61 protein-coding genes and 4 tRNA genes (2 of these 65 running past the window's edge) are annotated in these 56,558 nt (G+C 47.6%); 11 read left to right on the top strand and 54 right to left on the bottom strand.

Annotated features, from left to right (window positions below; genetic code table 11):
• Positions 1-572, bottom strand: partial view of a hypothetical protein gene (locus PIL01S_RS12720; RefSeq protein WP_127537838.1) — the 5' portion only. 28 nt of this gene lie to the left of the window's left edge; only the first 572 of its 600 coding nucleotides appear in the window; its start codon is at positions 570-572; its stop codon lies beyond the left edge, outside the window.
• 396 nt (positions 573-968) lie between these two features.
• Positions 969-2,264, bottom strand: coding sequence for an MFS transporter (locus PIL01S_RS12715; RefSeq protein WP_127537837.1), 1,296 nt, complete (start codon positions 2,262-2,264; stop codon positions 969-971).
• Positions 2,265-2,441: 177 nt separating this feature from the next.
• On the opposite strand from PIL01S_RS12715, the gene PIL01S_RS12710 reads away from it, so the two are divergent.
• Positions 2,442-3,917 carry an aminotransferase class I/II-fold pyridoxal phosphate-dependent enzyme gene (locus PIL01S_RS12710; RefSeq protein ID WP_095290184.1) on the top strand — a complete coding sequence of 492 codons (1,476 nt, stop codon included), beginning with the start codon at positions 2,442-2,444 and terminating at the stop codon, positions 3,915-3,917.
• Between the two features lie 148 nt (positions 3,918-4,065).
• Here PIL01S_RS12710 and PIL01S_RS12705 read toward each other — a convergent pair whose 3' ends face one another.
• The 9 genes from PIL01S_RS12705 to PIL01S_RS12665 form a co-directional block, all read right to left on the bottom strand.
• Entirely contained in the window at positions 4,066-4,383 is a 318-nt protein-coding gene (locus PIL01S_RS12705) for a DUF1292 domain-containing protein (protein WP_095290091.1), read from the bottom strand.
• A gap of 98 nt (positions 4,384-4,481) precedes the next feature.
• Complete coding sequence (locus PIL01S_RS12700; protein ID WP_095359403.1) at positions 4,482-5,036, bottom strand: copper amine oxidase; 555 nt, start codon at positions 5,034-5,036, stop codon at positions 4,482-4,484.
• 228 nt (positions 5,037-5,264) lie between these two features.
• Positions 5,265-5,465, bottom strand: coding sequence for a hypothetical protein (locus PIL01S_RS12695; protein WP_095359404.1), 201 nt, complete (start codon positions 5,463-5,465; stop codon positions 5,265-5,267).
• A 100-nt stretch (positions 5,466-5,565) separates the two neighbouring features.
• Entirely contained in the window at positions 5,566-6,306 is a 741-nt protein-coding gene (locus PIL01S_RS12690) for an SDR family oxidoreductase (RefSeq protein ID WP_127537836.1), read from the bottom strand.
• Between the two features lie 4 nt (positions 6,307-6,310).
• The gene (locus PIL01S_RS12685) at positions 6,311-6,925 is read right to left on the bottom strand and encodes a TetR/AcrR family transcriptional regulator (RefSeq protein WP_127537985.1); all 615 of its coding nucleotides are present in this window, start codon (positions 6,923-6,925) and stop codon (positions 6,311-6,313) included.
• A gap of 179 nt (positions 6,926-7,104) precedes the next feature.
• Positions 7,105-7,284 carry a hypothetical protein gene (locus tag PIL01S_RS12680; protein ID WP_127537835.1) on the bottom strand — a complete coding sequence of 60 codons (180 nt, stop codon included), beginning with the start codon at positions 7,282-7,284 and terminating at the stop codon, positions 7,105-7,107.
• 102 nt (positions 7,285-7,386) lie between these two features.
• Complete coding sequence (locus PIL01S_RS12675) at positions 7,387-7,962, bottom strand: YdhK family protein (protein WP_127537834.1); 576 nt, start codon at positions 7,960-7,962, stop codon at positions 7,387-7,389.
• 188 nt (positions 7,963-8,150) lie between these two features.
• Positions 8,151-8,570, bottom strand: a complete 420-nt coding sequence (locus PIL01S_RS12670; protein WP_095290080.1) for an organic hydroperoxide resistance protein — start codon at positions 8,568-8,570, stop codon at positions 8,151-8,153.
• 250 nt (positions 8,571-8,820) lie between these two features.
• Positions 8,821-8,893 (bottom strand) — tRNA-Val (locus tag PIL01S_RS12665).
• A gap of 140 nt (positions 8,894-9,033) precedes the next feature.
• Between PIL01S_RS12665 and PIL01S_RS12660 the strand changes: the two genes are divergently transcribed.
• The 3 genes from PIL01S_RS12660 to PIL01S_RS12650 all read left to right on the top strand — a co-directional run bounded on the left by PIL01S_RS12660 (position 9,034) and on the right by PIL01S_RS12650 (position 10,319).
• Positions 9,034-9,279: a hypothetical protein gene (locus PIL01S_RS12660; RefSeq protein WP_127537833.1), complete on the top strand. Its 246-nt coding sequence runs from the start codon at positions 9,034-9,036 to the stop codon at positions 9,277-9,279.
• A 233-nt stretch (positions 9,280-9,512) separates the two neighbouring features.
• The gene (locus PIL01S_RS12655; protein ID WP_127537832.1) at positions 9,513-9,956 is read left to right on the top strand and encodes a GNAT family N-acetyltransferase; all 444 of its coding nucleotides are present in this window, start codon (positions 9,513-9,515) and stop codon (positions 9,954-9,956) included.
• Positions 9,957-10,082: 126 nt separating this feature from the next.
• Positions 10,083-10,319 carry a DUF3892 domain-containing protein gene (locus PIL01S_RS12650; RefSeq protein WP_095359408.1) on the top strand — a complete coding sequence of 79 codons (237 nt, stop codon included), beginning with the start codon at positions 10,083-10,085 and terminating at the stop codon, positions 10,317-10,319.
• An 82-nt stretch (positions 10,320-10,401) separates the two neighbouring features.
• Here the strand turns inward: PIL01S_RS12650 and PIL01S_RS12645 are convergent, their stop codons facing one another.
• The 4 genes from PIL01S_RS12645 to PIL01S_RS12630 form a co-directional block, all read right to left on the bottom strand.
• Positions 10,402-10,683, bottom strand: a complete 282-nt coding sequence (locus PIL01S_RS12645) for a hypothetical protein (RefSeq protein WP_174818689.1) — start codon at positions 10,681-10,683, stop codon at positions 10,402-10,404.
• Positions 10,677-10,889 carry a hypothetical protein gene (locus PIL01S_RS12640; RefSeq protein WP_127537831.1) on the bottom strand — a complete coding sequence of 71 codons (213 nt, stop codon included), beginning with the start codon at positions 10,887-10,889 and terminating at the stop codon, positions 10,677-10,679. Before PIL01S_RS12640 ends, PIL01S_RS12645 begins: the two co-directional genes overlap by 7 nt.
• A gap of 145 nt (positions 10,890-11,034) precedes the next feature.
• Positions 11,035-11,355 (bottom strand): DUF3889 domain-containing protein, encoded by a 321-nt coding sequence (locus tag PIL01S_RS12635; protein ID WP_127537830.1) that lies wholly within the window; start codon positions 11,353-11,355, stop codon positions 11,035-11,037.
• 53 nt (positions 11,356-11,408) lie between these two features.
• Complete coding sequence (locus tag PIL01S_RS12630; RefSeq protein ID WP_127537829.1) at positions 11,409-11,702, bottom strand: hypothetical protein; 294 nt, start codon at positions 11,700-11,702, stop codon at positions 11,409-11,411.
• Between the two features lie 216 nt (positions 11,703-11,918).
• Between PIL01S_RS12630 and PIL01S_RS12625 the strand changes: the two genes are divergently transcribed.
• A complete protein-coding gene (locus PIL01S_RS12625) occupies positions 11,919-12,821 on the top strand; it encodes a manganese catalase family protein (protein ID WP_127537828.1) in 903 nt (300 codons plus the stop codon).
• 80 nt (positions 12,822-12,901) lie between these two features.
• On the opposite strand, the gene PIL01S_RS12620 is transcribed toward PIL01S_RS12625, so the two are convergent.
• The 5 genes from PIL01S_RS12620 to PIL01S_RS12600 all read right to left on the bottom strand — a co-directional run bounded on the left by PIL01S_RS12620 (position 12,902) and on the right by PIL01S_RS12600 (position 17,143).
• On the bottom strand, positions 12,902-13,489 hold the full coding sequence (locus tag PIL01S_RS12620; protein ID WP_127537827.1) for a DUF3221 domain-containing protein: 588 nt from the start codon (positions 13,487-13,489) through the stop codon (positions 12,902-12,904).
• Between the two features lie 101 nt (positions 13,490-13,590).
• Entirely contained in the window at positions 13,591-13,905 is a 315-nt protein-coding gene (locus PIL01S_RS12615; RefSeq protein WP_127537826.1) for a hypothetical protein, read from the bottom strand.
• Positions 13,906-14,085: 180 nt separating this feature from the next.
• Positions 14,086-15,117 carry a FecCD family ABC transporter permease gene (locus PIL01S_RS12610; RefSeq protein WP_127537825.1) on the bottom strand — a complete coding sequence of 344 codons (1,032 nt, stop codon included), beginning with the start codon at positions 15,115-15,117 and terminating at the stop codon, positions 14,086-14,088.
• A 2-nt stretch (positions 15,118-15,119) separates the two neighbouring features.
• On the bottom strand, positions 15,120-16,175 hold the full coding sequence (locus PIL01S_RS12605; RefSeq protein ID WP_127537824.1) for a FecCD family ABC transporter permease: 1,056 nt from the start codon (positions 16,173-16,175) through the stop codon (positions 15,120-15,122).
• Positions 16,176-16,408: 233 nt separating this feature from the next.
• Complete coding sequence (locus PIL01S_RS12600) at positions 16,409-17,143, bottom strand: glycerophosphodiester phosphodiesterase (protein WP_127537823.1); 735 nt, start codon at positions 17,141-17,143, stop codon at positions 16,409-16,411.
• A 239-nt stretch (positions 17,144-17,382) separates the two neighbouring features.
• On the opposite strand from PIL01S_RS12600, the gene PIL01S_RS12595 reads away from it, so the two are divergent.
• Complete coding sequence (locus tag PIL01S_RS12595; protein ID WP_127537822.1) at positions 17,383-17,676, top strand: hypothetical protein; 294 nt, start codon at positions 17,383-17,385, stop codon at positions 17,674-17,676.
• A 170-nt stretch (positions 17,677-17,846) separates the two neighbouring features.
• Here the strand turns inward: PIL01S_RS12595 and PIL01S_RS29760 are convergent, their stop codons facing one another.
• The 7 genes from PIL01S_RS29760 to PIL01S_RS12565 all read right to left on the bottom strand — a co-directional run bounded on the left by PIL01S_RS29760 (position 17,847) and on the right by PIL01S_RS12565 (position 24,342).
• Entirely contained in the window at positions 17,847-17,978 is a 132-nt protein-coding gene (locus PIL01S_RS29760) for a YjcZ family sporulation protein (protein ID WP_217506391.1), read from the bottom strand.
• 113 nt (positions 17,979-18,091) lie between these two features.
• Positions 18,092-18,679 carry an LOG family protein gene (locus tag PIL01S_RS12590; RefSeq protein WP_127537821.1) on the bottom strand — a complete coding sequence of 196 codons (588 nt, stop codon included), beginning with the start codon at positions 18,677-18,679 and terminating at the stop codon, positions 18,092-18,094.
• 229 nt (positions 18,680-18,908) lie between these two features.
• Positions 18,909-19,328, bottom strand: coding sequence for a hypothetical protein (locus PIL01S_RS12585; RefSeq protein WP_127537820.1), 420 nt, complete (start codon positions 19,326-19,328; stop codon positions 18,909-18,911).
• A gap of 19 nt (positions 19,329-19,347) precedes the next feature.
• A complete protein-coding gene (gene ung / locus PIL01S_RS12580; protein WP_127537819.1) occupies positions 19,348-20,016 on the bottom strand; it encodes a uracil-DNA glycosylase in 669 nt (222 codons plus the stop codon).
• 303 nt (positions 20,017-20,319) lie between these two features.
• Positions 20,320-23,241, bottom strand: coding sequence for an insulinase family protein (locus tag PIL01S_RS12575; protein WP_127537818.1), 2,922 nt, complete (start codon positions 23,239-23,241; stop codon positions 20,320-20,322).
• Positions 23,242-23,513: 272 nt separating this feature from the next.
• A tRNA-Leu gene (locus PIL01S_RS12570) sits at positions 23,514-23,599 on the bottom strand.
• A gap of 284 nt (positions 23,600-23,883) precedes the next feature.
• Positions 23,884-24,342 carry a general stress protein gene (locus PIL01S_RS12565; protein WP_127537817.1) on the bottom strand — a complete coding sequence of 153 codons (459 nt, stop codon included), beginning with the start codon at positions 24,340-24,342 and terminating at the stop codon, positions 23,884-23,886.
• 227 nt (positions 24,343-24,569) lie between these two features.
• Here PIL01S_RS12565 and PIL01S_RS12560 point away from each other — a divergent pair, with 227 nt between their 5' ends.
• On the top strand, positions 24,570-24,806 hold the full coding sequence (locus PIL01S_RS12560) for a hypothetical protein (protein WP_095290050.1): 237 nt from the start codon (positions 24,570-24,572) through the stop codon (positions 24,804-24,806).
• An 80-nt stretch (positions 24,807-24,886) separates the two neighbouring features.
• Here the strand turns inward: PIL01S_RS12560 and PIL01S_RS12555 are convergent, their stop codons facing one another.
• Positions 24,887-25,372 carry a NucA/NucB deoxyribonuclease domain-containing protein gene (locus tag PIL01S_RS12555; RefSeq protein WP_110821222.1) on the bottom strand — a complete coding sequence of 162 codons (486 nt, stop codon included), beginning with the start codon at positions 25,370-25,372 and terminating at the stop codon, positions 24,887-24,889.
• Positions 25,373-25,491: 119 nt separating this feature from the next.
• Positions 25,492-26,646, bottom strand: coding sequence for a sensor histidine kinase (locus PIL01S_RS12550; protein ID WP_127537816.1), 1,155 nt, complete (start codon positions 26,644-26,646; stop codon positions 25,492-25,494).
• A gap of 291 nt (positions 26,647-26,937) precedes the next feature.
• On the opposite strand from PIL01S_RS12550, the gene PIL01S_RS12545 reads away from it, so the two are divergent.
• Together PIL01S_RS12545 and PIL01S_RS12540 are read left to right on the top strand one after the other, a co-directional pair.
• Complete coding sequence (locus PIL01S_RS12545; protein WP_127537815.1) at positions 26,938-27,126, top strand: DUF6199 family natural product biosynthesis protein; 189 nt, start codon at positions 26,938-26,940, stop codon at positions 27,124-27,126.
• A 170-nt stretch (positions 27,127-27,296) separates the two neighbouring features.
• Positions 27,297-28,103 carry an MFS transporter gene (locus PIL01S_RS12540; RefSeq protein WP_127537814.1) on the top strand — a complete coding sequence of 269 codons (807 nt, stop codon included), beginning with the start codon at positions 27,297-27,299 and terminating at the stop codon, positions 28,101-28,103.
• Between the two features lie 104 nt (positions 28,104-28,207).
• Here PIL01S_RS12540 and PIL01S_RS12535 read toward each other — a convergent pair whose 3' ends face one another.
• The 5 genes from PIL01S_RS12535 to PIL01S_RS12515 all read right to left on the bottom strand — a co-directional run bounded on the left by PIL01S_RS12535 (position 28,208) and on the right by PIL01S_RS12515 (position 31,812).
• A complete protein-coding gene (locus PIL01S_RS12535; RefSeq protein ID WP_127537813.1) occupies positions 28,208-28,537 on the bottom strand; it encodes a DUF1904 family protein in 330 nt (109 codons plus the stop codon).
• A gap of 168 nt (positions 28,538-28,705) precedes the next feature.
• A complete protein-coding gene (locus PIL01S_RS12530; RefSeq protein WP_095359426.1) occupies positions 28,706-28,831 on the bottom strand; it encodes a sporulation protein YjcZ in 126 nt (41 codons plus the stop codon).
• 101 nt (positions 28,832-28,932) lie between these two features.
• On the bottom strand, positions 28,933-29,598 hold the full coding sequence (locus tag PIL01S_RS12525) for a hypothetical protein (protein WP_174818688.1): 666 nt from the start codon (positions 29,596-29,598) through the stop codon (positions 28,933-28,935).
• 37 nt (positions 29,599-29,635) lie between these two features.
• A complete protein-coding gene (locus PIL01S_RS12520) occupies positions 29,636-31,189 on the bottom strand; it encodes a tetratricopeptide repeat protein (RefSeq protein WP_127537812.1) in 1,554 nt (517 codons plus the stop codon).
• Positions 31,190-31,386: 197 nt separating this feature from the next.
• A complete protein-coding gene (locus PIL01S_RS12515) occupies positions 31,387-31,812 on the bottom strand; it encodes a hypothetical protein (RefSeq protein ID WP_127537811.1) in 426 nt (141 codons plus the stop codon).
• A 267-nt stretch (positions 31,813-32,079) separates the two neighbouring features.
• Here PIL01S_RS12515 and PIL01S_RS12510 point away from each other — a divergent pair, with 267 nt between their 5' ends.
• The gene (locus PIL01S_RS12510) at positions 32,080-32,751 is read left to right on the top strand and encodes an SOS response-associated peptidase (RefSeq protein ID WP_127537810.1); all 672 of its coding nucleotides are present in this window, start codon (positions 32,080-32,082) and stop codon (positions 32,749-32,751) included.
• A gap of 85 nt (positions 32,752-32,836) precedes the next feature.
• Here PIL01S_RS12510 and PIL01S_RS12505 read toward each other — a convergent pair.
• From PIL01S_RS12505 to pyrR, 15 genes are all read right to left on the bottom strand, one after another.
• Positions 32,837-32,910: transfer RNA gene (locus tag PIL01S_RS12505), tRNA-Ile, on the bottom strand.
• Positions 32,911-32,966: 56 nt separating this feature from the next.
• A tRNA-Met gene (locus tag PIL01S_RS12500) sits at positions 32,967-33,040 on the bottom strand.
• Positions 33,041-33,109: 69 nt separating this feature from the next.
• Positions 33,110-33,274, bottom strand: a complete 165-nt coding sequence (locus tag PIL01S_RS29490) for a hypothetical protein (protein WP_164764226.1) — start codon at positions 33,272-33,274, stop codon at positions 33,110-33,112.
• Between the two features lie 145 nt (positions 33,275-33,419).
• The gene (locus tag PIL01S_RS12495) at positions 33,420-34,868 is read right to left on the bottom strand and encodes an ABC transporter substrate-binding protein (protein WP_127537809.1); all 1,449 of its coding nucleotides are present in this window, start codon (positions 34,866-34,868) and stop codon (positions 33,420-33,422) included.
• A 20-nt stretch (positions 34,869-34,888) separates the two neighbouring features.
• Positions 34,889-35,752, bottom strand: a complete 864-nt coding sequence (locus PIL01S_RS12490; RefSeq protein ID WP_127537808.1) for an ABC transporter ATP-binding protein — start codon at positions 35,750-35,752, stop codon at positions 34,889-34,891.
• Positions 35,753-35,754: 2 nt separating this feature from the next.
• On the bottom strand, positions 35,755-38,679 hold the full coding sequence (locus PIL01S_RS12485; protein ID WP_127537807.1) for an ABC transporter permease: 2,925 nt from the start codon (positions 38,677-38,679) through the stop codon (positions 35,755-35,757).
• Positions 38,679-39,800: an efflux RND transporter periplasmic adaptor subunit gene (locus tag PIL01S_RS12480; RefSeq protein WP_127537806.1), complete on the bottom strand. Its 1,122-nt coding sequence runs from the start codon at positions 39,798-39,800 to the stop codon at positions 38,679-38,681. Before PIL01S_RS12480 ends, PIL01S_RS12485 begins: the two co-directional genes overlap by 1 nt.
• Positions 39,763-40,704 carry an ABC transporter ATP-binding protein gene (locus tag PIL01S_RS12475; protein ID WP_246058219.1) on the bottom strand — a complete coding sequence of 314 codons (942 nt, stop codon included), beginning with the start codon at positions 40,702-40,704 and terminating at the stop codon, positions 39,763-39,765. The genes PIL01S_RS12480 and PIL01S_RS12475 overlap by 38 nt, the downstream gene beginning before the upstream one ends.
• A 271-nt stretch (positions 40,705-40,975) precedes the next feature.
• Complete coding sequence (gene pyrE, locus PIL01S_RS12470) at positions 40,976-41,617, bottom strand: orotate phosphoribosyltransferase (protein ID WP_127537805.1); 642 nt, start codon at positions 41,615-41,617, stop codon at positions 40,976-40,978.
• Complete coding sequence (gene pyrF / locus PIL01S_RS12465; protein ID WP_127537804.1) at positions 41,614-42,354, bottom strand: orotidine-5'-phosphate decarboxylase; 741 nt, start codon at positions 42,352-42,354, stop codon at positions 41,614-41,616. Before pyrF ends, pyrE begins: the two co-directional genes overlap by 4 nt.
• Positions 42,355-42,455: 101 nt before the next feature.
• Positions 42,456-45,674, bottom strand: coding sequence for a carbamoyl-phosphate synthase large subunit (gene carB / locus PIL01S_RS12460; protein ID WP_127537803.1), 3,219 nt, complete (start codon positions 45,672-45,674; stop codon positions 42,456-42,458).
• 1 nt (position 45,675) lies between these two features.
• A complete protein-coding gene (gene carA / locus PIL01S_RS12455) occupies positions 45,676-46,818 on the bottom strand; it encodes a glutamine-hydrolyzing carbamoyl-phosphate synthase small subunit (RefSeq protein ID WP_095359436.1) in 1,143 nt (380 codons plus the stop codon).
• Positions 46,819-47,162: 344 nt separating this feature from the next.
• Entirely contained in the window at positions 47,163-48,467 is a 1,305-nt protein-coding gene (locus tag PIL01S_RS12450) for a dihydroorotase (RefSeq protein WP_127537802.1), read from the bottom strand.
• Between the two features lie 124 nt (positions 48,468-48,591).
• A complete protein-coding gene (locus PIL01S_RS12445; protein ID WP_371859958.1) occupies positions 48,592-49,503 on the bottom strand; it encodes an aspartate carbamoyltransferase catalytic subunit in 912 nt (303 codons plus the stop codon).
• Positions 49,503-50,066, bottom strand: coding sequence for a bifunctional pyr operon transcriptional regulator/uracil phosphoribosyltransferase PyrR (gene pyrR, locus PIL01S_RS12440; RefSeq protein WP_127537800.1), 564 nt, complete (start codon positions 50,064-50,066; stop codon positions 49,503-49,505). The genes PIL01S_RS12445 and pyrR overlap by 1 nt, the downstream gene beginning before the upstream one ends.
• A gap of 660 nt (positions 50,067-50,726) precedes the next feature.
• On the opposite strand from pyrR, the gene PIL01S_RS12435 reads away from it, so the two are divergent.
• Positions 50,727-53,402 (top strand): YhgE/Pip domain-containing protein, encoded by a 2,676-nt coding sequence (locus tag PIL01S_RS12435; protein WP_127537799.1) that lies wholly within the window; start codon positions 50,727-50,729, stop codon positions 53,400-53,402.
• A gap of 136 nt (positions 53,403-53,538) precedes the next feature.
• Here the strand turns inward: PIL01S_RS12435 and PIL01S_RS12430 are convergent, their stop codons facing one another.
• The 5 genes in view from PIL01S_RS12430 to PIL01S_RS12410 are tightly spaced (at most 55 nt apart) and all read right to left on the bottom strand, a layout consistent with a single transcriptional unit that may run on beyond the window.
• Entirely contained in the window at positions 53,539-54,840 is a 1,302-nt protein-coding gene (locus tag PIL01S_RS12430) for a DUF6080 domain-containing protein (RefSeq protein WP_127537798.1), read from the bottom strand.
• Positions 54,841-54,895: 55 nt separating this feature from the next.
• Complete coding sequence (locus tag PIL01S_RS12425) at positions 54,896-55,216, bottom strand: DMT family transporter (protein WP_246058217.1); 321 nt, start codon at positions 55,214-55,216, stop codon at positions 54,896-54,898.
• Positions 55,203-55,523 (bottom strand): EamA family transporter, encoded by a 321-nt coding sequence (locus PIL01S_RS12420; RefSeq protein WP_095359818.1) that lies wholly within the window; start codon positions 55,521-55,523, stop codon positions 55,203-55,205. Before PIL01S_RS12420 ends, PIL01S_RS12425 begins: the two co-directional genes overlap by 14 nt.
• Positions 55,520-56,152: an HAD family hydrolase gene (locus PIL01S_RS12415; protein WP_127537797.1), complete on the bottom strand. Its 633-nt coding sequence runs from the start codon at positions 56,150-56,152 to the stop codon at positions 55,520-55,522. Before PIL01S_RS12415 ends, PIL01S_RS12420 begins: the two co-directional genes overlap by 4 nt.
• A 36-nt stretch (positions 56,153-56,188) precedes the next feature.
• On the bottom strand, positions 56,189-56,558 hold the end of the coding sequence (locus PIL01S_RS12410; RefSeq protein WP_127537796.1) for a decaprenyl-phosphate phosphoribosyltransferase. 545 nt of this gene lie beyond the right edge of the window; the window shows 370 of its 915 coding nt (coding positions 546-915); its start codon lies beyond the right edge, outside the window; the stop codon is at positions 56,189-56,191.

The following is a 56,558-nucleotide window of genomic DNA, read 5'->3' as shown; positions in this document are numbered from 1 at the left end:
GACAGACGCTTTAATGTCTCTCGGCAGATGTCTGCTTTCTCTGTATTGTCCATCTGAATGGCAGCGTACAGACGCTCCAGTTCATCATCAATTTCCATCCGCAGGAGCATGAGACGCTCCTCCCCTTCTCGCGATAGAAACATCTCTTCCATCTCCTCCGCCGTCGGCGCGGGTTCCTTTTGAAAAATGACACGCTGTTTGAATCCGGAAACTTCCACGAGACGTATAACCTCACCAAACAAAATGTTCTCCACCGTCATCTGCTGATCCTTGAAACGTTTAACGACAGCATGCCCGCGTGTATCCCCTATCAGCTTCTCAAGCCATTCTGCCAGCTTGGCGTCCTTAATGATGTAGTCGCCTGTCATCTTGTAGTTCCCGCTGCGTGTCTGTTGAAAACGGAGCTTCACCAGCTTGCGCCCGGTGCGGACAGACAGAATAAAAAAGGATTCATCCTCGCTCCAATATAGTGAATACCCTTCACGAATAAGGTCTTTGATCAAATTTTGGATATGCCGACGGTTGAACCGCAGCTCCAGATTGCAATATTCAACTTCATAACTCTTATTCACGGCACTCCCCTCCATTTGTACCGGATGTGTTACCGGTCCTCTTCTTCCAGTGCTTTTTTCATTGCTTCTTCCGTATCGGCTTACCCTATTTTATACTTCATTTTATGTAAGGGTACTTGGTTATTTGACTATTTTTCATCGAATCCTACAGTGGAATCGATGTTTCCGCAAATGCACAGGGGCAAGCCCCCGAATTTCATGATATACTGGACGCGAAATGGAGGAATACAGATGAATTTCTCGGGTTTTAACGCCAACGATTTTTATGTATTTCAAGTTACCGGGTTCGAGCCGAACATTTATAAACAGTAACCATGTTCTGAATGTTGTGGCTTGCATATAGCAAAAGGAGTTCCAACACCGGATTCAACCCGGTATAGGAACTCCTTTTTATGTTCATTTGGCAGGTGCTGTTCGATACGGTCTTCGCGATAACACAAAATGCACAACCGCAAGCCCCGCCATAACAACAGCACTTCCGATAAATGGAGCCGGGTGGCTGATGTGGTCCCATAACAACCCCGAAACGATGGGACCCACAACCATGCCGGATCCCTGAAGGGTGAGGAAAAATCCCCAAATGGCTCCTCGCTCCCCCTTAGGTATAAGAGTAGCCACGAAGGTGTTCCAGGCAGGTAAAATCATGGCATAACTAACCCCTACCATCATAACGATGCCGAAAACAATCGGAATGGATGTAATGGACGCAAAGGCAAACAGACTTGCAGAGGCGAGTAAAAAGCCCATATGCAGAAATATAGATGTCCCGAATCGATCTACCATTTTACCCACTGGAAGCAGGGCAATCACTGTTATTCCGCCGCCTGCGATTAACAGCAGACTATACAGGTTTGGTGAAATATGAAGGTCAGTTCGGGTGTACAACGTAATAACCGGACTGAGGAGGCCTATAACAAAGGACTGCATAAACAGGGCAGGGTATACCAGCGGATTGACATTAAGCGTGCTGCGCACCCGCTGCAGGGTCCCCTGTACACTGTTTTTGAGCCTGATTAAAGGTGTAAGCAGATGAGGCTTCGGCGGGTATTTGACCGCTTTTCCGGTCGTTCCCCCTACTGTATGCTGTTGTTCTTCCACCACCACCCGTCCTGGTAGAATCATGGCGACCAAAATAACAAGGACAGCACAGCCAAGAAGGACAAGAAATACGGTACGATAATCGTGGTCGGTACGCTCAAGCAGCCAGTTCATACCGATCGGTCCAAGTCCCGTTCCACCCAGAGCGGCCATTTCCAGCGCCCCCATGGCTGTTCCGTTTTTGTTTTGAGGTCCTGACAGGGCGGTCACCCCCGTCATGGCACAGGGCCAGAGTGGTGATGTCCCCACACCAAGAATTAGACAGGCCAGAGCCAGTCCAAATGCACTTTTGAAAAATAAGATCATGAGTACCGCAATCAATGTACAGATCAGGGCCGTCACCATCGTTGCACGAAAACCGATGCGTTCTGCTGCCCAGCCCGATGGTGCCCTGAACAGATTGTCACCCAGGTATTGAAGGGCAAAGGCTACACCAATCACCCCTGCGGACAATCCCAAAATATTATCCATATACACTGGCAGGACGGCCACCAGCAGTGCTCCTTTAATCACTTCAACCAAGAAAAGCGTTAACCACATCGCGATGAAAAATGGTGATCGCAAAATTTTGACTGGTTTGATGTCTGTCTGCATTTCTTATTCCCCTTTCGGTGTTCACCGGCCCATCACCTATCCATACTGTAACCGTCAGGGATACGCCCAAATCTTAGCAATTTGAAAATTTGTCAAGCCTACCGCTTGCATTCGGTTCCTAATTTGCTATACTCATCTTTGTTTGACATTTTATCATGAAAGGTTGTGACAGCACTGATGGATCACCGCCGTACGCCGCTGTTTACCGCTTTAAAGAACCACGCGGCACTCAATCCGGTGCAATTTCATATCCCGGGACATAAAAAAGGATTGGGAACGGATACCGAATTTCGTGAATTTATCGGCGATAATGCCCTCTCCATAGATTTGATCAACATCGCTCCGCTGGATGATCTTCATCAGCCAACCGGTGTAATTGAGGAAGCGCAGATTCTGGCAGCCGATGCATTCGGAGCCGATCATACCTATTTTAGTGTGCAAGGCACAAGCAGTGCAATCATGACTATGATTCTGTCGGTATGCGAACCGGGTGACAAAATTATTGTGCCCCGCAACGTTCATAAATCGGTCATGTCTGCCATTATTTTCTCAGGAGCGAAGCCTGTATTCGTATCTCCCGCACAGGATGCCAACCTCGGTATCGATCACGGCGTGACTACAGGTGCTGTACGACGTGCGCTTGAGCGTCATCCGGACGCCAAGGCATTGCTGGTCATTAATCCAACGTACTTCGGTGTATGTACAGACCTAAAAGAGATTGTTGAACTCGCACATAGCTACCAAGTGCCTGTACTTGTGGATGAAGCACATGGCGTACTCATTCATTTCCATGAGGAACTGCCGTTGTCTGCAATGGCTGCCGGAGCGGATATGGCTGCAACAAGTGTGCACAAACTTGGCGGTTCCATGACACAGAGTTCCGTGCTGAATCTGAACACCAAAAACGGATTCGTGAATCCGCAGCGTGTACAGACCATTCTCAGTATGCTGACTTCTACGTCCACTTCGTATATCTTGCTTGCTTCACTTGATACGTCAAGACGCAATCTGGCGCTGCACGGTCACGAAATGGCGCAAAAGGCCATTGATCTGGCCCAATTCGCAAGACGTACCATTAACGATATTGACGGTTTGTACTGCTTCGGCAAAGAGCTGCTCGGTACGGAGGCAACCTTTAACTATGACCCAACCAAAGTAACCATTCATGTCCGTCATCTTGGCATCACAGGCTATGAGACCGAGAACTGGCTGCGTGAACATTACAATATTGAGGTCGAGCTCAGTGATATGTATAATATTCTGTGCCTGATCACTCCTGGCGATACGGATGAATCGGTGGACATCTTGCTGAACGCACTTCAAGATTTGTCCCGTACGTATTATCAGGTTAACCCTGCACATGAACTTGTGGTTAAGGTTCCTGACGTTCCACAATTGATGCTCACGCCGCGTGATGCATTCTACGGGGATACGGAGGTCATTCCTTTTAAAGAATCTGCAGGACGTATTATCTCTGAATTCATCTACGTATACCCGCCTGGAATTCCGATTCTGCTGCCGGGTGAGGTTATTACGCAAGAAAATATTGATTACATTATCGACCATGTAGAGGTTGGATTGCCTGTAAAAGGCCCCGAAGACCGCAGTGTCACCAATGTCAAAGTCATTGTGGAAGCAGATGCGATTTTCTAAGGGATTACTCTAATGATCCTACCCCATGGGTAATGATATCGAAGGACCAAGCTCCGGCTTGGCCCTTTTTTGTTGCTTTTTAGAGCGTGAAAACAAACAAAAGACCCCTTGAGATCAAGGAGCCTGTTGTTCTATTGCGTAAGAAAAATTACTCTTGTCCTGCGACGAGCTCGTTGTATGCCGCTTCAACGCGGTTCCACTCGGCTTCGTCTTCAATATTGTAGAGCACCATTTCCTCGTCTTCTTCTTCCATACGCAGAATGATGCCGTCAGCTTCAGGATTGTTACGTTCCAGCAGGAGCGCATAAACATGGTTTTCCACGTCAAACGTCTCCACCAAAACCATCTCCACGTCATTTCCGTTCTCGTCTGTCAGAGTCAGAAGAACTTCTTCATGCTCGTGGTCGTGGTCATGGTCGTGACCGCAGCCGCAGGCATCGCCGTGTTCATGTGTGTGATCGCTCATTGATATACCTCGCTTTGTAAATAGAAATTGTGTAACCTTGCATATCGTAACATGTTCGCAAGGCTAGGTCAATTTACTCAGCAACGTTATTTTTCGCCTCATTCGTTCAGTGCGGTAATGATTTTCTCTGCCACCAGAACGTAGTTGCTGTTTGCATTTTCTTTAATATGAAAACCAACCTGGTATTTGCCAGCACGACTGAAATCATACGTAAAATCGTAAGTCCGGAACCAGAAATTATCTTTCTGGGTTTTGAGCTCCTGGGATTGAATATCCTTCACCTGGCCACTCGGATTGGTAATTGTCACCTTCACTGCGGCTACATCCGTTGTTAAGCTGTCCACTTGGGAAAACACATTGAATTTCAATTTGCCAACGTTCACGTTGCCAAATACGGTGTCTCCCTTGAACAGAAAAATATGTACATTCGGCTTAATCACCGTTACTCGCTTGTTGCTGTTATCCCATTTGGCGATCCCGCCTGCTTCTCTCACAGGTACATAGGTCGTTCCATCGATCAGGTAACCTCCGTCAGCTGCTTCCTTGCCATTGATGAGCACCCGAACCTTTTCGTTTACGGAATCCGCAAACAATAAAGACCCGCCGAGCAAGGAGAATACCGTGACACACAGCAATATTCTTTTCCATTTCATTCCGTCAATATTCCCTCCCCTGCTGCAAGCTGTTGTACATTTATACTGCAGGTTCAACAACAAAGTTGCGCTGTTTTTCATCATTTTTCATTTTTTATCCAGAAAATTTCCCATCCCTTGGAACAATCAAAAAGAGGCCCTTCTCCTTCGAGAACGCCTCTGTAGTATGGTTATTGTAAATACGAGCTTATACGAATTATTTCTGGGAAACTTCAGCCTGAAAAGATACTAGGAAGTCGTGTGCCGAGTCAGGATGCAAGGAACGCCTTTCCCTACGGCTCCTGCCGTCCGCATGCGTGCAGCGTATTCCATGCCTCGTGTACAGGGTGTCTTGCATCGCTCGCACACATCTGAAGTGACCAATTTCATGGACACACGGAGTTTGTCACTCTTCAACGCTGGTGCTTTTTTACCTTTGGCCTTTGCCATCCCGGATTCCCCATTTCCGCAAGTGCTTACTAATGTAGTGCATCATATGGGGATTCGCCCGGTTTGGTGTCAATGCCGAACGACTATTCTTGCGAAATCGTTAGATAAAGCCACCGTTTACACGCAGTGTCTGTCCGGTGACCCACTGCGATTCAGGGCTGACAAGAAAAGAGATGACACTTGCAATGTCCTCCGGTTCGCCCAAGCGACCAAATGCATTCATCTTGCGCAGCCCTTCCAGCTGCTGTTCTGTCTTGCCAGCGGCAAACAGTTCCGTATTCACCGGACCAGGTGCCACTGCATTAATCGTAATCTGTTTGGAGCCGAATTCCTTCGCGAGCTGACGGGTAAATTGCTCCACTGCACCCTTGGTGCCTGCGTACACGCTATATCCGGGAAACATCTGGCCAATTACGGAGGTGGAAAAGTTCACGATTCGTCCAGCGCTCTCCATGATTTTCAGGGCTTGCTGACAGGCAAAAAACGTTCCCTTCACATTAATTGCAAATTGCTGGTTAAACTCCTCCTCGGTAACGTCCGCCAAAGGTGTTGTTTTCATCACTCCTGCGTTGTTGATCAGAATATCCACTTTGCCCAGCTGCTTCACCGTTTCGGCAAATAAGTGCTCCACATGATTCTTTTGTGCCAGATCTGCGTGGATCGTGATCGCCCGGACACCCTTTTGCCGAGCTAGTTCTGCCACTTCTTCTGCCTTGTCTGGACTGCTCGCATAGTTGATGACGACATCTGCGCCAAGATCAGCGAGCTGCAGTGCTATAGCCCGTCCAATTCCGCGTGATGAACCAGTGACGATGGCAACTTTACCTGATAAATTTGTCATGAGATTACTTCCTCCCTGAATTCAGATGAAATACACCTTGCTCAATCAGCAACCAAACCTGCTCGAATTCCTCATCAAAGGTCTCACGATGCCATTCATACGCATGTGCCGGATGATGAAAGCGCGCTGTTGCGTGTAAAATTCCTGCAGCAACCTTGTTCGGTTTCGGGAAACGAAGCTGCTGGTCCTGCTGTATAATCTCGGCGAGATGCTGTGTTAACTGCTCCACATGTCTGTAAATGAGTTCTGCCGATCCCTGTGTAACCTTGGCATACATATCAAATAACTCTGTGTCTGATTCTGCATAGTGCCGTTTAAGGTGATTTAAGGTTTTGATATATTTTTTGAGATGTTGTATTCCTTCTCCAGCTTCAGTCTGTACGCTTACGACCTTCGCGAGTGGAGCGATAATCTCATCTTCCAACCACTGTGCCGTTACACCTTCAAGCAACTCCTTCTTGCTGGCATAATGCCTATAAATGGTTCCATGGCTGACTCCAAGCAATTTGGCTACATCTGTAACGGAGGTTTTGGCAGCACCAAAACGCCGGATGGTTTCCTGCGTGGCTGTAATGATCTGCTCTTTGGTTAGAAATTCAGAAATTTTGTCTTTGGTCATATCCTTAAGATGGTTAAGAATAACCACCCATTTGTCACCTCCGTCGTAAAGTTAGATTATCACAGTTTATGACAAATGACAAATATTGATTTTTGTCATTTGTCATTTCTAATGATATGTACTTTTTCTAACAGCAAAAAGAGCCCAGCAATGGACTCTTCATCTGATCCTCTATTTATTCAGAAAACATACTTGAACAGTAAGAATAGGACAACCAGAATTCCTCCAAGAATCAGCCAGTTGCTGATTTCCCACCAAATGCCTTTACCTCCACCCGATATAAGCTGTTTTTCACGCTCCTGATGACGCTGGCTGTGTGTTTCTGTCTCTGAGGCATGCGGTGGTTTGCTAAAATCCATCATATACATTCCCCTTTCCAGCAGCTATGTTCCGCCTTTAAGTTCCATTATAACCCAGAATTGAGTTAAAGAATTAATTAATCTCATAGTAGATTCTGTTATCTATTCAGCGGATAACTCATTCTCTGTAACCCATTTATGATTTTTCACCAGATCTCCTCCAGTTGTCGGAATGTAATCCACCATATACACTGTCGTCTGTTCAGCGGAATCAACGGTGGCTTTCGCCCCTTTCATACCGGGCATGTGATCGGCATCCAATACAACCTCTGCTCCAACTTTAGAGGGCTCGTCGTTGGGCTCCTTCATTTCCTCCTGGATCACCCACTTGTGATTCTTCACCGGCTCTCCTCCCGTTGTCGGTGTATACGTAACAGCATAAACGGTCGTTTCATATGCTCCAACAATCGTGGCGGTTGCCCCTTTCATACCGGACATATGGTCGGCACTCATGATAACCTGGCTGCCAACCGGATATGTAGGATCCACCTTTTCCATAAGCCCTTGCGGCAGCTCTCCTGAATCCGAATGGTGCATTTCTCCTGTAGTGGCTGTATGACTGTTATTGCTGTCTCCGCTGCCATTGCTGCTATTCTGTTCCGTATTTTTACCGCAACCACTTACTATCAGACTTCCGGTGATCAGTAGAGATACCATCATCATTACGTACTTTTTCATCTCAACTCTCCTTTGAAATACGAATTTAGATACTTATAATATACCCCACGTGGGTATATTTCAACCTTCAACCTTCAAGGTTTACTCTCCGGCCCCCATAATAAAAAACACCTTCAACTCTGTCCTTTCCCCTTTTTGCAACGGTAATGGGACAGACATTTGAAGGTGTTCTTAGTTCGTATTGATTGTTACGCCATCTCCAGAGTTACATTTACATTGCCTCTGATTCCTTTGGAGTATGGGCAATAGTCATGGGCAAGTTTGACAAATTTCTGTGCGGTCTCTTCATCCAAACCCTCGATTTTCACTTCCAGCTCCACTTCCAACTTTACTCCGTTGTCCGAAGGATCTGTAACAAGCATCACCGTTGCAGATACGGTGCTTCGCTCAATTTCCACATTGTGTTTCTTCAATTGAAATTCCAAAGCAGAGTTAAAGCATGCACTGTATCCAGCTGCAAACAGCTGCTCCGGATTCGTAGCCGTAGTCACTTTACCACCAAGCTCCGGCGGTGCAGCTACATCCAGCATAAATACGTTATCTGGTGATTGTACGATCCCTTGACGTCCACCTGTATTGATTACTGTCGTTTCATATAGAGTTTTCATTGTAATTTCTCCTCTTCGTCATTGATTTTATTTGATAAAATAATCTCATTTACTAATTGTTTGCAATTTGATTGTACACAATTTAATTTTGTTTGTAAATAATTATTTTGTTATAAAAAAAAAGCCACCAATTTGGCGACTTCAACACTTCGTTTTCTTATTTTATTGTCTCTGAGTCTCATTCAAGTTTTTTTGTGAATTTTCGAAACAAATAAGAAAAAAGCCCTTGCTACGCAAGGGCTTTTCGTTATGATCTGTAGTGGGCTCGAACCACTGACCCCTACCCTGTCAAGATAGTGCTCTCCCAGCTGAGCTAACAGATCATGATAACCTATTCTGTTCGAATGAAGTAACAGTATCATACCAAGTAAACGCGTACAATGTCAATGGTTTATTGGTTATATTTTGTGGAGATTGGAGCACACTAAGGAATGATTACCATTTCATTAAAGAGGTGACTCCTATGCCACACGCAAACTCCCATGAATCCTGGACCCATTGCAAAAAATTGGGCTTCATTCTCCCCCTCACCATACTTATTCTCGTGATCTCCGGATGCAGTCTGGAACGGGATGAACATACCGTGCGATTTCAACAACTACAGCAACCGAATGTAACGGATGACTTGCCTGTTTGGCTCGATGTCTACTCGAAATCTGTCCATGAAGAGGTCTATTCGCCTCAGGGAAACAGTGAACTTTTGCCCTGACACTCTTGTTATCACTCATCCTCATCCCACTTTCTGGAGTAGGCTTTCTTGGTTACGTAATATAATAAAGCGATCATTCCGGCAGACATCAAGAGTGTAATGGTCATAATTCCTGCCAAGCCCATCCTCTTCGCCCCTCTCCCAATATGTTCCAGACTCAACTATACAGGAAAAGCGATTTTTTGTATAATGCAGTCTGATATGTCGCTCAAGAGCAGAAAGAAGGAATGGAATTGGCAGCCGAAATTAGTTATGTAACGACAGATGAACAGCTCCAGCAAGCATTGGGCATCCGCCATGACGTTTTTGTCATCGAGCAGCAGGTGCCTGCCGAGATTGAAATCGATCAATTTGATGTCATCAGTCCTGATGTACATCATGTTTTATTAAGTACGGACGAAAAGGCTGTAGCTACAGGACGACTTATCTATTACAGCAAGGATACAGCCAAAATGCAGCGAATTGCTGTGCTTCAATCCCACCGTTCATTCGGTTATGGACGTGTACTCCTGCTAGCCATGGAAGAGCGGGCACGGGAGCTTGGCTTGACTTACTCTGTACTGGATGCGCAATGTCAAGCCCAGAAATTTTATGAGAAGCTCGGATATGAAGTGATCTCGGAAGAGCCTTTTTATGATGCCGACATTCTGCACGTACGCATGAGAAAGAGTCTGTAAACCCTATCCTTCAGTGAATCTTACGTGTTTACAAGTGTTCTACGATGCCATGCATACTTTTCTTCGATTCGGACAGGCTAAAGGGGAACTCAAATTCTCATTTCCTCAGATAAGGAGTGTGACATGATGAATCAGACGACACGTGAGAGCTTCACAGCAGTACAAAAAAATGGTGACGGTGATCTGACTGGCTTTCAAACCTCATCTGGACGCATACTTGATTATCAACAAGCGCTGGCAGAAGTACAGGCAGGAGCCATAGCGGGTGTGAATGTGTTTAAAGGCAAGGACGGGGAAATGTACATTCGCGGCGATGCAGACGGCGACCCGACCAACAATCTAGATCAACTCCCCACTTTCTGAATATATGAACGATGTGCAATAACGAAGCAAGCGCCAGTCCGCATCTCGGATTGGCGTTTTTTCATTTCGCAATAAAGTTTCCCTAGTATTCCAAAAAATATTTAACGGCATCTCCAGCAGGCTGACTCTTGCGAATCGGCTGCGGATCCTGTTCCCATGCCTGCAAGATTTGTATTCCTTCCAGCGTGGACTTATTGGCCCAGTTAATATGCTGTCTGCGCTCCAGTTCAAGCAATGATTCGCGAATAAGATCCCGGCTTCGCCCCGTCTTGTTCTCGAGCTCATCCATTCGAGGCATACGTCGTCGCTGCCCGGCATAATTAACGATAATTCGTAAAATCTTCCGTTCAAAATCGTTTAACATATGCCCGCCTTCCCGTCCTTATGAAGGATAGGACGCCATGCCAGAATACCTTGCTCCAGGAATGTCCGGGGTGATCCATCTGCTCCTGCGGATGCTCGGATTCTCCCACCTCGCACACTGTTAATACGAATCTGACGCTGCGTAATATGTCCTGCTCGATCCATGTACACGAGTTCCACCATCTGGCCAATATATTTCCCCAGCATAATCATCCCTCCAATAAGAACGTTTGTTTGTATTCCTTATTATATGCGAACATAGGTTCTTTATTCAATGACTAAAAAAAGGATTTTATACAGCAAAAAACCAGGCTTGTCCCATCAATCAGAGATGCCTGGCTTTTTTTATTTTTTAGTGTCGATCCGATTCACTGAACTGCACCTTTTTTAACTGCTGCGTAGACGGATTAAAATCAACATTGACATACACAGCAAACTCTTTGCCATCCTTGCCCCGCACCCATAACTTAAACTGCTCCCGGGATTGGTTGGCTGTCAGCGATGTACGTCCAATATGCTTGTAATCCAGTATGTCCACATTATATTTGGTCTGCGTTTCTTTTACCGCGATGATTCCCCACTTCGCATAATCCGGAATGGGAGCCGCTGAACTGGTGGCTAGTCCCGACAAACTCAGCATAATCGTCAACAGTGTAACGATAAGTAATCTCATATCAATCACTCCTTGGGGCTTGTTTCCGTTAGCCTGCCCATGGGAGGATGATTTTACACGATCAGTCGAATGATTAACGTTACAGGATGCTGAACCCAGCGAACAATCTGGAGGATCGTTTGATGCCGATCCAGGGGAGGATTGAAGCTTATTCCCCAGTCACCTGACAATACATGATTCGTGGGGTCCGGATCGGACGGTGCATCCAGCCCATACTTTTTCTTTAAGGCTTCCCTCGTTTGTTGATCCACTTCGACTTCATGATGAACATAAGCAGAGACCTGCTCCACATGAAGAAGTAAAAGTATACCTATCGTAAATACAGCGATAAGCCAACGTTTAAGCAAAACCTTGTCCTCCTTTTCATTGCCCTCAGCGAAAATCCTCAATGACTCTAATTGTAACCCTAATACATCCCCAATGGAAACTAGATCCTGAATCGGATATATACGTCTTTAGCCCCAAATATGCTATATACGGTTTGATTCTCCCATTCTATGTGTAATAGGCCTTGATAGACTGAAGTATGATCTGAACACCCATTTCGAGGAGGTTATATGTAAATGTTCAAACGAATGGATGAAATCTTGATTGAAATTCCCAATGTCGAGAAGCCCGATCCGAATGCAGCTGCATCCATACAGGAGCTGCTAGGTGGCAAATTCGGAGAGATGTCAACGTTGAACAATTACCTCTATCAGTCGTTTAATTTTCGCTCCAAGGAAAAATTGAAGCCCTTCTACGACCTCGTCATGAGTATTACAGCCGAAGAATTGGGTCACGTGGAGCTGGTGTCTCACGGGATAAACCAATGTCTCAGAGGTTCAACCGCCTACAAGGAACCCGATGATACACCCCTTGGTTCCGTGAAGGATGCACGTCTATCCTATCATTACCTGGCGGGGGCCCAAGGTGCCATGCCTTTTGATTCCATGGGCAACCCGTGGACCGGTGCAAATGTGTTCAACAGTGGTAATCTGGTCGAGGATCTGCTGCATAACTTTTTCCTCGAATGCGGCGCACGTACACATAAAATGAAAGTATACGAAATGACGGACCACCCTGCTGCACGGGAAGTGGTTGGGTTCCTGCTTGTACGCGGCGGCGTACACGTCGTTGCCTACGCCAAAGCACTGGAAATTGCAACAGGCGTGAACGTGACCAAGCTGGTTCCTATTCCTTCATTGGACAACAAGGCGTTCACCGAGACCCGAAAATATGAAGAAAAAGGCGTACACACCAAGCTGTACACGTATAGCGATAAAGACTTTAATGCCATCAGCCAAATCTGGAAAGGAACACACCCTGAAGATGGACAACCACTTGAAGTCATTCAAGGTGTTCCAGAAGGCTTTCCGATTCCGGAAGCCCCTGCGGTGGAAGAAGAATTCGCCCCAGGCATTTCGCATGAGGACTTCGCGGAAATTGCACGTCGTCTGAAGATGGCGGGAAATATTGCGGATTGATAAAGCATGATCATGTCATAACATATAAAGCCCTCGTTATGCTAGATAAGCAGATCTGAGGGCTTTTGTTTTTTTATGCTTCATTCACTTTTTTGTTCTTGCACCGATTCCAATGGCTTCACATCCCGGACTTCGAGTTCAATCTGGGCCTGATTATCATCCGCTGACATGGCATCCCGCATGCGAACCGTCCAAATTCCTTTATCGGCATGAAACTCAACGTCTTCAATGACCGGCAAACTTATCTCCTTACCATCGGATAAATAAATTCCGCCGCGAATTGCGTCCGCCTCACTGATCTTCGCGCCATCGGGAGTTGCCGCAGCATACTCTGCAATGGACTCTGCTCTTGCACGACCTGGATAAGGCTCAACCTCCGGACTTCCATCCGTCCAGACTTCAACATACGTACCAATCTGAGAATCAGGTACATTGGTGAACCATTTTGCCGGATAATACTTACTAGTTTCTCCATTCGTTCCGAATTCCTTATGTTCGGGATTCACAACAAGGATGGAATTCTCTTTGCGATCCACCACATAGCCGGTAAACCCTTTCTCTTTGGGAGCATCTGTTCGCGGCAGTTCCCCTTCCTTCTGAACCTGTACCGAACACCCTGTAAGAATTAAGATGATGAGCAGCATAAGAACGATCATACGACTGGTCACTTCCATTCCCCCTCTATAGGCAACATGTGGTGCAATCTATTTCTCTGATAATAGACGGCTTTCCACTACCCGATGTTGCAAAAGAAGAGCATGATTACTGATCAATTTCTTTGGGATCTTTTGTACGCAACCCTTCCCCAAATGATCAGACCTGCACAACACAGCAGAACACAGTAGCCCCAGGCAAAAAGCATGGCGATTCCCAGCCCAATATTGGCATCCAGCCGTTCATCGGTTAACTCGGTATAAAAAGCAAAGCCCAAGGGCACCGCCCCCACGATAAATAATACGGCCATCAAACCGCCCCAGCGTCTGAACACCGGCTTTTGATGCGATTGCGACAGTTTTTTAATGCCTCGATACAGGATGACCAGAAGCAAAATGAATATCAGCCACGTGCCAAGAATTTGCGTCATCTTGTCCGCCTCCTTCGAATATAATCCCAACCTATCATGTAGAAGAATCATTTCCTGCTTATCCATTATATTTCGCCCTTTTCCGGTACATTAATCACATCCATATGAATTAAAACAAAAACGCCTTCGTCCGGCCCTATGCGAGCCAAATGAAGACGTTCTGTTACCATCTGAATAGCTCTATCTGGATCTGCTCAAAAGATAGAGGAAATATGGCGCCCCAAGGATCGCAACCAGAATTCCCGCCGGAATCTCGGAAGGCTGCAGAATGACACGGCCCAGCGTGTCCGCAATGAGAACAAGAAGAGAACCGACCAAAGCGGATGCAGGCAAAAGAAACTGATGTTTCGGACCCACAAGGCGTCTGGCCAGATGCGGTCCGATCAGACCTACAAAACCAATCCCACCACTGACAGATACGCAGGACCCGGCAAGACCTACGGCAGCAGCAAGCAGGATGAGTCTCTCACGATTAACCGATGCACCAAGTCCACTGGCGGTCTGGTCCCCAAGGTTCAGGACATTCAGCACACGCGCCTTATATAGAACGACCGGAATAAGAATGATTAGAAATGGAAGCAGTGCCGTTACGAACTTCCAGTTTGATCCCCAGATGCTGCCTGCCATCCATGTCGCCACAAACTGATACTTCTCCGGACTGAGCCGAAGTGTAAGCACAATCATAGCAGAGCTGATTCCGGCAGCTACCCCAATTCCTGTAAGAAGCATACGGGTAGGCATAATGCCCTCTCCCTTTTTATACGAAAGCACATAGATGAGAAAGGCTGCAAAACTGGATCCAATCAAGGCAAGAATCGGCAGCAGAAATACAGGGGCCGCCGTTGTTGTTGGGAAAAAGGATACAAATAGCATTACGACGAGCCCCGCACCTGCATTGATCCCAAGTATCCCCGGATCCGCCAGTGCGTTACGGGACACACCTTGCAAAATACATCCGGACAAAGCAAGCCCGGCACCTACCATGATTGAAATTACAATCCGGGGCAAACGGAACTCAAACAGGATTAGCTCCTGCTTCGGTGTTCCCCCACCGAATAACGTACGCAGCACCTCAAAAGGGCTCAGCTTCGTGAACCCCGTATTCATGCTGATCATAAATGCTGCAATAATCAATGCACCAAGTACAATCATGACAATGGTGCTTTTCGTTCTCTTTTTGCGCTCAGCACCAGTGAGAGTTGAGGATCCCATAATTACAGAGACCTCCTTTCTTTACGGGCCAGATAGAGGAAGAACGGTACCCCGATCAAGGCAACCAGAGCACCGATTGGTGTCTCGTATGGCGGATTGATCATCCGTGCAGCCAGATCAGCGAACACCAGCAGCAAGCTGCCCATGACAGCTGAACATGGAATGATCCAGCGATAATCAACCCCGACGATTTTACGTGTAAGGTGGGGGATAATAAGTCCAACGAAACCTACAGCACCAACCACGGATACGGCCGTACCCGCAAGAATAAGCACAACGATAAGACCAACTAGCTTAATCAAGCCGGTACGCTGTCCCAGTCCGACGGCAATCTCTTCGCCGAGACTAAGAAGCGTGATAGAACGAGAAATAATCAAGCCTACAATAAGTGCAGCCAGGACCCAGGGGAACATGATCTCCAGTTGAGACCATTTTGTACCGGCAACACCTCCCGCTGTCCAGAAGGCCAGATCCTGTCCAATTTTAAAATATAATGCGATCCCTTCACTCAGTGCGGACAACATGGCGGATACCGCTGCTCCCGCCAACACCAGCCTAAGAGGTGTAAGGCCGGATCTGGACGCTGCTCCGAATCCGTATACAAGCAGCACGCCAAGCCCTGCCCCGATAAAGGAATACATAATGATATACATGTACGGCATACCAGGGAAAAAAGCGAAACACACAGCCAGGGCAAATCCTGCCCCGGAATTGAGCCCAAGCAAGCCCGAATCTGCGAGTGGATTGCGGGTCATCCCCTGCATGATTGCACCAGCTACAGCGAAGCAGGCACCAACCATCGCCCCGCCAAGAATACGCGGCAATCGAATTTCCCAGATGATCTGATGCGGGGTAAGATCCGGGTTGAAGTTAAAGATGGCTTGCCAGACTACACCGAGTTTAATATCTGCGGCTCCAAAAGAAATGGACAAAGCCATACCCAGGGCGAGAAGTACGAGACCACCAGTCAGGATCAAGGTAGCAGCCCAGGGACGAGTATGTATTTTGGCTGTCGGAGATTCCGTATTATGACTTGCCGATGAAGCCTTCGAACTCATATGTGCCCACCCTTGTTATGAGTGGAGTAGACCAATCCTATGTACATAACAATCACCTCTCTGTTATTGCCGTTCTTTTAATGATATTGATTCTCATTCCCATACATCATTGTATGTCAACAATCTCTCGCTGGCAATGGACAAATCGGACAAGTTTATTACATTAAACATTTTTTAGATCCAAAAAAGCTGCACCGAGCATAAGGGCTCCGGTGCAGCTTGTTTTTTTGATGCTAACGGCTATGTACTCCAATCAATGCGGCCAGTACATCGGGAACATCCGTAATGATCGCTTCTACACCCATCTGGATCAATGCTTGCATCTCTGCAGGATCGTTTACGGTAAACGGATGTGTCGAAATTCCCTGAGCCTGCGCTGCAGTTACTTCCTCCTGTGTTACAGCCAGCTTGTATGGATGCAGTGCCGAGGCCTCCAGTTTGGCTGCATAGTCGTAAGGACGATAAAGTTTTTCCATGTATAGAAGTGCCGTCCGAATCTCGGGAGCAATACGTTTACACTTCACCAAAGATGCATGATTGAAACTGGAAAGGATCACTTGCTGTTCCAAATCCCAATTTCGAATGGCTTGCACGATCTTTTCCTCCATGCCCTTGTAAGCAACAATTCCATTTTTCAGTTCCAGATTAAGCAGAATCCTTTTTCCCCGCACGAGTTCAAACAGTTCTTCCAGTGAAGGGATTCGCTCTTGGGCAAAATCGGCATGGAACCAGCTACCTGCGTCAAGTTTGCGTAATTGCTCGTATGTTGTATCCTTAACCCAGCCGGATGCACCTGCAGTCCGGTTCAATGTCTCATCATGAATCAGTACCAATCTGCCATCACTGGACATCTGAACATCCGTCTCAATACCCGTGGCTCCAAGCTGTAGACAACGTTCGAACGCAGCCATTGTATTCTCGGGACAGACGGCGGAAGCTCCCCTATGCGCAATAATTTCAATCGCCATTCCTCAGCACCTCCTGTATTCGCACATCAACTCTAGCAATTCCACTATACGACCGGTTTGTCATAACCGTATTAACAGAACGTTTAATGCGTGTTCGATTCCATATTGGACGTAGATGGCTTGGGGGAGATGTCCATTCAGATTGGGGATTCACTCATTTTTGCGAACTCAATCTGCAAATCGACATAACATAGTATGAGCGATAGAAGTTCCGTACTCCGCCATAAGGAGGTTGACTATTGAAGCGCATAACTTCCCATAAACCGGTAATACACCCTCATTCACATGCTCCCGGTCGCAAAAACCGAACCTCTACAGGGCATAAACGTCGAACAGGTCATGCATATATTCGAGGGCTGGCTGCACCTGACAAAACGAGTAGTCAATTTTCAACTGATGACGCACAGCGTGGACTTGATCAGTTAGCTTTAATAGCAGCGATCCTCGCTCTGATCGCCGCTGTGATTGGTGTGTACATTGCCTGGAAAACACTACTTATTCCTGGCGATAGCAATACGGTTGTTGCCGTTTAACCCTTCACAACTCTGTATACCGTTATCCGGGAAACAGGGTTTTTCTTTTTTGCAAACAAAAAAACCGTTCCCCTGAGACGCCGACAGCTGCCGGCGTCTCTTCGGAAAGGCTTATTCCTCATTCGGTGTGCTTCAGATCAAGTCTTCCCATCCAGGAAAGGCTGACCGAATTACAGAATGAAGGTGCGGGAGATGATAACCAGCAGAATGAACAGTACCAGAATCGCGCCTGTAGATGTCCATGCTCCGCCGCCGAAGCCTCCGTATCCATACCCGTAACCTGTGCCTTTGATTTCGCTCATGAGTGACACTCCCCTCTTAAGAAAGTACACTATAGACTATGTCTCGGGCCGCAAATTGCTTGGGCAGAACGGAAAGTTTTCCGCAGATGCCGGTGGTCAACCCCTATCTTGATTTACTTCTGTTCATTAAGCTGAGTCCATTTCTGAGTCAACTGCGCGGGAACGTAAGCCGACATCTTCGCAAGCAGTTCGGCCGGTTCGGATTCAAGACTCCACAGGCTGAGATGAGAAGTATTCGAAAATCCTTCATGGACACTATGCTCCACCAGTTTCATCAAAGGTTCGTAATAACCGTTTACATTCAATAAACCAACTGGTTTACGATGAATACCGATTTGAGCCCAGCACAGCACTTCGAACAATTCCTCAAAGGTGCCCATGCCACCAGGAAGGGCGATAAATCCATCCGACAGTTCCGCCATTGTTGCCTTACGCTCGTGCATTGTCCCTACTTCAATCAGCTGTGTAAGGCCTCCATGCACAATTTCTCCACGAAACAATCCGGTTGGCATAACGCCAATGACCTCTCCGCCATTCTCCAGAGCTGCATCAGCCACCGCACCCATTAATCCCATGCACGACCCGCCATATACGAGGGAGAATCCGTTATCTGCTATTTGCTTGCCCAAGTTGATGGCTTGCTGTGTATAGTCCGGATGATTCCCGGGGTTGGAACCTGCAAAAACACATATACGTTTCAAAGGGCTTCACTCCTTCTTGTTGTCTATCTCATTAGTATATAACAAGAATGTCATTGCTATGTTACCCCTTCATATTGTCTGGAGACAAAAAAAGCCCGACCGTTTGCAGCCGGCCGGGTTCCCATGTTATTACACATCATTTAGAAGGGGTTGTTACATTTAATATAAAGGCCGAAGATTAAATCTATATGATCTTTACATGAAATGAATATTAAATATACGTGCCATATTAGCGTATGCCCCGTCTGGTACGTACTACAAACATATGCTTGTCCTTGCGAAGCAACCGACCATCTGCAAGCTCGACCTGATCTTCATCATGACGAAGAATCGTCGTGGACAGGGCTACAATTTTGGCCCGCCGCCATATCATGACCTGTGACTTAAAATAGATGGCATTGTCAAACTGAATGGCCTTTTTCATCACATATCCGACCTTATGCACCTCAGAACGTGCTTTCTTCAGAGGAAGGCTCTCTTCGGGCAGAGGTCTGATCATTGCGATATTGTCGAACGACACCTTGATCCGCTTCGGTCCGATTCGTACACAATCCGATTCTTCATCCCACTCTACCAAGGTTCCCTTCAGTGGCTCTCTTATTCCTGTTGCCCGATATACTGCTACTTTTCGTCCAACCCAATGCCGCAATGTCCTCACCTCCGCTTATCTAGTTTTCCGGTATAGTCCAATCAATCGGTTGAATACCTTTGGAGGTCAGGAAGTCGTTGGCTTTGGAGAAGGGCCGACTGCCCAGAAAACCACGATGTGCGGCAAGTGGACTGGGGTGTGTTGATTCCAGCACCAGATGTTTGTCCCGGTCAATAAAGGCTCCTTTTTTCTGTGCATGACTGCCCCACAGCATGAACACCATCGGTTCCGAGCGTTCATTCAAGGCACGAATCACCGCATCAGTGAACTTTTGCCAACCCAGCCCCTGATGAGAATTCGGCTGGCCCTCGCGTACCGTAAGTACATTGTTAAGCAGCAATACACCTTGTTCCGCCCAGTGCACCAAGTACCCGTGTTTGGGGATTGGCAATCCCAGATCTGCATGAAGCTCCTTATATATATTTAGCAGCGAAGGCGGGATGCGTACACCTGGCATGACCGAAAAGCTTAATCCATGGGCCTGTCCAGCTCCGTGATATGGATCCTGACCCAGAATGACTGCTTTGACCTGATGATAAGGGGTCAGTTTGAGCGCGGAGAACAGATTTTCTTTGGACGGATATACCGTTTGTGTTTTGTATTCTCCCGCTAATGCATAACGTATATCGTTAAAATACTCCGATTCAATCTCTTCTCTAAGCACTGTGTCCCAATCGTTTTCAAACATATGTATGGGCTCCTTTCGCTGATGAAAACATTCCCGTGCTGCCAGAAACCTCTGGCTGCCCTTGTGCTGAGCCTGAGTCAAGGCTCATAGACTATCCATCATTTTAACATACCTCCGGGCGGCAGGCCAGAAATGTGCTATAAGGGCATGTCTGTTCAGGTTCAGACTACTATACTCTGATTGTTCTATAAGCCATTTTCATGAACTATAAACTAAAAAACGAGCCCCCAGATGGCTAAACCACTTGGGGACCCGTTTTTTGTTCATGCTTCCACTTTGCGAAAACCCATGTACTACTTATGCTTAGTACTTAATCAGATCCAGCGTTTCGTCGAATAGGGAGCTTTGCTCTTCGATCTTGCTTTCGTTGCCGACAACGCAGCGATTTCCTTGTTCCAGGATTGCAGATACGAGAGCAGCCGAATCAACGATATGAGCTTCCGTTGTGCCCAACACTTCATCACGCTCCTGTTGAAGATCTGCTTCGGTAACGTTGGACAAGTAGCATTCCAGTGAGAAGTTCCCTTCCGAATATGGTGTTCTCGGGGTATCCAGATCCTGGATGGCACCGATAATATACCGCGTCATTTCACGTTCATCCGCTTTGAAATTTTGCAAGTACTGCGGAATGTCTTCATACACTTTGTAGGTTTTCTCAAGGTTAGGGTCTCTGTATGAGGCCAGATAGCTGTCTCCATTCCGTCTAAAACCGCTCATACAGCCGTAGGCACCACCCTTGGCCCGGATATTCGTCCACAGATAATCAAGAGACAAGATCCCCTGAAGAACCCGCAGCGAGCCTGTATACTGGAAGCCCTTGGTAAGGAAGTTACCTGTCTGAACAACATATTGCACTTCCGAAGGTGACTTGAAGCCCTCATTATGATGAACCTCTTGGAATTCAGCATGCTCCTTCGCCACATCATGTGTATACAGCTTGGATTTCAGGTCAGACACCTGCTGTTCCAATCCTTCATACCCTTTCTCATCTGCGGTATAGCTAACAAGCAGCAGTTCAGGTCTGAAGATCATGCCTGTCAATTCTTGAAGACGAGCGGCAAGCTCTTCTTTTCTCTCATCATAGTTCGCCTGGAGCTCTTCAATCCATTGATAAAAGGCGATTCCACTCACAGCTTCCCGGAAGGCAGCCACCGCTGAATGTTTGGCAGAGGATCTGCCCATGGCCGCAGAATGTCCACTGTTGATCAAGCTGCGCTGCAATTGTCCCTTAAGTTGGGAAATGATCTCATACAAGCGCTTCGAGTCGTCGAACCGGGAAGTCAGAATGATCTCTTTAATCATGTCAAACGCAAACCCCAGCTTGCTGTAAAGAACCTTCGCTCCGAATTCAAAGTGAGCCCGGTACGCGTTGTACTGTTTCGCATCAGCACTCGCACCTACGCTTGCACTGATTCCGCCTGAATGAATATGAATTTCATTGGATAACTCGTTGAACGAGAAATTCTTCGTATCCACATAACCGAGTACACTTTTCAGCAGACCGGCATAAGGCAGCAGATGCTGCGGTATCTCTTTGACATCAAATAAAAGCTTCAGATAACCAATCCCGTTGGTGTATAGAATGTGATGCAGGATCGTTGTGCCTTCTACCGTCTTCAGGGTTTGATACAGGGTGGATGCTTTGGGTTCGATATCTTCAATCGACAAGGTCGGGATAACCTGCTGTTGTTCTTTGGTCGAAGGCTCATTTTGATAATCCGCAAGCTCTTTCGTTTTTTGCACCAACTCTGCGATTTCGGTTTCATTCAGACTGGACTGATAAGACTTCAACCGGGTACGCAGCGCCTCTTCCTTCCGCTGATTCAGCCCTTTATCCGGAGTCACGGCAACAAATGAGGTATGTGTATTTTGCAGCAAATACTGCTCAATCAACTGCTCGAAGTATCCTTCATTCATTTTGGTTCGCAGCGTTGCAAATACGTCATTGGCCTCCAGGTGTGCAAATGGCGCCTGATCATCATAGAGCCAGCTCTGAAGCGTGTAGAAGCCATAGATGAGCCCTTTCGGCATTCTTCCAAAATCAGCTTCACGATGGTTGAATTCATAGGAGTTAATGCCCGCAAGCAGCGCCTTGGGATCAATTCCTTCCTTCACCACACGCTGGAGCACTTCCTGCACTGTATCCAAAAATACCTGCTTGCTCTCCAGGTTACTCTTCTTCAAACCGATGGTCAGCACAGGCTGATACAAGCTGTCGTCATACGAGCCATAGACTTCTTTGGCAATCCCCTTATCCAGCAGTGCCTGCTTCAGAACAGCTCCTGGCGCACTCAGAAGGGCATACTGCAAAATTTGAAAGGCAATGTTCAGTTCCTGATCCAGCGTGGTTCCAATGACGGCATTATACGTCAAAAAGCTGTTATCCACTTCCGACTCCGTACTTCCCGCGGAATAGGTTTTGACCACATCAACCCGCTCGCTGAAGGCTTCCTGTACCCCAATCTCCGAGTCAGTCTCGATACGATCGTACTGGTTCAGGTAGGTTTCATCCAGCCATTTCAGCTTCTCTTCCATATCCATATCACCGTACAGGTATATGTAGCTGTTCGAAGGATGATAGTATTTCGTGTGGAAATCGAGCAAGCCCTGGTAGGTCAGATCCGTGATCTCATCGGGAATGCCTCCAGACTCGCAGGAATAGGTTGTATCCGGGAAAAGTGAATTCAGGACGGCTCTGCGTACAACACGCTCCGGTGAGGAAAATGCCCCCTTCATCTCGTTGTACACCACACCGTTATATGTCAATTCATCCTCAGGCGAGGCCAGATTGTAGTTCCACCCCTCTTGCAGGAATATTTTCTCGTTCTCATAAATGTTGGTGTTCAGTACCGCATCCAGATAAATATCCATCAAGTTGTGGAAGTCATGATCATTGCTGCTGGCGATCGGGTAGATCGTTTTGTCAGGGTACGTCATTGCATTCAGGAAGGTATTCAGTGAACCCTTCAACAGCTCCACGAAGGAGTCCTTTGCAGGAAACTTCTTGGACCCGCACAGTACGGAATGCTCCAAAATATGAGGCACACCCGTATTGTCACTCGGAGGTGTTCTAAACCCGATACTGAATACTTTATTGTCATCCTCGTTGGATAAAACGACAATTCTGGCACCTGACTTTTTGTGTTCAAGCAGGTAACCATCTGATTTCAGTTCCTCCATCCTGCGTTCCTGTAAAACCTGGTAAGGCTGAAGTTGTTTCAACATATGCTGATCCTCCATCAAAAGAAATTTATTTTGCTTCCTTGAGTTCCGCAAGATAAAGGTAATTTATGCCTATGGATAGTATACACCATCGTTTCATGTCTTCCTAACTTACAGCCAGAGGCAACTAGACATCTCCTGATATGTATTATGTACAATTTCGGTTTATGAACCCGAAAGGCCCGGAAATTCAATTCCATAGGCTCAAAAGGGTATAAAAAAAGATCGCATCGACAGCTTGTTCAACAAGCGTCATGCGATCTTCTTAATAAGGATGCCGAGGACCGGGATCGAACCGGTACGGTAGTCACCTACCGCAGGATTTTAAGTCCTGTGCGTCTGCCAATTCCGCCACCCCGGCATATGTATGTATTACTTTATTACTTGAGGCGACAAGAAATATCTTATCATAGGACTGAACATTATGCAACATATAATTTATTTTTTTTAAAAATACAACTATCATAAAAAAGTGAAAAGGCACTACCAGCGTCAGCTGGCAGTGCCTAGAAAGTCCGAGTTGCGGTCCCGGACTTTCTATAAACCATCTATATTAAGGGAGGTGTGAGATCATAATACCGCCCCAACATTAAAGAAACCTAAAATCAGGCTTAAATTAAACTAAAAAGTTGCAAGAATCCTGTTCTACGCATTTTCCCCCTTCACAATCGGTGCAATGTGGGCAGCCTCTTCCTCACTGCATTCCACCACGATAAGGAAGTGATCCTGAAGAAGCCACTGCTCATAATACTGAGCATCCTCTTCAGCAATGCCGGCTTCTGCCAAAGTAAGAACGAGATCATCCGTTTCTCCTCCAATTTCATTGCCAGCCAGTCGGCGAACCGCTTTGCCCGCAGAGATCGTCTGGTCCATGCGTTTTCCCAATGCTGCGAGTACACCCTTGAAGACGCCGAATGCACCATCTGTACCAGCACCCTTCAACGGTTTGTCCAGACCTGCTTTTTCGCTGATCAAATCAAGATCCAAATGCTCCTTCGCCACAACCCCCATCGCTTCCGCTTCCAATCCTGCTTCCTTGAGCTTGTTAAGCATGATAATCGCTTCGTTCTCCGTTTGAACCAGCCCAACCAATAATTGTGTCATTCCGTTCCCTCCCTAATAGGACATGTAATAAACGCAACGTTAATCCGTCTTGGATCAAAGGTCTAAACAAACCATCTATTCCATAAGACAATTCACCTAAACCGGAAGGATTTATTTCTTTTCTGGAAATCCATACCTAGTTCTGATAGACTAGATAAAGAAGCCAAATTAACCATTGAAATTATTGACATATTAAGCAACCATCTCATAACCAGGAGCAATGTCTTATGAAAAAAGAGGTAGAAATTGCCATTCGTCGTAATCAACAAATTGTAGTTCGCAACACCAGCGGTCAAACGGTGACCGGATTTCCCGAGCGTTCTGCTGACTCATCCATTCTTACCCTTCGTACGGTCCAGGGAAACCTTTGGATTCCTTTTGATGAGGTTGAGCAGGTTACCCGCATACTGAGTATCCGTTCCCATCATATGAAGGGCCTGCAGTTGAGTATTGCAGATCTGTAGCTCTATCGCTGATTAAACCAAAAACCAGACCCTCACGGGTCTGGTTTTGCTTTGGTATATGGTGGGCTTAAAATCTCAAGCTACTTTACAACAAACTTCACCCGTGTTCCATCCGGATATGTACTCAGCTGATTACCAACCCATGAACCCGCTCCGCGGTTGTCCTTGGGCGTAATGTACTCGATATCTGCATTTGACCCGCCTTCAGCACACATGGCCATGGGCCACTCATCCCGATCCTTCCCTTTCTTCACGGGTACACCCTTGAGTGACAGGTCGCGATTGGCGTCTGCGCCCTCACGATCAATCGTGCATACATCCGAGTGCCCTGCCTTGATGGCGTCCTTGATATGCTTCGCGGTCTCCGGATACCGATCTGAGGGAAAGGTAATGGTGTGATCCACGCCCTGACTGCTCCCATTAAACGGGGATGGCAGATCCAGCGGCAATTCTCCCTCGAACCAGGCAAAGACAGCCAGAACCACCAGCGTTACCAGCGTAATAAACGATTTCTTAAGATTGCTCCAACCTTTGTTTTTCTTCTTCCTTGTGCGCTTCCTCTTCATGCTGTCTCCCCCGTTCCCTCTTGCATTATACCAGAACGTTCGTTCGTGAAACAATACCAAAAAGACAGTCCGCATTACCCCGAACTGTCTTCTTTCCGTTTATTCTTATTAACCGCTTGTTATCCTACATGTGGGATAGCCTGCTGCCGTAACAGCGGTAGTGTTACATGGAAATGCGTTCCCTGCCCTGGTACACTCTCTACAGCAATGTCCCCCTGCATCAATTCAAGCAGTTCCTTACAGATGGTCAATCCCAATCCACTGCCACCAAATCTGCGGGCATGAGATACATCCGTCTGGGTGAACGCCTCAAATAATTGATGTAGCTTCTCTTCAGGAATGCCAATTCCTGTATCACTTACGGTGAACAGCAAGGTAATGGAGTCCCCGTGTTGTTCCTTCACATCAAGCTGCAGTAACACTGCACCTTGCTCCGTGAACTTAATCGCATTGCTCAGCAGGTTATCCAGTACTTGACGCAAACGCAACGGATCCCCAACCAAAACGTCCGGTACCTGCATGTCGGCCTGACAGCGCAATTGAACCTTCTTCTGTTTAGCCGCAGGCTCGTGCGTTCTAACGATCTGTTGAATGAGCTTAAGGGGCTGAAATTCGATCTGTTCAACTTCCATCTTGCCGCGCCCCAGTTTCGCCATGTCGAGACTGTTATTCACAATATTGAGCAGGGCTTCACCGGACTGACGGGCGAGGTCCAAATATTCTTTTTGCTCCTCACTGATTTCACCCATGCTCGTTAACTCGATCATACCCATAATCCCATTGAGCGGTGTGCGCAGTTCATGATTTAATTTTCCGATAAACTCCAGGTGTCCCCTGCTGTTCATCTCCGCCATCCTGGCCGCCCTGCGAAGCTGCTCTTCGGCATATTTCCGTTCAGAGATGTCATATTGTATGCCAACAAAGAAGAGACACTGTCCCTCATCATCAAATATGGGATCAATGTTCAATTCGTTCCAGAATTGTTGACCACTTTTGGTATAGTTTAAAATATCAATTTTAATGGACTCCTGCCGATTAAGAGCCTTACGAATTTTGCTTACAGTTTCGGGATTCGTGTCCCTCCCCTGAAGGAATCGGCAGTTCTGTCCAACGACTTCTTCAAAGGTATAGCCTGTCAGAGCAGTGAACTGTTCATTGACATATATCAATGGTTGCTCTGGTGAAGTTGCATCGACCACAGTAACGGAAGATTTAAGCTTGGATATTAAAAACTCCCACTGAATGGGTATGGAGTGCTTATTTTGGATGCTCATGCTTCCCCTCCTGTTTTCTTGTGGTCCGTTGCATCAAATGAATATATAATTAGAATGATAACAATTGGGTCTTGGATCAACCGAAATCAATATATTTAATTGTAACACAGTTATTCAAATGATGTGGTTTGTGGGTAAAATACGCTTAACTCACACCAATCCGTCAGGAGGAACACATCATGAAATTTCTGTTGATTGTTATTATTGTTATTCTGGTATTGTACTTCTTCACTAGACGCAGACGTCGTTAATTTCGATTCGGGTCATGCAAACAAGGAAGGAAGATTGGGCATGAGAACCCTCTTTTTTATTTTCATGACACTTTGCATTATCAATCTCTGTTTTCCCAAATTCGGATGGTATCTCCGTTATGGATGGATTTCCAAGGGAGAGTCCGAACCCAGTAAGCCTTATATGACGTTCACCCGAATGACCAGTTTGGTTATGCTGATTATTGCTTTTACACTTGCAGCAGCCTGAAGAGCATATACTTATGAAGCAGTTGTCCACACGGATAACTGCTTTTTGAGCTATCAATGAACAGAAAATGATAATTTTATTTGTGGTGCATTGACCTCCATCCCTTTACTATTAGTATTGTTATTTCAGCGAGTACTGAATATATATGAACCTAGAAAGGGCATCTATGCATGAACATCATTTTCTACCCATACTGGGCTGCGAAGACACTCCTATCCTTTATACATGTATTATATATCATGGTTATCACTTTACTGGTCTATGGACAGACCGGATCGGTACTCTATGCCGTACTCTTTCCTTTCATTCAGATGACGGCACGAATTATGGCAGCCTTAACCTCTCCCTGGCTTGTGGGACGTTTCGCTGTGGTCAAACTGCTTATTGGCATTCCAGTAGCTAAGACGCTTACGTTCACCGGAATTGCCATATCACTTCCTTACCTGACTTTACATATCCCGGTCTTACTGACCGTTATCACCGTTCTTTCCTTTCTGGAGGGCTGGGAGTCGCTGGTGCTTGACAACATCACCCCCCGACTTGCTGTACAAGACGAAGAGCTCGCAAAAACGAAACGCCTGCTATCCTTCTCCAGCCAAACCGCAACCATTGTTGGATATGCGATAGCCGGTTTGCTTGTCAGTCAATGGGAAGCTTCACAGACATTCTGGGCAGCTGCAGCCATGTCATGGGCCAGCTTGACGCTTATGGTCGCCATCGGTTTACTCCTCGATGACACTACTGCAATGGGGGACCTCAGACATCTTGAACGTCCTTATCGAAATGTCCTCCGGGAGGGCCTGTTATTGACTGCAGCTTTCGGTGTGTCTGCCATCTTGTTTGGATGGGTTGCGGATGAGTCAGGAATCTGGCTGGTCTATCTCATGGGAGGAGCCGTGCTAATTCTTTCATCTATGTTTTCTTCCGAAATAATTCAAGCACGCCAGCCCGCTCGATCCGAGCATAGGCATTTTTGAATAAAATAAAAGACGAGCAGATCTCTGCTCGTCCCAGGCTGTTCCGAACATTGGCGGAACAGCCTATTTTTTTTGAAAACCATATGCGCTGGTCGGTTCATTATCTAATCTAACGGGTAATCGGTTAGCGGCTTGCCTTGCTTGTAATATAAAGTCGGGGACAGGATATTGAAGAAAATATGAGCATCAGAAAGGCCTTCGTCTGCCAGAATACCATGGATGGAAGATGCAATGCGATTGTGAACTTCCTGATCACGCTGAAACATCAGGATCTCAATCGAGGCGGGAGATGGGGTGAGAGCTTGTACATCATAACGCTCTGCCTTCAGTCTTTCTCGTGGAATATTACAAATGAGAGCCATCTGCTCAGTAATCCGGGGGACAGTTCCCTCCAATTGATGACCTGTGAATCCTCTAAAGCGAATAAACGGCATTACGATCCCTTCAATCTCTAAATTTAGTCTCTTATGTGATTTTAAGCACATTGTTTTCGCTTGTCAAATGCAAGGCTCGCTGATACTTCTCTTATCCACATAGGAAAGGCCCCGCTGAGATCTCAGCAGAGCCTTGAATGATCCTTCCGTTCCGTTACCAGGTACGAATTAACACCAGAACGATTTTGTGATGATGACGAGCAGAATGAAGAGTACCAGAATTGCCGCAGTAGAAGTACACATACCGTATCCTACTCCACCAACATTGTTACAACCGTATCCAACTTGACTCATTTGATTGGCCTCCTTTGAATTTCAAGGTATGCCATAACATATGCCATATCAGCTCGATTGACCGGGCATATCCCCAATCTACTACGCCCAATCCAAATTAACTATTCCAGGCAAAATACACTGATATTCAAGTCAGCTGCCATCCAGTCCTGCCCTGTCCCCACTGCTTTCAGGTCAATGATTCGGGTCCGAGTATCGTTTCTCGATTCGAGCAGAATATTGCCACTCGGAGCGATGCAGTAGGCAATTGGAATACTGATGTCCGAGTCCCGATAAGCTCCGTCAGCATGGCTTGTCCCCATGATCACACACTGCTCCGCAATCGCAATCTGCCTTGCCTCCTCCAGCCATTCCGCATATTGCTCCTCACTGAACATCCCAACACCGATGGAATGCATGACCAGATGAATCTGCCCATCAGACTCCTTACGAAAACCCTGCCGCACCAATTCGTCACACAACAAAGTACTGATTACCCAGCCAGCCTCCTCAACCGTAGTGGCAGGTGTGTATTTAGCCTTTTCAAGCACGATGTCTCCAGCCTTATTCATAATGATGGCTCGATCCTTGGGTCTCTCATCCAATCTGCGGTGTCCGGACACAATCATCGTTTCATACTTCGCAGCCAACCTTCGTGCCTCTTCCACATTCTGATTCAGATAACCCTCTGGATACAGCACAATATCTACATCAGGGTTGGATCTAAGTTCCCTTTCCAATTGGTTAAGGGCTGGCTCCAGTTTCGGTTGTCCAATCAGGATTTTCATCTCATTTGTCCCCCATTCATGAATAAGAGAATAACGATCAACTTTCCAAACTTTGAAGCAACGAACACGCTTCTTCATGATCAGGCTCCATCACAAGTACTTCTCGGGTGTAATTCAAGGCTTCGTTTTCAAGCTCCAGCTCATAACAGCACACGGCCAAATCGTATAATACTGCCGAGCTGCGCTTCACTCCATCTGCTTCCAGGGCAAGTTCAAGAAAATGTTTCGCGTCCTCATACATCCCCATTTCATTCAACAATTGCCCTGCTAGAAATGCAATATCCCCCATCTGTTCCATTGTGTAATAGGAGGCCCACATGCTCTGAATCCCATGCTGGATATCTAACATCTCTTCATCACTTGCCTCAGGGAGAAGATCAGATATTCTCTGGGCACTATGTATCAAAAATTCGGCATCATACCTGCCCAAACGCCAAAAGGGCAAAAGCTGCTTAAGTTCCATTCTGCTTAGCTGATGGTCGAACCATTCTTTTATACTGAAGAAGTCATCTGGACCAAAACGCTCAATCTCTCGCAGATAAGCCAGTCTTATATTTACGTAGCTTATTGGCTCTTCTACCATCAACATACATCCGATATTCAGATCTTTGTAATGATGTGATGTAAAACGAACATGCGCTCCGCGCTGCTCAAAAACATGTTGAATTGCATGATAGTTCGCCGTCAACGAGAAGCTGCCATGAAGAACAAATTCAGGCGGCTCCGCAAACTTCCAATGATCCAGTCGATGATCCCCTTTATCAGCTGTAATAAGCACAAACCCGGATTGGGATAAAGTCTCCAAACGTTCCAGGCAAGCGAGTCCTGCGGCCGGGAACAAAATATGGGAGTCTTCCAGTTCTTCCTGGTATAGTGATATGACATCTCGATACGGAAAGTCCGGTTTACTGTACTGCGGTGCCGGACGATACGCATAACTCAGCTCCATGTTTTTCAACATTTCATTAGGCTGAAGATTCGTGGAAACATCGGCATTCGATATCATAACATCACATTCAAAGATCTGCCCTTCACCAACATAGATCAATTCTTGAGGAATACTATCAAAGAAGTAGTTGGCAATAATCAGTATTGGCTGACCCAGCTCACCCGGGCGAATAACCGTACCCGCTACCGTCAAATTTAATTCCGTGTCCTGCATGGCATCAAATTGTGCAAAATCAAGCAATCCTTGCTGGATCAACGGCTGCATGGACGGATGATCCCTCCACCCCGTAACATTGTCAGCAGCAAGATCCGTCATTACATAACGAAAGGATGGCAGCGTTGTTGCAGCATAGTCCCTGAGCTCGCATAGTTTGGTCACCATTTGAAAAGCCAAGCGTCCTACGCCAGCACCCAACTCCAGAATGGTTACTGTCTCCGATGTCTGTCCCTTGGCAGCCAAGTCTTGAAGGAAGCCAAAGATCATTTCCGCGTATGCAGTCGCAATCATGGGATTGCTTGTAATGTATTGTGGAACCTGATTATCCGTCCAGGCCTGCAGCCCTTGCTGCTCATAATAGGCTCGCTGCCAAGCCCATACCGGAGCTTCACTGAAACGGAAGCGCTGTCCATCGTTTTCAATCATTTCATTTAAAACCCGCTTTCTGTCCATAAATTCATTGGTTTTCATTATATCATAAGCCTGACACAACCCAATAAATTCGTACTCCCCCAATAATAAAAAAAACCTGCCTTATCAGGCAGGCAGTGATAACCCCAAACTTCTTCCGTCTCGGGTCATCGTTTAAAAGCTCTTTTGAACTTCAGCAAGCAGGTACGGGATTAGTCGGAGTACAATGCTCCATCAAAGTTCTCAGGACCTACACGAATGGTACCCAGCAAGTTCGAGCTAATAAAAGCGGTGTACGTCAGTTGCGGCAGAACCGGTGGATTGAAGTCATCCGCGGAGAATGTAATAACTTGAGGTGCCAGTACGCTTAAGCTGAAGGTGGACGTTGCGGAATATACAATGGGATCCGTTGGAGCCGTTCCGCGAACAACCGTAATCGTGATTCCGACGAGCGCCAATGGAAGCTGCACGGATACCGTACCTTTCATTTGCACACGCGGATTCGCCCCTATGCCGGCAGTCGTTACCAAGCCAATCTGTCCAAACAATTGCGGTGTATTCGCTACGAGGATCGGAACAGCAATGGAGTTAGCCAAGCTGGCATTCTGCGAGGTTCTCGCATCAATAAATTGACTCATGAAATCTACCTCCTATGGTTGGAATAGGATAGTATATGCGAGATACTAGAGATGGCATGGACAGACAAGGATATCCCAAAAAAAAGGCACCTCATCAAGTACTGCTTCCATCTTGACTAGACCCGTATTTGAGACTCTTCAGGAGGATTCTCCATGATCCTTTTGAGCGAGGATCAGACAGCCGTCCGGCTCATCTAATTTTTACCGTGTTTAATCCCCCGATAGTATGATTAAATATGGCTAATGACAGTTTAGGAGGTGACTCGTATGTGCGGCAGATTTACCATAATTGACCCTCTAGAGGAATTAATGGACAGGTACATGGCTTCCATAAGTGATGACTACGAGTATCAACCCAATTATAATGCTGCACCCATGCAGTATATCCCAGCCATCATTGGAAGCACCCAAGGAAACCGTCTGGGTTCCCTTCGCTGGGGCCTCGTCCCTACGTGGGCGAAAGACGACAAGATTGGAAATAAGATGATCAACGCACGGGCAGAGACATTGGACACGAAGCCTTCATTTAAACGCCTCATCAGCTCCAGACGCTGCATTATTCCCACGAATGGCTTTTATGAGTGGAAGAAGGAAGGGACGCATAATCAGCCTCTCCGTATTCTGCTGAAGGACGAACAGATCTTCTCGCTCGCTGGATTATATGACACTTGGGCAGATTCCGAAGGAAACAAATTGAGTACATGCACCATTATTACTACTGAACCAAACGAACTGATGGCAGACATACACAATCGGATGCCTGTTATTTTGCGTCCACAGGATGAAGAAGAATGGCTGGATCGAAATCATAACGACGTCCCTTCCCTGCTGTCGCTTCTGAAACCGTATAAGTCTTCTGAAATGAGGGCCTATAAGGTGTCCAGGGATGTGGGGAATGTCAAAAACAATTCGGAAGAACTGTTGAAGGAAGTTGATTAGCCATAGCGATCATCTTCCATAAGGTAATCACCACATGAAAAACAAGACAGAAAAAAACCCTTGCTACGCAAGGGTTTAAAGAGAATGGGCCCTGAGGGACTCGAACCCCCGACCAATCGGTTATGAGCCGACCGCTCTAACCAACTGAGCTAAGGGCCCTAGACATAATGTATAACGTGCAGATGATGGCTGTGAATCATCCAAGTGAAGCTAAATTGCGGGGGCAGGATTTGAACCTGCGGCCTTCGGGTTATGAGCCCGACGAGCTACCGGGCTGCTCCACCCCGCGTCAGTAAAATATTAAAACAGCGACTTAATTAATATACACCATGCCACCCTAATAAGTCAAGGGGTAATGTCAGGGAATAAAACGAACGCCATATCTTCCTCTTTTTGAACGATATACTTCCACTTCTGCTGGCTCATTATGACCGTAAATCCACCCGTCCTGCTCCATACGTTTGGCAAGACACCCTGCCTGAAATTTAGTTGCATATAGCTTGCTGAAATATACCCAGCGCATCCTTCTCTTCCTTTCCGGAGTTATGATTCATCTCTGCTTGTTGTAGAATACCCCATTTCCCAAAAAAATAGCCGCCAGAGGTTAAAAACTCCAGCGACTTTTTGCACTATGCCAATATCAAACCTGTCTGCTTCCTTGTTAAGGCTTAAAATGTGGCCTTGGGATCCTTTTTTAATTTCTCTAACATTTCATTACCTTTGGCTGCCCACTCACCAAGTGCTTCTTTTGGCGTCTTCTTGTTCTCAAGCACCTGCGTGAAGTATTCCATGCCTTTCTCGCTCACTTGCCAGAGGCTCGGCATTTTTTGGTACAGTTTATCCAGGTTGGTATTGGTAGGAGGCACAGGCTTCAATGTATAGAACGCCTGGATATTGTAATCCAAACCGTCCTTCGGTTTAATGAAGCTTTTGCGGGATACCATCTCGTAACTGCTGCGCGCCTTAATCTTAGCCCAGTCTTCACTGTTCATATATTTGATCAATTCCCAGGCATCATCCGGATTTTGAGCTGAACTATTAATCGCCATCAGGCTGCTGAGATAGATATTACCACCAATTTCAGGTGCTTCCGGATGCACCGGAGGTGTCACCACGTCCCAGTCCACCTTGGTGAATCCTTCCATTTTATCTGCATTTTTGTTAGCGTCAATTAATTGGTTGATGTAGCTGTAATCCCCAATAACCATAGCTGCCTTGCTGCTCATGAACAGATCACCTTGTAGCGGGTTATAACGTCCGTTCGGATCCTGATCCTGTTGTTCGTCTCCTTTAGGGATGACTTTATCAATAGCAAGCTTGCTAATGGTACTCCATACCTTCTCCCATTGCGGTGAATCTACGGTCATTTTCTCTGCTTTATCATCGAAGATCTTCAATTGCAGAGCACTGTAATATTGCTGCATGGTGTAGTAAGGCGAACCACCCTGGTACGTAGAGAATGAGAACCCGAATTCGTGATCTTTTCCTTCACCTTTGGTCAGACGTGTTGCCAGGTTGAAAATATCATCCCACGTCATGTTATCAGTAGGTGGCTCTACGCCTGCTTTTTGGAACATTGTCTTGTTATAGAACAGCGCGGACGAGGAGAAGGTCGGTGTCAGCGCATAGATGCTCTGATCGCCCAGATCCTTGATGCCTTCAATAACACTTGGCACAATATCGCTGGTATCGAATTTGTCCTCCTGCATCAGTGGGTCCAGCTGTTTCACCATATTCTCCTGGATGAGCGATTTAATCGTAGCTGTGTCAGCCACAACGACATCCACAGGATTATCGCCAGTCATGATTTTCTTCATGTTTTCCAGGCTATCCGGCATTTCCTGCTGTTCTTCCTGAGTGCCATAGCCATACATGCTGCCCTGATCTACTGCCGCCACCACTTCAATCGTTACATTTGGATGTGTCAATTCAAATGCATCCGTAAACTGCTGACGGAAGTAGCTGTCATCCTGGCTTCCCCACAATGTAGCCACACGCAATACACGCTGCTCTGTATCCTTGGCCTCACTTGCTGTACAGCCCGCAATCAGTGGCAATGCCAGACTGGCTGTAGCCAGCACAGCAAGCACGCGTTTTCCCCAAAACCTGTTCTTCATCTCCCAATTCCCCCTCAAATTTATCTTGGCGGTGTAATCACAATGCGCTCACCGTCAAATTCCAATGTTGCCCTGTTGTCAATGGCCAAGGCCTCCAAATACTCTTTGGGTACCTGAAGGCGTCCCGCCCGGTCAATGATGACAAAGGCTTCATGGATATCCGGTGCTCCCGCTTCAGATAATCCATGTTCATCATCCAGGTTCGGATTCCGTTTCACAAACTCGGTGCTGGTCAACCCATCACGTATTGCTACAATGCGGTCCACCTTGCCGGCAAGCGTCAGATCATGGGTAACAATCACGATCGTAACGCCCAGTTCCTTGTTCATTTTGCGAAAAATGTTCATGATCGTATCACAAGTCTCGGAATCGACCGACCCTGTTGGCTCATCAGCAAGCAGAATCTTGGGACGATTGGAGAGCGAGATGGCTATAGCCACCCGCTGCTGCTCCCCTCCGGATAATTGATGCAGCTTGTTGTGCATCCGATCCTTCAGTCCAACCCATTCCAGCAGCTGCATCGCGTACGCGCGATCCCGCTTGCCGCCAAGAATCATGGGTGTTTCCACATTCTCCAGTGCCGTTAGATAAGGCAGCAGGTTACGCCCGTTGTTTTGCCAGATGAAACCTACGGTATGTCGTTTGTATTCTACTAGCTGGGCGTCTGTCATTTTCAACAAATCCCAGTCTCCAACAACCGCAGTACCGGCCGTTGGACGGTCCAGTCCCCCCAGAATGTTGAGCAATGTGGATTTACCGCTGCCGCTGTTGCCGATGATCGCCATCATTTCACCTTGATTAACAGTCAGGTTGAGACCTTGAAGGGCAACGACTTCCACATCGCTGGATTTAAAAATTTTCACGAGTCCTTCGCATTGGATCACGTTTACCTCTCCTCTCCCATTTTGACCGCTTGGTGAACCCGCAATCTGCGAATCTGCCACAGCAGCATCGTTGCTCCCACAATCAGCATGACCACAGTCACGCCGTACAGCTGCAGCATATCTTGTTGTTCAAATACGATCCGGAACGGAGGTACCTGTGCAGATACATTATCTGTCGTTTGCAGGAATGGCAGGAACAGACGACTGGATACCTGACCGATTCCGATGCCAAGTAGAATGGAAAGACCTGCCGTGAACACTTGTTCCAGGAGCAGCATTCCGCTCAGCTGTGCACGTGATAATCCCATGGCTCTTAATACACCGAACTGGACAACACGACCTGACAGGTTAAAGAACCAATACAGGATGTACCCAATCAGGGATATGATGACCGAGACCAGGAAGCCCAGACTCAGAATCCCGAACACACCGCCACGCGACGGATGTTTGCCTTGGGATACCAATTCTGTACGCACATCGCGTACGGAGGATAGCTCAATGCCCTCTGCTGCCAGCTTCTCCATTAATGGAGCCACCTTGGCATCAGGTTCCATTTTCAGCCAGACCTCATACGGAATCAGCGGCACCTGATCATAGATATAATCCAGATTGGCCACGAAGAATGGCGTCTGGTCCGGATACTGTGCAGGCCAGTATGGGATAATACCGAAAACCACGAATTCAATAGCCTGGCCCTGAACGCCAATAGAGATCAGATCTCCCGTTTTGAGCTTGAACTTATCCGCAAATTTGGATGAGATCAACACAGCCCCTTCATACTTGCCTAACAAATCAAGATACTTATATGGATGTGCCGGGAACAGGTCGTTACGGAACCACGCCACCTTAGCAAAGTCCACATTATCAATCCCGACCAGCATGCCCTGGCCGCCGGATTTGCCGGATACAATGATATTCCCTTTCGTCTGCAGCACTCTCGCTGCATGTTCCACACCGTCCAGTCTGCGGAATACTTCAAATGGAGGTTCGGAGTAAATGACTTTGGATGGTTGTGAGTTTCCACCGCCCCCACCTGGAGCACCTCCACCGCCATTGCCGCCTCCGGCAGCACCACCGCCACCAGAATTTCCGCCACCGTTTCCACCACCTTGCTGTCCTCCGCCTGAACCGCCGTTCTGACCGGAACCACCAGGCTTAACCTCAGGTGTTCCTTCCCATACCGTTTGCATAATGACGTCAGAACCATATCGGTACAACGTACGCTCAGTGGAGTTGAGATCAATGGTCCGAGCTGCAGCCGAGTTGTACACACCAAGCCCCAGTGTCAAAACCAGCAGGATCATCAACGGGTAATACGACGATGATGACCGCGATAGCTGTGTCAGGGTCAAGTAGAGTGGAACCGGCAGGAATTTGCGCCCAATCCACTGAATGAGCTTCAGAATCCATGGAAACAACCGCAGGAAGAACAGCCCCAAGGCAAAGATCGCAAGCGCAGGTACAAAGAATAGAAACGGCTGAACCTGCAGCTGATCTGTCGTCATCCCTGTCTGGAACGTCAGCATCTGACGTTCATAGAACAGGTAGTATCCATATCCTGCAAGACCCAGCAGCAGGATATCGAGGAACCAACGCTGCCATATGGGAGCACGATCCGTACGTGCCTGGCGTCGCTTGGCCGAAACAATCGTCGCTCGTGCATAGGTTATTGCCGGAATAAGTGAAGCAATAATGGCTACGAGTACGGCGACAAGGCCCAGCAGGATAGCTTCCTTGGACACACCGATTGGAATCGACTTGCGATCCACGAATGACAGGAACCCACTGGCTGATCCAATGCTTTTGGCCATAAACCAGCCAAGCATTGGACCAATCACGAGCGCGATTGCCCCCAGAAAGATACCCTCCAGCAGGTATAGGGAGAAAATTTGCCGTGCTGAAGCTCCTCGGCTTCGCAGTACCGCAATGTCACTTTCCTGCTTCTGCAGGGACTGTCTGGCATTCATTGCAATAAAATAAAAAACCATCGCAATCATCGGTGCTGCCAGTGTAAACAGCATTGTCTGCAGCTGCAGACTCTGACTGCGGAATTGCTTCAACAGATCACCAAAGGTGATATCCACCTTCGTATCCTTGAGCCGCTGGTACAGATCGATATCCAAACGTTCCAGCATGGATGTCAGACCCGGCAGCTGACTGGTTTGGATTTCCTTCAGATCAAACGCATAATACCAGCGCGAATTCTGAAGAGGAATTCCTTTTTCCTTCAGCAACACATCGTTGAACACGGACTCATCCACATACAGCCCATTCATCATGCCATCGAATCCCTGAACCCAGTACGGACTATTCAGATCATCTGCCTTGAAGGAACCGGTGATTTTGACACGCAATGTGATATCAAGCCCGCTGTACACGGGGTATTCCAGAATATCACCGACATGCAGATCGTTCCGGTACATGCCTTCCTCCAGCATAACCGCTTCAATAATGTCGTCCTTCACTTGATTGCCTGGCTTCACGCCGGCAGTATAATTCACCTGTGCATCCAGCCCGCTCATCGTTCCGAGCGTCATGCTCCGAACCCGGCTGGCATCGACCTTGGTGGGATCCTCCGGATTCACCTCGGTGCTCCGAATGGATCTGGAATTCACATACGTATGAAATGGAAAACCGATATCGCGAGGCACATCCTCCCGAATATAGCGATCCACCTCATCTAATCCGCGCGTGTGGGTCTTAACCCCGCCTGGAGCCTGATAACTCATAAGCAACGAACCTGCAGGCAGCCCCTCACTGTTATCCTGCAGGGTCTGTGCCACCACCCGTTTCAGTGCACCGTCGGCATACATCGGTATACTGACAGTGAATGCTACCGCCACAATCAGTCCGATCAGTGTACTGAATGTCATCCAACGGGTGTTCCACATTTTCCGGAACAACAGTCTGAGCAATGGCAGCCCCATTAGCGGCCCACCACTTTCTGTCCAACGGTCAGACCCTTCAGAATTTCAACATCCGTGGATGTCTGCTGCCCCACTTCAACGTCCACTTCGCGCTTGCTGCCATCACTTTCAACGACCTGCACGTATGTTCTTGAACCGATGGAGCGCAGCGCCGATACAGGAATGACAATAGCATCCTCCGTACGCTGGGTCACAATGGATACTGACAGAGGGGTTCCGCGTTCCACACCCTTGGGCATTTTCGTCAGGGAGACGATAACATACTGGTCGAGGGTTTCTTTAACTGGCGGAGTGCCACCTTCGCCTGTACCTCCACCGTTTCCACTTCCACTTCCACTTCCAGTAGCCTCAGCAACAGGCATCACTTTAACTCTGCCGGATACCTTGCCCGCTCCATTGATGTCGACATCCGCCTTCATGCCAGCCGAGAATTTCTCGAGATCTTCCTTGGCAAATGTAGCTGCGACAACCAGATTTGACGTATCCGCGATCGTTGCAATCGGATCATAGGCTTTGACTGCTGCACCCTTCTCCACCTGAACTGCAATAATCGTTCCTCCGAACGGAGCGGTCAGCGTCGCTTTACCTAACTGCTCCTCCAGATCAGCCAGTTCCTGGCGCAGTTCTTCAAATGCAATGGTGGCTTCTTCGAACTCCACCGGATCCATCTCATCTCGTTTACGAAGCGTTTCTTTCATTTGTACTTCCGATTTGCGAATCTGCAGCTTTTTGGCCCGAATTTCCTTTTCTACACTCTCCACGTCGAGCTCTGCGAGGAGCTGGCCTTTCTTCACTTTGTCCCCCGGTTTCACGTTCAGTTCCTTGATGTGCATACCGTCCAGCGTGAAATACACCTTCTCTTCCCGCTGACTCATCATTTTACCGCTGCCGCTAACCTTTTTTTCCAGCGTTTCTGTCCGGACTTCATATTCCGGCTTTTTGGAAATCGTAGGCGGCGTGATCGGTGGAAGCACTTCTTCCTCTGTTTCTGCCGGCAGCAATGAGCAGCCCGACATCGTTGCAGCCACGATTGCACCAATTACAATCAGCGCTGCACGTTTCCCCCTTTTCGGAGCGGCCTCTTTACTGAATAAATCTGCCGTCCGCCATTTCATAAACATGGTCCGCAACCTCCAAAATCGTAGGATCGTGTGTAGTCATACATATGGTTACTTGTTCTACTTCGATAATATTGCGAAATACGGACATAACCTGTGCCCCCATCTTGGAATCCAGCTCAGCTGTCGGCTCATCCGCAAGCAGCAGTCTGGGTCTATGGGCAATGGCCTTGGCGATCGCGACCCGCTGCTGCTCCCCCCCGGACATCTCGAACGGCCGGTGCTTCACCCGTTTGGACAGTCCGACCAGATCCAGACAATGGCCAACCCGGTCCTTCCATTCCGAGCGAGGCACATCTGCCATTCGCAATGACAGCTCTACATTTTCCCATGCTGACAGCAAGGGCATCAGTGCATAGGCCTGAAAAATAAAACCGATTTCCTTACGCCGCAGAGAGGTCCGCTTCCGGTCACCCCAATCCTGCAAAGGCTGTCCGGAAAACAGTATGTCCCCACTGGAAGGCTGATCAAGTCCGCCCAGCATATTGAGCAGTGTCGTTTTGCCCGAGCCTGATCGCCCTTTCAGCATAACCAGCTGCTGCGGGTTGACTTCCATGTCGATGCCCTTAAGTACATGAATAATCCGGCTGCCCGTCTGAAAGCTCCGATGTACATTACGAACTTCCAGCACAGGTCCGTCGTACGGAGGCAGCAAGCTGGCTTTTGCCTTGGGCTGGGACTTCGCTTCGGGTTCGGCAGCGGCAACGGCCACCTCATCCTGGATCATTCCATCACTTATGGATTGCGAGTCGATGGAAGGACTATCGGGGTCACTTATGTATGCCGAGGCTTCCCGCCCGGCGGTGTTCTGCTGCTCCGTGTGCCCTTTTGCATGCTTCCCGCCTGACTGGCTTTTGGCAGATTTCATACTGGAAAATAATTTCTTCATGCCAGCAATCACGCTCATCCTTTCTTAACATCCCAATCATTTCATTAAGGGTACTAAAATTAGAAATCTATTCCATACTACACTGCATTATAAACGACCGGTCCCAACTAAAAGTTACAAGCTTTTTACAACGTTGCCGGGAAAAAGTTAATATTTTGATGAACAAACGAAAAAAGCACCCCAGAGTGCGGGATGCTTCTTGCCAAATCTATAATTTGCCTCTATAGCGCCAATCATTACAATTTTGATACTGTTCACAAGTCGAACAGCACAAGATGCATAGATGATATTATTTACCAAATGAAGAAGGATCTTCACGCCAGGATTTGAGCAGCTCGAAATCACTCTCCTGGATGGTTCCCTGTGCCAAAGCCACGTCCATTAGGGCCGTATAGTTGGAGAGGGTTTGCAGCTGAATGCCGGCTTCTTCAAATGCTTGTACCCCTTTATCCAGCTGATAGCTGAAAATCGCCAGCACGGCGAGCGGTGTTGCCCCTGCTGCACGTACTGCTTCGGCGGCTTTGATTGAGCTACCTCCTGTAGAAATCAGGTCCTCAATAACAACCACCTTTTGGCCTTCGGCAATGATGCCTTCAATCAGGTTTTCCTTACCATGTCCTTTCGCTTTGTCACGAATGTAGGCCATCGGCAGATTCAGCTTCTGAGCTACCCATGCTGCATGCGGAATACCTGCGGTTGCTGTACCTGCAATGACTTCTGCATCCGGGTACTGCTCACGAATAATGGCAGCGAAGGCTTCGGCAATGTCATTGCGGATCTCTGGATAGGACATCGTCAGACGGTTGTCACAATAGATCGGGGACTTGATCCCCGACGTCCAGGTAAAAGGCTGCTGCGGGCGCAGTGCCACGGCGTTAATCTTCAGCAGTTGGGAAGCAATATGATTAGGAATCTCGTTCAGTGCGATCATGCGTTCAACATCTCCTTCAAAATGGTTTCTGCTGCTTCACGTGGATTGGGCGCACCTGTAATCGGTCTGCCTACAACAATGTAATGACTGCCTCTGGCGATGGCTTCCCCTGGCGTGAGGACACGAGTCTGGTCACCAAGACCGCTGCCTGCCGGCCGAATTCCCGGGGTAACGGTGTGAAAATCACTGCCGCATGCTGCCCGGATTGCCGGCACCTCAAGTGGAGAAGCCACAACGCCATCCAGGCCCGCTTCATGAGCCAGTCCAGCATAACGAACCACTGCCGCTTCCACACTTCCCTCAATGCCAATCTCGCTGTTCATTGTTTCCTGACTTGTGCTCGTCAGCTGGGTAACTGCGATGATTTCCGGCCTTCTCAGAGAAGGATCTGCAGCCAGCGCTGCTTCCGCTCCTTCGCGTGCAGCACGCATCATGCTTGTACCGCCTGCTGCGTGTACGTTGAACATGTCTACACCGAGGCGGGTTATACTCTCGGCACCACCGCGAACGGTATTGGGAATATCGTGCATCTTCACATCGAGGAATACCGAATACCCTCTCGCTTTCAGCTCCCGGATAAAGTTCGGACCCGCTGCGTAGAACAGCTGCATTCCCACTTTCAGATAACACGGAATACCTTCGAGTGCCTGTACCAGCTCTTGGGCCTGCTCCGCATCAGGATAATCGAGTGCGACCATCAAACGGCCAGCCATTTCATTGAAATTAGGGTGATTCATCCAGTCCGCTCCTTCCACATGCTTGTTTTTTCCGTTTTTGCCCGATATAAAGGACATCCCGCCAGCCCGCAGGCTGACTGATGTCCTTCATCAGTACCTTTTTATTTTACAAAGACTGGCATTGCCTCTGAAGAGAAGTTGATCGTTTGCAGCATGATCAGCAGGGCACGAATCGTATCCAGGGAAGTCATACATACAATGCCGTTCTCTACCGCTTCACGACGAATTCGGAATCCGTCACGCTGCGGTGTTTTACCTTTGGTCAGTGTGTTGAAGACAAAGTTCGCTTCACCGCTGCGAATCATGTCCAGAATGTTCGGCGAACCTTCGCTCAACTTGTTCACCGTCGTTACCGGAATGTTTGCCGCTTCAAGCGCAGCTGCCGTTCCTCCAGTAGCCATGATTTTGTAACCCAGTCTGTAGAAACCTTCAAGCAGCGGTACAGCTTCGTCCTTATCTTTGTCTGCCACAGTAACTACAATCGCTCCGGTTGCCGGAATTTTCATTCCAGCTCCGATGAGACCTTTGAACAACGCTTTGGCGTAATTCGGGTCACGACCCATAACCTCACCTGTGGATTTCATCTCAGGTCCAAGGGTTGGTTCCACACGACGCAGCTTCGCGAAGGAGAAGACCGGAACTTTCACCGATACATGATCCGACTCAGGCCACAGACCGTCTACGTAACCCAGATCTTTCAGCTTCACACCCAGGATCGCCTGTGTTGCCAGGTTCGCCATCGGAATGTTCGTTACTTTGCTCAGGAAAGGTACTGTTCGGGATGAACGCGGGTTCACCTCAATGACATACACTTGGCCATCATGGATGACAAATTGGATGTTGACCAGACCAATCGTTTTCAGTTCTTTTGCAATCTTAATCGTGATGTCAACGATTTTTTCTTTCAAATCGTCGGACAGGTGCTGTGGCGGATAAACTGCGATGGAGTCACCGGAGTGCACCCCTGCGCGTTCGATATGTTCCATGATGCCTGGAACCAGTACCGTCTCACCATCACAGATGGCGTCCACCTCAACCTCTTTACCCAGCATGTAACGGTCAATCAGTACCGGGTGCTCGGGATTGATTTTAACCGCCTGTTCCATATATGTCAGCAATTCGGCATCAGAGTATACGATCTCCATCGCACGACCACCGAGTACATAGGAAGGACGAACCAGTACAGGGTAACCCAAGCTTTGCGCCGTCTCTACTGCATCATCTACGGAAATGACTGTTTTACCTTTAGGCTGTGCAATTTCCAAACGGGACAGAAGACGTTCGAATTTCTTGCGATCCTCTGCTTCATCGATGCTCTCCAGGTCCGTTCCGAGGATGGTCACACCTGCATTACGCAGTGGTGCAGCCAGGTTGATAGCCGTTTGACCACCGAACTGTACGATAACGCCTACCGGCTGTTCCTGTTCAATCACGTTCATGACATCTTCGAAGAACAGAGGCTCGAAGTACAGACGATCGGATGTATTGAAGTCCGTGGATACTGTTTCAGGGTTATTGTTAATAATAACCGCTTCGTAGCCTGCCTTTTGCAAGGCCCATACTGCGTGTACTGTTGAGTAGTCGAACTCGATCCCTTGACCGATCCGGATTGGTCCCGAACCAAGCACTACGACTTTTTTCTTGTCCGAAGGGATAACTTCATTCTCGGTTTCGTACGTCGAGTAGTAGTATGGCGTTGTTGCTTCGAACTCCGCTGCACATGTATCAACCATTTTGTATACCGGACGAAGGTTTTCCTGCTCACGACGAGCTCTAACCTCTGCTTCCGTTGTCAGTGTGCTTCCAGGTTGACCTTGAGCACGCAGTTCAGCAATTGCACGGTCCGTGAATCCAAGACGCTTCGCTTGATACAGCGTTTCGGATGACAGCTCGGATTCCTCACGGATACGATCTTCGAAGCCGACCAGACCTTCAATTTTGTCCAGGAACCACCAGTCAATCTTCGTCAGATCCTGCAGTTGTTGTAATGTATACCCTCTGCGGAATGCTTCAGCCACCAGGAACATGCGCTCATCATCGGCTTTGACCAGACGTTCGTTGAGCGTAGCTTCGTCCAATGTTTCTGCCTCTTTCAAGTACAGACGGTGCACACCGATCTCCAAGGAGCGAACTGCTTTGTGAATCGACTCTTCAAAGGTACGGCCGATAGCCATAACTTCGCCTGTTGCTTTCATTTGTGTACCCAGCTTGCGGTTCGCGGAAGTGAACTTGTCGAACGGCCAGCGAGGGATTTTGCTCACGATATAATCCAGAGTTGGCTCAAAGCAAGCATAGGTTTGGCCTGTTACCGGGTTGACAATCTCATCAAGCGTATAACCCATGGCGATTTTGGCAGCCATTTTTGCAATCGGATAACCGGTTGCTTTGGAAGCCAAAGCCGAGGAACGGCTTACCCGTGGATTAACTTCGATAACATAGTACTGGAAGCTGTGCGGATCCAGGGCGAACTGTACGTTACATCCACCTTCTATGTTAAGGGCACGAATGATTTTCAGGGATGCTGAACGCAGCATCTGATATTCACGGTCAGACAGCGTCTGGCTTGGTGCCACAACGATACTGTCGCCTGTGTGAACGCCGACCGGATCGAAGTTTTCCATGTTGCAGACGACGATACAGTTATCGTTCTTGTCACGCATGACTTCGTACTCGACTTCTTTCATGCCTGCAATACTCTTCTCGACCAGACATTGTCCAATCGGGCTGTACCGAAGTCCTGCTGCGACGGTCTCGCGAAGCTCTTCTTCATTCGCACAGATCCCGCCGCCTGTTCCGCCAAGCGTATAAGCTGGACGTACGATAATTGGATAACCAATCTCTCCTGCAAACTCAAGGGATTCCTCAAGTGTAGTTACAATAACACTTTCTGGTACAGGCTGTTCCAGTTCACGCATCAGATCACGGAACAGGTCACGGTCTTCCGCTTTCTCGATGGATGTCAGCTGTGTTCCGAGCAATTTCACGTTTTCACGTTCTAGGACACCGGCACGAGCCAGTTCCACGGCCATATTCAAACCGGTTTGACCGCCAAGCGTAGGCAGCAATCCGTCTGGGCGTTCCTGACGAATGATCTGAGTGACGAAATCGAGTGTAATCGGCTCGATATACACTTTGTCAGCCATGTTAGTATCGGTCATGATGGTTGCCGGGTTGCTGTTAATGAGTACAACTTCCACGCCTTCTTCTTTCAGTGCCTGGCAAGCCTGTGTACCGGCATAGTCGAACTCGGCCGCTTGACCGATGACGATTGGACCGGAACCAATCACCAGGATTTTTTTGAGGTCTTTGTTAATCGGCATGTTATTGTGCTCCTTTCACTGCGGCTGCCAATACGGCTTGACGCGGCTTTTGCGGGTTAGTGATTTTGTGCTCACGAATCATTTCGATGAAACGGTCGAACAGATAGCTGTTATCATAAGGTCCTGGCGCTGCTTCCGGGTGATATTGTACCGAAAACGCAGGGAATGTTTTATGTTTCAGACCTTCAATGGTCTTGTCATTGTTATTGATGTGTGTAACTTCCAATTCAGTGTTTTTCACTGACTCTTCGTTAACCGTGTAACCGTGATTCTGGGATGTGATGAAGCAGCGTCCGCTCTCCAGTTCTTTGACTGGGTGATTACCACCGCGGTGTCCGAACTTAAGCTTCTCTGTATCCGCACCTGCTGCCAGTGCAAAGAGTTGATGACCGAGACAGATACCGAAGATCGGATACTCGCCAAGCAGTTCACTGATCATTTTAACGGCATGTGGTACATCTTTTGGATCCCCAGGACCGTTGGACAGCTGAATACCATCCGGATTAAGACGGCGAATCTCTTCTGCAGTTACATCATGCGGCACGACAACAACGTCACAGTTGCGCTTGCTCAGTTCACGCAGAATTCCTGTTTTTGCACCATAGTCTACAAGAACGATACGCTCAGCCGTTCCCGGGCTGTTGTACACATGCTGCGTAGACGTCAGAGGTACCTGGTTGCGCAGCTCGGCGATGCTTGTGTCTCCCATCATCTCCAGCAGCTCTTCCACAGGCTTCGATCCTGTTGTGAGAATTCCTTTCATTGTGCCGTGATGACGAATCCGGCGAGTCAACATGCGTGTATCAATTTCGCTGATGCCGACGATGCCGTACTCTTTCAGCAGATCATCCAGGCTGTATTCAGCGCGCCAGTTACTCGGTACCGTCTCATGACGGCGAACTACGAAACCATGCACGAATGGACGGATGGACTCGAAGTCGTCACGCGTAATGCCGTAGTTACCGATCAGCGGATACGTCATGGTTACGATTTGACCGCAATAAGAAGGATCCGAAAGCACCTCTTGGTAGCCTGTAATTCCCGTATTAAAAACGACCTCACCCGTTGTTTCACCTTCAGCACCGAACGCTTTCCCGGTGAACAGTGTGCCGTCTTCCAACAATAATCTTGCCTGTGCCTGCATCCCATTTCACTCCTCTGTGTTTATAAACTTGAATGCATTTCGTTGAACAAGGGGTGCGTGTCACGGTAGCGGTGACTTCGTGGACAGAAAGCCCTTCGATCGCTGTTATCCCCAGATTACTCTTTATCCATTTTTCAAATGGATGTAATCCGGGGATAAAGGCGAACGCTGCGCTTCTTCGGGTCTTTTCTGTCCACTTCGTGTGCTACTGTGTCTCCCAAGTTCAAAACTATGCCATTCAAATTTGCTTTGTTTCGTATGTTAGGCTCTCGGCATGGTCTGCCTCGAGTTAGTTGAAAAGATGTAATTGCATTAAAGAGTTAATAACTCATTGGTAAGCCGATTTACTGTTGTACCGTGTTATTCCATACGCTTTTGCCATCCACCCAAGTCTGTTCCGGCCAGCCTTTCAGCTTCCAGCCTGTGAACGGGGTATTTCTTCCTTTGGTTGCGAACGTTGCAGGATCGACTGCTTTTTCCTCGTTCAGGTCAATCATGGTCAAGTCCGCAGGTGCTCCCTCTTCCATCCTGCCTGTATCCAGTCGGAATACCCGTGCCGGATCGGCTGTCATGCGTTTAACCAGGAAGTCCAGGCTCCAAAGTCCTGTTTCTACAAACTTGGTGTACAGCAGCGGGAAGGCGGTTTCGAATCCAACGATTCCGAATGGTGCCAGTTCCATGCCTTTGGCTTTCTCCTCTTCACTATGCGGCGCATGATCAGTTACGATCATGTCCAGCGTTCCGTCCAGCAAGCCTTCAATGCAAGCCTGGACATCACGCGGTGAGCGAAGTGGCGGGTTCATTTTCCAGTTGGCATCCATGCCCGGGATGTCCTCATCGGACAGAACCAGATGATGCGGACACACCTCAGCCGTAACCTTGATGCCGATCGATTTGGCCAGACGAATCAGGCGAACGGATTGTTCCGTACTTACGTGGCAGACATGGTAGTGCACCCCTGTTGCTTCGGCAAGAAGGATATCACGACCAACGTGAATCGCTTCGGATTCATTCGGAATGCCTTTGATACCATGGCGCTTGGAGAATTCTCCTTCGGTCACGTATCCACCTACAACCAGAGAGTCGTCTTCACAGTGAGCGATGACTGGCATATCCATGCTTGCCGCGAGGCTCATGGCATCTTTCATCATCTGCGCGTTCTGCACGCCTACCCCGTCATCCGTGAATCCGATGGCCCCTGCTTCTTTCAAAGCGGCAAAATCGGTCAGTTCACGACCAAGCTCGTTTTTGGTAATGGCCGCATACGGCAGAACCTTTACCAAATCAGCTTCCTTGGCTTTATTCAGAACCAACTTTACTACATCCGGACTATCGGTTACGGGTCTTGTGTTAGGCATGCAGGCGATTGTTGTAAACCCACCTTGGGCCGCTGACCTGGCACCTGTCTCGATGGTCTCTTTGTGTTCGAAACCAGGTTCACGCAAATGCACGTGCATGTCGATCAAGCCCGGAATTACCAATTTGCCTGAAGCATCTGTAGCGCTGTGCGCAGATTGTTCTGCTTGCAGGACCGCTTCGTCTTCCACACCGACGATCTTTTGGATCTTGCCTTCATTTATAATGATTGTTTTCCGTTCGAGTTCCCCTTGAGCATTCAAAACATTCGCATTTTTAATAATCTGTAGCATAATTGCCCTCCGCTTCGGTTCTCACCCGGATTCCCAGAGGATCCGAATGATTTGGATTTATCGTGTACTTTACCGTTCTAAAGAAGATCCGCCCTGTCAGCCTATGACCCATAGCCAGACCCTGTTACAGCTTTAATGCGCGTTCCATGACCGCCATGCGAATCGGAACACCGTTCGCCATCTGCGGGAAAATCCGCGATGCTGTACTCTCTACAACCGCGTCGTCAATTTCAACGTTCCGGTTAACAGGAGCAGGGTGCATGATAATGGTGTTTGGATTCAGGCGTGCCGCCCGTTCTTCCGTCAATCCGTAATGTTCGCGATAATCCTCTGCCGAGGTAATGAGACCATGCTTATGGCGTTCCAGCTGAACCCGCAGCATCATAACTACATCCGCATTCAGTGCTTCATCCAGACCTACATAAGGAGCGTGCTCTGCGAGTTCCGGTGCTTGCATCGTTTGCGGAGCACAGAAGCGTACATCTGCTCCGAACTTTTGCAGCGCCCACAGATTCGAGCGTGCAACCCGGCTGTGCATGATGTCTCCAATGATCGATACACGCAGACCTTTCAGCTCACCGAAGGCTTTTCGCATGGTGTACAGGTCCAGCAATGCCTGAGTTGGATGTTCGTTATTTCCGTCTCCCGCATTTACCAGTGGAACATTCACCTTCTGAGCCAGCTGCTGCAGAACACCTGCTGGTTTCAGCCGAATGACTCCCGCATCAATGCCCATGGATTCAAGTGTTCGTACCGTATCATAGATGGACTCGCCCTTCTCTACACTTGAAGCTGCTGCCGTGAAGTTCAGCACTTGTGCACCCAGTCGTTTCTCAGCCATCTCGAATGAGAAGCGAGTACGTGTACTATTCTCGAAAAACATGTTGGCAACAAAGCGTGATTCAAGTACAGGTACCAATTTATCCTTCTGAGCTTCCCAGTGGGCTGCTCTGTTCAGAATCGCTTCAATCTCACTGCGACTAAGTTCTTTCAGTCCAAGCAAGCTCCGGTCCTTCAATGCTGTCTGTGTAATCATCATGCTTGCTCCCCCCGGTTCTGAATGATTTTGACTTCGTCCTGTCCGTCCGTTTCTATCAGTGCCACTTCAATCTCCTCTGATTTGGAAGTCGGCACGTTTTTGCCGATAAAATCAGGTCGGATCGGAAGTTCCCGGTGTCCGCGATCCGCGAGTACGGCCAGCTGAATGTTCTGCGGTCTTCCACAGTCCATCAGGGCATCCATCGCTGCACGAATGGTACGACCGGTATAGAGCACATCATCGAACAAAATCACTTTCTTGTCATGAATCGAAAGTGATTCAGGTGTCATTATCAACAGTTCCTTGCGATTCGCTTTGTTCTCGTCCAAGCGGTCATCGCGATAAGGAGTTACATCCAGTTCTCCCCAGGGGACCTTGGCGCCTTCGATTTCTTCAATCTTCGCGGCAATCCGTTCTGCGAGATAAACACCCCGCGTACGGATACCGACCAGCACACAACCGTCGATCCCTTTGTTTTTTTCCAAAATCTCATGGGCAATCCGTGTTAATGCGCGGCGGATCGCCGTTTCATCCATAATGACATGTGTTTCTGTGCTCATGCGTTCAGCCTCCTCAGGATTTCCCTCCAGATCATGGCCCCGTGACAGGAGAACAAAAAAGACTCCTTGCCGTGTTTATTGGCAAGGAGTCTCCGAACTTCAGACCGCTCTGAAGAAAGTTTACTCTCGGGATGCATCGTTATATTGCCGCAGCAAAAAACGATGTATCGTTCACGTTACCTTGCCAGTCTCACGGGACTGATTTAAAGGTGCTATTCATGTCGAACATACTGAAGTGCCTCACAGGGCGCTATTGATCAATATGCTCGTTTATCTTCATGAATTATGACAGAAAGACAACCCCCTGTCAACACCTCACCTTAGCAGGCGAACTCCCCTGCTGTATTCCCTTTAGAATCAACAGGTCGGCTGAAAAACATCCATGCACATCACATTTCATTCATTACTCATAATTATACAATAATTCTGCATATTTATCCATAGGTATTTGCAAACTTGAATCGATCCAATATAACCCTTTTGTTTTATAGCTGCTTATATTACAAGAAAGGTCGATTATTCACGCAAGAACGGGGTAAACAACTTTAATGCAAGCCAGTTCACATTCCGAACATAGGAACCGATATACATAAAGATTTGTATCTTCCTGAGATGGGAATGATATAAAACCTGGAATTTGATTTGAATTAGGAGGACATCATGCGTAACATATGGCAAATTTACAAAACGGACTGGCTTCACATTTTAAAAGTACCAACCGGCATATTCTTAATTGTAGCCATTATTTTACTGCCAGGGGTGTATGACTGGGTCAACGTTAAATCGGTGTGGGATCCGTACAGTAATACTCAAGGAATCAAAATCGCGGTAACCACGGAAGATCAGGGAGCAACCGTCGCTGGAACAACGGTTAACATAGGAGACGAATTGGTGACCAGCCTGAAGCAGAATCATAAGCTGGGTTGGACATTTGTGGATCAGGCGGAGGCCAGCCGTGGTGTGCAGACGGGTGAATATTATGCAAGTCTGCTTATCCCAGGTGACTTCTCATCCAAAATCACCGGTATTGTCGATGGAAAACTGGAACGTCCCGAAGTCATCTATACCGTGAATGAGAAAGTCAATGCCATTGCTCCCAAAATCACGGGATCAGGCGTCTCTTCTATCACAACGCAAATAAACGAAAGTTTTACCGAAGCGGTTAGCGAGGCGGTATTAACCAAATTAAAAGAAGCTGGTGTGGAGATCGATGCACAGCTACCTACCCTGCGCAAGATGGAAAATGGAATCTTTACACTGGAAAAGAATCTTCCTGCCATACAGTCTGCGGGACAAAAAGTGTTGGAAGTAGAAAAGGCGATGCCGGAAATCGTCAAAGAAGCCCAAAAAATTGTAGAAGTCGAGAAGCGTTTGCCCGAAATTAACGAAGCGGCAAAGTATATACTTAAGGTGCAGGAATACTGGCCACAGATTATGAATGCCTCTGCCGAGGTACTAGCCATACAGGAGCGAATTCCGGATATTCGAAACGCAGTCGAACGTATTCAAGAAGTGGATGAACATTTTGGTGAAGTATCCGGTGTCATTGATACGGCTTTAACCAAAACGGACAAGGCTCTAACTATCGTAACCGCTGCTCAAGATAAACTTGTCACGGTCTCAGGCATTACAGAAAACGGAGTAGAACTCGCTGAAGGCATGAATCGTTTCGTGGATGCCAGTGAAGAAGCATTTCAGACCATCGGACCAGTGATCCGGCAAAATCTATTGCTGGTGCAGCAGATTGCAAGTGCTGGCGGAGATTTGTTTGATCGACTTCAAGGTACGGACCTTAGCGCACTCCCTACAGCAGACGAACTGGACAGCATAGCTGTTCGGCTTGCCGTTGCCGTAAAATTGGTTGACGGTATGGCCGACCTATTGGGCAAGATGGACAATCTCCTTCCAAACCATCCGTTAGCCGATAAAATCACCAGATTGAATACCCTATCGGACAAGTTACAGCTCCAAATGAAGCTTGCCGGTATCATCAGCGATGCATTACGTCGCAATACCACTCCACCAGCTGATATCATTGATCAACTGAGCACGTTATCAGAGGAAATCAACGGCGGTGTGGACCGAATTCTTGGAGCCTATGACGCTGAAATTGCACCTGCTCTTACTACCGGAGCTGATAAACTAAGATCTATTCTCTCGGCATCAGCAGATACTTTACAAGATGCCCAAGACAAATTACCGGATGTAGCGGACATCCTGTCAGCTACCAAGGAAGGTATTACTTTTGGACAGACGGAATTAAGAAAAATCCAAAGCGATCTGCCCCAAATACAGAACAAGATTCATGAAATATCACAGACATTGCAAAGTAAAAGTGAAGCTTTCATCCAGGCACTGAATACAGTAGCGCCTTTAATTCAGAATGACCTGCCCAAAGTTGGGGCCAAACTGAACGAAGCAGCCGATTTTGTCCGCAACGATCTGCCTCAGGCGGAGAAGCAGATTGGCAGAGCATCCGACTTTGTACAACATCAATTGCCAGAGGTTGAAAAAGGCGTGCACCGCGTTGCCACACTTGTGCGAGAGGACTTGCCGGACCTGGAAAGTGCCATCAGCAAGGCGGCGGATAAGCTCAGAGAGGTGGAAGGCAATAATCAATTTGCCGAACTTGCCAAACTGCTGCGCGGAGATATTGAGGAAGAAAGTGCGTTTCTTGCGAGTCCGGTTCAAATCAAGGAAAATCAATTGTACCCGATTCCCAACTACGGATCTGCCATGTCGCCATTTTACGGCGTACTGTCCCTGTGGGTCGGCTCCACGCTACTGATTTCCCTGCTTCGAGCTGAGGCAGAAAATCCGGACGGCAAGTTTCGAGGGTACCAATTGTACCTTGGACGCTTGGGTACGTTCCTAACTATAGGGTTGCTTCAGGCTGTGTGCGTAACGGTCGGAGATATCCTGATTCTCGGAACATATGTAGCAGATAAAATATGGTTTGTCCTGTTTGCCATGTTGGTAAGCGCCGTGTTTGTCACCATTACTTACACCCTGTTGTCCGTTTTCGGAAACATTGGAAAAGGAATTGCGATTATATTTATGGTATTTCAATTCTCAAGCTCGGGAGGAACATTCCCGATCAGCATGACTTCTCCCTTTTTCCAGGCATTGAACCCGTTTATGCCCTTCACGTATGCGATCAGCCTTCTTCGTGAATCAGTCGGTGGCATATTGTGGCAGGCTGCTCTCAAGGATATTCTATGGCTGTGTATATTTATAGCACTTAGTCTTATCCTTGCACTTGTGCTGAAACGTCCGCTTAGCAGTCTCACCAAGCGTTCAGCCGAGAATGCAAAGAAGACCAAAATCATAGCCTGATTCCAATAGAAAGATGTTGCTGCAGAGGGTTGTTGCTTAGAATTCACCCATTGAATTACACATTGAATTAAAAGAAAGAGAGACAAGCCGAGTGGATATCATATCCATATGACTTGTCTCTCTTTTACTATTTACATCAATTCGCAGTCTGAGCCTGCTGCAATTGTTCATATGACTGTTTGATCGTGGTGAGTGTTTCTACATGACGGTAGATATTATTCGCTGCCATTACTAGTACACTAATGAAGAGTAAACCGAGCACTATTTTTTTGCCGATCCCCGGACGAAGACCAATCACCCACCCTCCACCAAGCAGGAAAAAGGCAAACAGATAGTGACCAGCATACAGGTACATATCGTATTGGAACACAGCCAGCCCGAAGCCAACTACGATATGCAGCAGAAGTGCAAACAAAATATAGGGTGCAGGGGTCCATACTTCCCGTTCACGAATTCTCATGATGAACCCGATCAGCGCCAGGAGCAAGATAAAGATACCGACAAGCTGAACATGAATCGGGTTGGAGCGGGACAGATCTGTTACAAAAGCGACCAGCCCCGGATCCAGCAAATGAACTTTGGGAGAGAGCATCGGATTAATCGTCAGCAGAGTCAGTGCCTTCCAATGAGCGGCAAACTGGAAAGGCGTAGCATAGCTGGTGCCTCCATTCTGAATTCCGAGCAGCCAATTGCTAACCCAGCTTCTTCCTCCGAATGCGATATACTGAATACCTGTCAATACGATAATGAAGGCGACCGCTAGTGCCATGATTCCAATATACTTTTTCCATGAGGAAGCCTTGCGCCAGGTACGCCAATTGAAAAACATAGCAGCAGCCAAAGGAACAACGTTCGTTGAGGTCAGTCCAAAATTAATCGTTGCAATCAGGGCATTTGGCACATAGCGAACGTCATTCCGTTCACGTGTGTATTGCATATAAAGAACAGACCATAGGATAAAAAACTGCACGTACGGATAGGAATCCGGAATAAGTGCCGTAAACATCAAATATGAACTAAATCCGAATAGCATCGCGAAGAGCAGTGGTGTTGCGATCTGTCTATCCTTTTGGTTGAGAAAAATAAAGACCAGCACTACAGATCCTGCATTGATCAGGGATTGCAGAATGAGGAAGAACCAGTTCCCTCCCAGCAACTGCGATACTGCACCAAGCGTGACGACAAGAAATGATATTAACGGATGAATAACCGAAGAACTGTTTGCCCCATAGTACATGGACGGATCAAAATTAAATAAATTCAGTGGAAATTGTTGTGTATTAAACGGGGTATATGCTCCAAGAACCTGTGACTGATCCGCAATGTACAGAACATAGGGCACGTTCATCAGAGCGTAAAAAAGGGCAAATCCCGCGAACAGGCATAGTGCCGTCCAATTCGTTTTACGATCATACAATATGTAGTCCAGAAATTTCATGCATTCACATCCAATATGTCATTTTTCAAAATACTCTGTGCATTTCCTATCCGTATTACCAAACCAAGAAACACAAACCTCCCATAATACAAACCACACCCAGCCAGCGAAGCGGGCCTACCTTCTCCCTGAATGCAAACTTTGCAATAAAAAGTGTCCAGACATACGTCAGCGCATTGGCCGGCAGGACCACTGTTAAGGGAAGGAACTTCAGCAGCACAATGTTCAGAAGCGCACCCATACCATAAAAACCGAGGCCCATGAGGACATGCAGCTTTTTGCGACTTGTGGCATAGGCTTTCAAACCAGCACCACCCATAGCACCGCATAATGTCATTACAATCAGTACAACCACCATCCAGCTATCGATCAACACTGGTTAACGTCACCCCGATTCCGAGCAGTACAACGGCTGCAAACTTCTGTATCGTGAGCTCTTCTCCCAGCAGAAAGTGACCGTAAATGAGCGCAAAAACATAGCTTGCACACATCAACGGATAAGCCACAGACAACTTTTCCAGAGCAAAAGCCTTAATCATCAAGATGGCTCCCAGCCCATAGCACACAAATCCGATGCCCAGATAGATCCACTCCGTCAGCCCCCATTTCCAGAACAACTGTCCGGTGGCCGTGAGGAAAGCGGAGACAAGCATTAACCCCTTGCCCGTATGACGTCCCTTCATTTCCCCCACGATAATGCCTCCATATCCGGAACCCTTTTGTTAATAAAATAGCGCTGTGCCACAAGCTGCATCACCGGTAGGTCGGACAACGAATCAGAGTAAGAGCAGGATTGTTCGTAATCAATAACCATGTTTTTTTCACGCAGGTAAGCTTGTATCCGACGTACCTTCTCTTCTCCTTTGCAATTAACGCCTTCGATCGTACAGGTATACCCATTCTGGTGGCGCACCAGTTCGGTTCCAATGACATGGTCTACCCAAGGGAAGTTTTTAAAATATTTCATATAAGCATGCGGAGACGCAGTCACGAGCAACACATGATAACCCGCTTCCTTGCGATGCTGCATTTCCACACTGGCCTCTGCAAAAATGGCAGTGCGCAATCGGGTATCAAAAAAATGCTCCAGATCCTGTTCGGTCATGCGCTCAATACTCTTAAAGTACGAACGCTTGACTTGTTCCACACTCATTAGCCCTGCCTTGAACATCGCAGTATGAAAGGCAATAAGCGGAAGTCTCCATACCTGCCCAGGGTAACGGCGAACGCCGTAATGTACAAACTGAAACATCGAATCCCGGCGTATAATCGTTTTATCAATATCAAAAATGGCAATTTTACTGCTTCTCACCCTGATCCCCCTCAAACTTTCTAATCGATATGCTCTTTATTCAAAAATTGCAAAGATGACCACAACACTAACCACGTACAGAATGACGGTAACCAAAATGGGCTTGTCTTCAAACAAAACACGATCCGGTGATCCCCCCTGGTTTTTCATATGAATGAGATACAGATATCGGAACATGCCGTAGATTACCAGCGGAATGGTCCACATCAGGTGAATTGTACGGTCAGAGGTGAATGTGAACAAAGAGTAGCTAATAATCGTTGCTGTCGTCACGATGGTATTAAACTGATCCAGCAGTGTGACAGAGTAGTTATCCAGCACCTTACGATGCGAACCGGTATTTCCCTCAAGCAGAGTAAGCTCATTTCTCCGTTTGCCAATCGCCAGAAATAGGGATAGCAGCATG

This window comes from Paenibacillus illinoisensis NBRC 15959 (assembly GCF_004000925.1).
Classification (GTDB): domain Bacteria; phylum Bacillota; class Bacilli; order Paenibacillales; family Paenibacillaceae; genus Paenibacillus; species Paenibacillus illinoisensis.
The sequence above is the reverse complement of the archived record's forward strand: the minus strand, read 5'-3'. Positions and strand labels throughout refer to the sequence as shown.

Bases quoted from the DNA above. Each gene is read 5' to 3' on its own strand.
- PIL01S_RS12550 (WP_127537816.1), bottom strand. From the start codon at position 26,646: ATGAGCATCCAAAATAAGCACTCCATACCCATTCAGTGGGAGTTTTTA.
- PIL01S_RS29490 (WP_164764226.1), bottom strand. From the start codon at position 33,274: ATGCGCTGGGTATATTTCAGCAAGCTATATGCAACTAAATTTCAGGCA.
- PIL01S_RS12480 (WP_127537806.1), bottom strand. From the start codon at position 39,800: ATGTTTATGAAATGGCGGACGGCAGATTTATTCAGTAAAGAGGCCGCT.
- PIL01S_RS29760 (WP_217506391.1), bottom strand. From the start codon at position 17,978: ATGAGCGAAATCAAAGGCACAGGTTACGGGTATGGATACGGAGGCTTC.
- ung (WP_127537819.1), bottom strand. From the start codon at position 20,016: ATGTTTGAAAACGATTGGGACACAGTGCTTAGAGAAGAGATTGAATCG.
- PIL01S_RS12485 (WP_127537807.1), bottom strand. From the start codon at position 38,679: ATGGGGCTGCCATTGCTCAGACTGTTGTTCCGGAAAATGTGGAACACC.
- PIL01S_RS12715 (WP_127537837.1), bottom strand. From the start codon at position 2,264: ATGCAGACAGACATCAAACCAGTCAAAATTTTGCGATCACCATTTTTC.
- PIL01S_RS12495 (WP_127537809.1), bottom strand. From the start codon at position 34,868: ATGAAGAACAGGTTTTGGGGAAAACGCGTGCTTGCTGTGCTGGCTACA.
- PIL01S_RS12510 (WP_127537810.1), top strand. From the start codon at position 32,080: ATGTGCGGCAGATTTACCATAATTGACCCTCTAGAGGAATTAATGGAC.
- PIL01S_RS12445 (WP_371859958.1), bottom strand. From the start codon at position 49,503: ATGATTACACAGACAGCATTGAAGGACCGGAGCTTGCTTGGACTGAAA.
- PIL01S_RS12635 (WP_127537830.1), bottom strand. From the start codon at position 11,355: ATGAGATTACTTATCGTTACACTGTTGACGATTATGCTGAGTTTGTCG.
- PIL01S_RS12645 (WP_174818689.1), bottom strand. From the start codon at position 10,683: ATGTTAAACGATTTTGAACGGAAGATTTTACGAATTATCGTTAATTAT.
- PIL01S_RS12670 (WP_095290080.1), bottom strand. From the start codon at position 8,570: ATGAAAACTCTATATGAAACGACAGTAATCAATACAGGTGGACGTCAA.
- PIL01S_RS12625 (WP_127537828.1), top strand. From the start codon at position 11,919: ATGTTCAAACGAATGGATGAAATCTTGATTGAAATTCCCAATGTCGAG.
- pyrF (WP_127537804.1), bottom strand. From the start codon at position 42,354: ATGAATCACCCTAATTTCAATGAAATGGCTGGCCGTTTGATGGTCGCA.
- PIL01S_RS12600 (WP_127537823.1), bottom strand. From the start codon at position 17,143: ATGGCGATTGAAATTATTGCGCATAGGGGAGCTTCCGCCGTCTGTCCC.
- PIL01S_RS12560 (WP_095290050.1), top strand. From the start codon at position 24,570: ATGAAAAAAGAGGTAGAAATTGCCATTCGTCGTAATCAACAAATTGTA.
- PIL01S_RS12565 (WP_127537817.1), bottom strand. From the start codon at position 24,342: ATGACACAATTATTGGTTGGGCTGGTTCAAACGGAGAACGAAGCGATT.
- PIL01S_RS12710 (WP_095290184.1), top strand. From the start codon at position 2,442: ATGGATCACCGCCGTACGCCGCTGTTTACCGCTTTAAAGAACCACGCG.
- PIL01S_RS12650 (WP_095359408.1), top strand. From the start codon at position 10,083: ATGAATCAGACGACACGTGAGAGCTTCACAGCAGTACAAAAAAATGGT.
- PIL01S_RS12685 (WP_127537985.1), bottom strand. From the start codon at position 6,925: ATGACCAAAGACAAAATTTCTGAATTTCTAACCAAAGAGCAGATCATT.
- PIL01S_RS12575 (WP_127537818.1), bottom strand. From the start codon at position 23,241: ATGTTGAAACAACTTCAGCCTTACCAGGTTTTACAGGAACGCAGGATG.
- PIL01S_RS12605 (WP_127537824.1), bottom strand. From the start codon at position 16,175: ATGAGTTCGAAGGCTTCATCGGCAAGTCATAATACGGAATCTCCGACA.
- PIL01S_RS12695 (WP_095359404.1), bottom strand. From the start codon at position 5,465: ATGGCAAAGGCCAAAGGTAAAAAAGCACCAGCGTTGAAGAGTGACAAA.
- PIL01S_RS12515 (WP_127537811.1), bottom strand. From the start codon at position 31,812: ATGAGTCAATTTATTGATGCGAGAACCTCGCAGAATGCCAGCTTGGCT.
- PIL01S_RS12545 (WP_127537815.1), top strand. From the start codon at position 26,938: ATGAGAACCCTCTTTTTTATTTTCATGACACTTTGCATTATCAATCTC.
- PIL01S_RS12420 (WP_095359818.1), bottom strand. From the start codon at position 55,523: ATGAAGGGACGTCATACGGGCAAGGGGTTAATGCTTGTCTCCGCTTTC.
- carA (WP_095359436.1), bottom strand. From the start codon at position 46,818: ATGCAGGCACAGGCAAGATTATTGTTGGAAGACGGCACACTGTTCACC.
- PIL01S_RS12525 (WP_174818688.1), bottom strand. From the start codon at position 29,598: ATGAAAATCCTGATTGGACAACCGAAACTGGAGCCAGCCCTTAACCAA.
- PIL01S_RS12615 (WP_127537826.1), bottom strand. From the start codon at position 13,905: ATGACGCAAATTCTTGGCACGTGGCTGATATTCATTTTGCTTCTGGTC.
- PIL01S_RS12705 (WP_095290091.1), bottom strand. From the start codon at position 4,383: ATGAGCGATCACACACATGAACACGGCGATGCCTGCGGCTGCGGTCAC.
- PIL01S_RS12700 (WP_095359403.1), bottom strand. From the start codon at position 5,036: ATGAAATGGAAAAGAATATTGCTGTGTGTCACGGTATTCTCCTTGCTC.
- PIL01S_RS12535 (WP_127537813.1), bottom strand. From the start codon at position 28,537: ATGCCGTTTATTCGCTTTAGAGGATTCACAGGTCATCAATTGGAGGGA.
- PIL01S_RS12520 (WP_127537812.1), bottom strand. From the start codon at position 31,189: ATGATTGAAAACGATGGACAGCGCTTCCGTTTCAGTGAAGCTCCGGTA.
- PIL01S_RS12475 (WP_246058219.1), bottom strand. From the start codon at position 40,704: ATGAGCGTGATTGCTGGCATGAAGAAATTATTTTCCAGTATGAAATCT.
- PIL01S_RS12675 (WP_127537834.1), bottom strand. From the start codon at position 7,962: ATGAAAAAGTACGTAATGATGATGGTATCTCTACTGATCACCGGAAGT.
- PIL01S_RS12660 (WP_127537833.1), top strand. From the start codon at position 9,034: ATGCCACACGCAAACTCCCATGAATCCTGGACCCATTGCAAAAAATTG.
- PIL01S_RS12690 (WP_127537836.1), bottom strand. From the start codon at position 6,306: ATGACAAATTTATCAGGTAAAGTTGCCATCGTCACTGGTTCATCACGC.
- PIL01S_RS12435 (WP_127537799.1), top strand. From the start codon at position 50,727: ATGCGTAACATATGGCAAATTTACAAAACGGACTGGCTTCACATTTTA.
- PIL01S_RS12640 (WP_127537831.1), bottom strand. From the start codon at position 10,889: ATGCTGGGGAAATATATTGGCCAGATGGTGGAACTCGTGTACATGGAT.
- PIL01S_RS12555 (WP_110821222.1), bottom strand. From the start codon at position 25,372: ATGAAGAGGAAGCGCACAAGGAAGAAGAAAAACAAAGGTTGGAGCAAT.
- pyrR (WP_127537800.1), bottom strand. From the start codon at position 50,066: ATGAGCACAGAAACACATGTCATTATGGATGAAACGGCGATCCGCCGC.
- PIL01S_RS12430 (WP_127537798.1), bottom strand. From the start codon at position 54,840: ATGAAATTTCTGGACTACATATTGTATGATCGTAAAACGAATTGGACG.
- PIL01S_RS12680 (WP_127537835.1), bottom strand. From the start codon at position 7,284: ATGGATTTTAGCAAACCACCGCATGCCTCAGAGACAGAAACACACAGC.
- PIL01S_RS12610 (WP_127537825.1), bottom strand. From the start codon at position 15,117: ATGGGATCCTCAACTCTCACTGGTGCTGAGCGCAAAAAGAGAACGAAA.
- PIL01S_RS12540 (WP_127537814.1), top strand. From the start codon at position 27,297: ATGAACATCATTTTCTACCCATACTGGGCTGCGAAGACACTCCTATCC.
- PIL01S_RS12530 (WP_095359426.1), bottom strand. From the start codon at position 28,831: ATGAGTCAAGTTGGATACGGTTGTAACAATGTTGGTGGAGTAGGATAC.
- PIL01S_RS12450 (WP_127537802.1), bottom strand. From the start codon at position 48,467: ATGCTACAGATTATTAAAAATGCGAATGTTTTGAATGCTCAAGGGGAA.
- carB (WP_127537803.1), bottom strand. From the start codon at position 45,674: ATGCCGATTAACAAAGACCTCAAAAAAATCCTGGTGATTGGTTCCGGT.
- pyrE (WP_127537805.1), bottom strand. From the start codon at position 41,617: ATGATCGCACTGAACGAGATTCCTAATCATATTGCTTCCCAACTGCTG.